The sequence below is a fragment of the Streptomyces sp. CC228A genome, assembly GCF_021390935.1.
In the GTDB taxonomy this organism is placed as follows: Bacteria; Actinomycetota; Actinomycetes; order Streptomycetales; family Streptomycetaceae; genus Streptomyces.
The window spans coordinates 286302-343972 of sequence record NZ_JAJPUI010000008.1; the positions used below are offsets into that span (position 1 = coordinate 286302).

A 57671-nucleotide genomic window follows, 5' to 3' on the forward strand; every position below is an offset into this window, starting at 1 on the left:
GTCGTAGCACAGGAACGCGTGATGGCCCAGCCCCATGTGCTGCACGGGCAGTGTGCCGGGGTGCTGCTCCTCCCCGCCGACGTGCACACTCATGTCACCCACCCCCGAAGAGCCGCATGGTGGGTCCACGGTAGCCACCGGCCGCGGGTGGTCCGGTACGGGGAACGCTGGATGACCGATTCTGCTGTCCCCCGTCCGCGTGGCTTCGCGCAGATGTACCCCTCATTCACGCCGTCCGGTGCGCCCCCTGAACCGCACGCGCGGGAGCGTGCGCGGCGCGGGAGCGGCGGGCGGCGCGCACGGCGCGAGGACCGCACCCCATCCCGCCCCGGGCGCTCCGACGCGGGCCGCACGGCAAGCCGTCCTCCGAGACCCGCAGGGAGTCGCCCGAAGCGCGGGCGGTGCTCGTCGGCTACCCGAGGCGGGTGCCCGCCGATCCCGCGGCCTGCCGCGCGGTGGTCCCCGACGGCACCCAAGAGTCCTTCGCCGACATCCCGGCCGGCGCGCTCCCGTTCCTGGACCGAGCCCTCCCGGCCCCCCCTCGACATCCGCATGCAAGGCACCGCGCACGCCCACGGCGCCCACTGCGTCGACCCCTACGCCGAGACGGGCACCGCGGCGGCCTGCGCCGGCAGGGACCGGGCCCTGGGCGCGCTGCTGGAGAAGTCCCAGGCGACCCTGTTCCACCACACCGTGCCGTGGCTGCCGCACCCCACCGGGGACGGCCGCGACGACCTGGGCGCACGCCGCCGCCGGCCTGTACGCGCGCTGACCGCCCGGCGCGCGCGAGCCGGACCGCCCCGCACCGGCCGGTCGGCGTGGTGCGGCCGGTGAAACGCCCTCAAGAGCCGCCCGGGGACCCTACGATGGCCGGTACGGCCCCGTGCCGGGCCGCCGACGCACCGCCCTCAGGAGGCCCCATGGCACCCCCGTCGTACGCCGAGAAGTGGCCTCCGAGCTACCCGCCGAAGACCCCGCCGCCCCCGAAGCGGCCCGTGGAACCGCCGCGGCCCGAACCGGGCGGCGGCGCCGAGGCGGCCGCGGCCATGCGCGTACGGGCCCGCATCGCGAACCGCCGCGCCGGCAACTGGACCTACCCGGCCGAGCCGTGGGCGGCGGCTCCACCCCGCCCCGGGCCGGCCGGGACGTCCTGGAGAAGCTGCGCGCCTGGGGGTACCGGCTCGCGGACGACCACCCCGTGGTGGCCCTCACCGTGCGCCTCGTGCAGGAGGCCGCCGCCGACGGGGGCCGCAGGGTGAGCGTGCACCTCGCCGACACCGGCGACGACCGCCAGGCGGCGGTGATGGTCCTCTCGCACGGCGGCGCGGAGGCCCCCGAGGAAGACGGTGTACTGGCCGAACTCGTCGCCCTGGGCGCGGTGTCGGTCGGCACGGAGAGCAACCGGGACGACGGCGGGCGCCGCCGCTGGGCGGTCGTCGGGCTGTAGCCCGCGTGCCGCCGAGGGCACCCGGAAGCCGCTCGGCCCGCCTCCGCTGCACGGCGGCCTCGGGGCGGAGCGGGGCGTGTCGCCCCGCTCCGGTACGGTGCCCGCATGAGCGGAGGCCGGCAGCCGGACCTGGACGAGATCGAAGCGTGGTTCGCCGCAGTGGCCGAGGGGCGGGTGAGCCGCGACGCGGCCGACCGGTGGGCCGCCCGCCGGTACCTTGACGACTCGCACCGGGACGACGGTCGCGGAGCCGGCGACCTGGCCCGGTGGGCCCTCGGACTCCTGCACGGGATCGACCTGCGGTCCGGCCCCGGCGAGCCGTACCTGCACGACGACGCGCAGGTACGCGGATGGCTCGAAGAGCTGCGCCGCCGCCGCGCCGCATGACGCGGCCCGGCCACGCGGGGCGAGCCGCCCGCTCCGACTCGGGGCGACGGCCGGGCGGCCCGCAGCGCCCCGGGTGCGTCACCGCCGGGGGACGTCCCTCACGAACACGAGCGCGTCCATGCCCTCCAGATGGGCAGGGTCGAGCGGGGCGTAGCCGAACCACGGCGACACGCGGGGCACGGGCCGCGCGGCACCGAACGCGGAGGCCAGCCGCCGGGCGTCGACGACGCAGCGCTCCTCCGGCAGTCCGGAGAGGACGCCCTCGACGCTCTCCGGCCCCGGCGCGTCGACCCCCCGGTGCCGGATCGTGCCGAGGGCCGTGGGCACGAACGCGTAGTCCGCGCCCAGCCGGGCGCTCACCAGCGCCCCGGCGCTCCACCACTCGGCGGACCCGCCCCGCATCCCCATCGAGCTCTTCTCCCGCTGGAGATGGGCATTGTGGGCGTGGACGAGTGCCGGCCCCCGCGCGGCGACGGCGAGCAGGTTCCGCGCCATCATCAGGTCGCGCAGCGCGCACAACCGGGACATCCGGACCGGTGCCGCGTCGGCCATCGCGTGGTGGTAGCGCAGCAGGCCGGTCGCGGTGCGCCCGTACAGGCGCGCCCGGTCCCAGTCGTCGCGAGGGCCGGCCGCGAGCAGGTGCGGCGTCTGCGCGTCGAGCAGCGCCACCAGGTCGTCGGCGAGCACCCGCAGCCGGCCCGCCTCGGCCGACTGCCCCGCGGACCGGGCGGGATCCGTCATCGCGGCGGGATCGGTCCACCGGTCGTCGGGACCGAGCAGGCCGTCCAGCGCCTCCCGGGTGCAGGGCAGCAGATCCGGCTCCACCCGGGCCGCGAGGTGGTCGTACAGCGCGGTGAGGGCCTGCCGGGGGCTCTCGGCGCCGGTGATCTCCAGCGGCCCGTCGAACCCGGCGAAGCGGACCTGCCCGGAGGCGGGCCGGCCCTCGCTGTACGCGCGCATCCAGCGCACCAGCTCGCGGTTGGCGGCGGAGGCGCCCCAGCCGTGGCTGAAGCCGCGCTCCATGACCTCGTCGAGGCTGCCCGCGCCGGAGGTGACGTGGTCGTCCACGACGAGGCCCCGCAGGCAGTCGCTCTCCAACGCGATCGTCCGGTACCCCTCCTGCTCGACGAGCTGCCGGAAGAGCTCGTTGCGCAGGTCGAGCAGGGCGTCCTCGCCGTGGGTCGGCTCGCCCAGCGCGAGCAGCCGGGGCCGCGACGGCAGCAGCCGCAGGACGGCGGCGGCCTCGACGGCATGGGTGATGTCCGTGATGTCAGGAGCCATGCCTTCAACGCTATCGTTGAAGCTTCGGTGGAACCTTTTCGCGGATATCCTCGGCTGTATGGCGCGAAACCTTCAAACCCGTGACCGCCTCCGGCCGGTCGACCTGGCGCGCGGGCACGGTCTGTCCACCCAGGCGGTGCGGAACTACGAGGCGGCCGGCATCCTCCCCGCCGCCGACCGCACCCCGCACGGCTACCGCACCTACACCGCGCTGCACGCGGCGGCGCTTCGCGCGTTCCTCGCCCTGGTGCCCGGCCACGGCCACCGGACGGCAGCCTCCGTCATGCGCGCGGTGAACGAGGACGCGGTCGACGGGGCGTACCGCCTGATCGACGAGAGCCACGCCCGGCTGCTCGACGACCGGTCGACCCTCGTGGCCGTGGAGCGGGCCCTGCACAACCTGGCGCACGCGGAGGCACGGTCCGCCGCCGCGGCGGAACCCGCCGGTCCGCCTCGCCCGGCCGCGGGACCGGCGACTGCTGCGGCACCCGGCGGGGCCGCACGTTCATCGGGCCGCTGGCGCGGCGCCTCGGCATCCGGCCCGCCACCCTGCGTGCCTGGGAGCGGGCCGGACTGGTGCGCCCGCGCCGGGACCCGCACACCGGGTACCGCGTCTACGACGAGGCCGACGTCCGGGACGCCCGCCTGGTCCACCAGCTCAGACAGGGCGGCTACCTGCTGGAGCAGATCGCTCCGCTCGTCGCGCAGGTGCGGTCGGCGGGAGGGCCGGAGCCGCTGCAGGCCGCACTGGACGACTGGCGCGGCCGGCTCACCGCGCGGGGGCGCGCCATGCTGGCCGGCGCGGCGGAGCTCGACGCGTACCTCCGCACCCGCGGCACCTGACGGCGACCACCCGCCGCACGCCCTGCGCCCCTACGGCCGCCCGCCGCACGCCTGGCGCTCCTGTGGCCACCTCGCTACGCGCCCGCCGCCCCTGTGACCCCTCGCCGCACGCCCGGCGCTCCTGTGGCCACTCGCCGCACGCCCGGCGCCCCTGCGGCCGCACGCCGGCACGCCGGCACGCCGCCGGCAGGGTGGTCCTCCGCGCCTCGTCGCTGTGCGGCCCGCGCCTCGCTGGTCGCCCGCTGCGCCTCCGCGGGTGCGGCGCGGTCTCATCCCCGTCGGTCGATCGCCGCGGCCCCGCAGTGTCCCGGCGCGCGTCTTGCGCGGCCCGACCCGTCGTGCCCGCCCGCGGTCCGACGCTGCGCGCCGCGCCGGGCCCGTGCCCTGAGCCCGGCGGCCACGCGCTCCGCGCTCCGGGCCGCGCGCCACGCGCCGGAGGCCCGCCGGGCGCACCCGGCGCGCTCCTGAGACCGGCCACCGGCGGTGCCGACGGCTGCACGACGGCCGAACGCCCCGCACCCGCCCGGGGGACCCCTCCGTACGCGTACCGGTATGGCGCTCCCCACCCGGGCCCGGAGACGAGTACGCTCACTCATGCGGCACCGTGCGGACGCCGCCGACCATGGGGCCGACATCGTCCGACCGACACGGGGGTCCCCATGCTCAGCCGCCTCGCCGCCGCCCTGCTGCCCGCCTTCGGGCACCTCTCGGTGACCGCGGACTACGCTGCCCGCTTCGCCCCGGGCAGCGTCATCGCCGCCAACCACACCTCGCTCGCGGACCCCGCCGTCGTCCTGGCGGCCCTGCACCGCCTGGGCGTGCGGCCGGTGGTGATGGCCGCCGCCGGCCTCTGGCGCGTCCCGCTCCTGGGCCGGGCCCTGCGCGGCGGGGAGCACATCCCCGTACACCGCGGAGACCCCCGCGCGCCGCAGGCGCTCGACCTGGCCGCCGCGGCCCTGGCGCAGGGCCGTCTGGTGCTGCTGTACGCGGAGGGCGGGCTTCCGCGCCGCACCGGATCCGTGGAGGCCCCGCCCGAAGCCTTCCGTAGCGGCCTGGCCCGGCTCGTGGAGCGCACCGGAGCGCCCGTCGTGCCGGTGGGGCAGGCCGGTGCGCGGCGGCTGGTCTCGGGCGGCGCCGCGAAGCAGCTGGCCGGTGCGGTCACCGCCCCGGTCCGCCGGCCGCGCCTGCACGTCCACGTGGGCGCTCCGATCGCGCCGGCGGGGGACTGCGCGGCCCGTACGGCTCAGGCGCACGGTGCGGTCACGGCCGCGTGGCGGTCGGTCGTCGGCCATCTCGCGGAGTGGCCCGGAGAGCCGCACGCATCTTGACGTGTACGCGCCGCCAAGGATCTCATGGGAGCGCTCCCATGCATCGGGTGCCTGGGGGCAGCCGGCGCGCCCTGCGCCGCCACGCCCACCCGGGCCACTCGCCCCCGCATCCTGGAGCCGCAGTGAGAACCACACGACGCACCACACGGACCGGGCACCCGCGCCACCTCGTGGCCGGACTGACCGCCCTGCTCGCGCTCGCCCTGGGCGTCCTCGCCCCCGCCCCCGCCCGCGCCGAGACGCCCGCACCGCACGCCACGGGCCTCCACATCGCCGACGGCCGCCTGCTGGAGGCCAACGGCAACGACTTCGTGATGCGCGGCGTCAACCACGCCCACACCTGGTATCCGGGCGAGACCCGGTCCCTGGCCGACATCAAGGCGCTCGGCGCCAACACCGTCCGCGTCGTCCTCTCCAACGGCCACCGCTGGACCGCGAACGGCGCCGCGGACGTCGCCCGCGTCGTCGCCGACTGCAAGGCCCAGCGGCTCATCTGCGTACTGGAGGTGCACGACACCACCGGGTACGGGGAGGAGCCCGCGGCCGCCACCCTCGACCAGGCCGCCGACTACTGGATCGGCCTGCGCGACGTCCTCGCCGGTGAGGAGGACCACGTCATCGTCAACATCGGCAACGAGCCCTGGGGCAACACCGACCCCGCCGGCTGGACCGCCCCGACGATCGCGGCGGTCGGGAGGCTGCGCGACGCCGGGTTCCGGCACACGATCATGGTGGACGCCCCGAACTGGGGCCAGGACTGGCAGGGCGTCATGCGCGCCGAAGCCCGGACCGTGTACGACGCCGACCCCACCGGGAACCTGCTCTTCTCCATCCACATGTACAGCGTCTTCGACACCGCCGGGGAGATCACCGACTACCTGAACGCCTTCGTGGACGCCCGGCTTCCCCTCGTCATCGGGGAGTTCGGCGGCCCGCCCGACCAGTGGGGCGACCCGGACGAGGACACCATGATGGCCGCGGCCGAAGCGCTCCGCCTCGGCTACCTCGCCTGGTCCTGGAGCGGCAACACCGACCCCGTCCTCGACCTGGCGACCGACTTCGACCCCGGCCGGCTCAGCGCCTGGGGAGAGCGGATCTTCCACGGCGCCGACGGCATCGCCCTGACGGCCCGCGAGGCCACCGTCTACTCCGGCGGCCCCCCGGACGACACCCGGGCCCCCACCGCGCCGGGAGCCCCCACCGCCACCTCCGTCACGGCCACCTCGGTGACCCTCGACTGGACCGCCGCCACCGACGACATCGCCGTGACCGGCTACGACGTCGTCCGCGTGCAGGACGGCGCCGAGACGAGGGTCGCAGGCGCCGCCACCGAAACCGCCACGGTCACCGGACTCACCGCCGCCACCCCGTACACCTTCGCCGTCTACGCACGCGACGCCGCGGGCAACCGCTCGCCGCGCTCCGCCACCGTCGACGTCACCACCGCGCCGGGCGGCCCGGTCCCGGCCTGCACCGTCGGCTACCGCGTCGTCAGCGACTGGTCCAGCGGCTTCCAGGGCGAGATCACCGTCCGCAACACCGGCGCCGCCCCTGTCTCCGGATGGACCCTCGGCTTCACCTTCACCGACGGCCAGACCGTCACCACCATGTGGGGAGGCGTCCCCACCCAGGACGGTGGCGCCGTGAGCGTCGCGCCCGCGTCCTACACCGCCACCATCCCGCCTGCCGGAACGGTCACCGTCGGTTTCCTCGCGGACAGGGGCGGCACCAACACCGCGCCGACCTCCTTTACCCTCGACGGCAGCCCCTGCGGCGCCGCGTGACACCCGCCCCGGCCGCCCGCGGGGCGGAGCACCCCGCACCGCGGGCGGCCGGGCGGCGGCTCTCAGGCCGGTTCGACGGTGTAGTGGATGGTCTGCGCGACGATCCAGCCGCCCTCGATGAGGAACGAGTCGGCGCCGTCCCGCACCCGGGTCCGTGCCGCCTCCGCCGTCCACTCCAGGAAGGCGACCCGCCCGTCGACCAGCCGGTTCGTGTACGTGTACGGCGCGTCGGGCAGCTCCTCGGCGAGCAGCCGGGCCAGCTCCCGCACCCCCGCGTGGCCGCGGAAGACGCCCCGCCGCTCCAGGACGACGCAGTCCGGTGAGACGTTGCGCGCGATGTCCTCCTCGAAGCGGTGCTCGGCGGCGAGCCGCAGGTGGTCGTCGAACACCTCGCGCGGCGAGCGCTGACGCAGGTTCTCCGGCACATCCGCCTCCCTGGGGTCCCGCGGCCGGCCCGGCCCGTGCAGCCACCGGGCGGGCTGGGGGCCTCCGGACGGCCGCGTCCGGCCTTCGGCGGCCGCACCGCCGCTGCCGTCCGGGGCGCGGGCCGCCGGTCCGGCCCGGCAGCCGGGCCGCGGCCGCTTCCGTACCGCATGCCTACCAGGCCCGCGGCGGCCCGCGGCGCCGGCCGCGCCCGGCAGGGCGAAGAACGCCCCGGAGGCGCCAAGGCCGCGGTCCCGCGTGGAGCACCCGGCACGGGCCGGCCGGCCCGCGGCGGCGCCCAGGCGGACCGCCGCACAGGGGGCAGGGGGCGCAGAGAAGGGACCCGGACGACGATGCCGCACCGAACGCCCGGCCGCGACGGAGAACCGGCCCGCGACGTGGAGCTGAACCCGCTGTTCAGCCGGGAACCGGTCCGCGTCCCCCGCCACGCCCTGCCCGCCGACGGCATGGACCCCGAGGCGGCGTACCAGCTTCCGCCCTAACGGGTGGCACCCCGCACCGCCCGGGAGTGGCACCGCCGCGACCCCGCCCGGCCCGAGCACAATGCGCCGCACGCCTCACCTCTCCGCCCCGATTCGTCCCCGTACCCGGCCCGGCAGCCCGGGCGGCCCCGTGCCCCCGGGTGCCGATCCGGCCCTCCGCCCCCACGGAAAGGCTGCGTCCGACATGACCGGACGATCCGCACGGTGCCGCCGTTCGGCGGTCCTCGTCTCCGTCCTTGCGGCGGCGCTCGCCCTCACCGGCCTGACGCCGCAGGGACGGGCACCTTCCGCCGCCCGGGCCGCCGCGGGCACCGCCGCAGCGGCCCCGTACCAGGACCCCTCCCTGCCCGTGACCGCCCGGGTGGACGACCTGCTGTCCCGCATGGCCCTGGACGACAAGCTCGGCCAGATGACCCAGGTCGAGCGCGAGGCCCTGCAACCGCAGTCCGCCCTCGCGACCTACCGCATCGGCTCCGTGCTCTCCGGCGGAGACGGCACCGTGAGCCCCAACAACGCACGCACGTGGGCCGACACCTACGACGCGTACCAGCGCATTGCGCTCGGCACACCGCTCGGCATCCCGATGGTCTACGGCATCGACGCGGTCCACGGCGTGGGCGCCGTCCGCGGCGCCACGCTCTTCCCGCACAACATCGGCCTGGGCGCCACCCGCAACCCCGCCCTCGTCGAGCGCGTGGGCCGCGCGGTCGCCGAAGAGGTGTCCGGCACCGGCATCGACTGGAACTTCGCCCCCTGCCTGTGCGTGGCCCGCAACGACCGGTGGGGCCGCACATACGAGTCGTTCGGCGAGACCCCCGGCATCCCCGCGTCCATGACGACGTACATCACCGGCCTCCAGGGCGAGCGGCTCGGTGCCGGACCCGCCTCCGTACTCGCCACGGCCAAGCACTTCATCGGCGACGGCGGCACCTCCGGCGGCACCGACCAGGGCGACACCCGGCTCACCGAGGCCGAACTGCGGGCCGTCCACCTGCCGCCGTTCGCGGAGGCGGTGCGCCGCGGCGTCGGGTCGGTGATGCTGTCGTACAGCAGATGGAACGGCGCCAAGCTGCACGGCCACCGCCATCTCGTCACCGATCTCCTCAAGGGCGAGCTCGGCTTCACCGGCTTCGTCGTGTCGGACTGGGCGGCCGTCGACCAGCTCGACGGGCAGCCCGGCTTCACCGCGGAGGAGGTCCGCACGGCGGTCAACGCCGGCGTCGACATGGTGATGGTGCCGCACGACTACCGGACGTTCCTGTCCCTGCTGCGCACCGAGGTGACGAGCGGACGGATCCCCCTGGCCCGCGTGGACGACGCCAACCGCCGCATCCTGACGAAGAAGTTCGAACTCGGCCTCTTCGAGAAGCCGTACGCCGACCGCGCCCTCACCGGCACCGTCGGTTCGGCCGGGCACCGGGCGCTGGCCCGGCAGGCGGTGCGGGAGTCCCAGGTGCTGCTGAAGAACGAGGGCGGTGTGCTGCCGCTCGACACGTCCGCGAAACTGTTCGTGGCCGGCAAGTCGGCCGACGACATCGGCAACCTCTCCGGCGGCTGGACCCTCGGCTGGCAGGGCGGCAGCGGCGACGTCGCGCCCGGCACGACGGTCCTCGAAGGCATCCGCGCGGCGGTCGCCGACCCGGCCCGGGTGACCTACGACCGGCACGGGCACGGCGTCGACGGCAGCTACACCGCGGCCGTCGCGGTCGTCGGCGAGACGCCGTACGCGGAGATGCACGGCGACCGGCCCGGCGCCATGGGCCTGGACGAGGAGGACCTGGCGACCCTCGCCCGGCTGAAGTCCGCCGGCGTGCCGCTGGTCGTCGTGCTGGTCTCGGGCCGGCCCCTGGACATCGCGGCGCAGCTCCCCGACTGGGACGCCCTGCTGGCGGCCTGGCTCCCCGGCACGGAGGCCGACGGGGTCTCGGACGTCCTCTTCGGCGACCACGCCCCGAGCGGCCGGCTGCCGGTGTCCTGGATGACCGGGGCCGCGCAGCAGCCGGTGAACGACGGCGACGGCAAGACACCGCTGTTCCCGTACGGGTACGGGCTGGGCTACGGCACACAGCCGCCGCCTCCCGCCCCCGCGCCGACACCCGCCCCCGCCCCGGAAGGCTGCACGGCGGACTACGAGGTGACCGGTTCGTGGACGGGCGGCTTCCAGGCGGAGGTGACCGTGCACAACGCCTCCTCGGGCCCCATGGACGGCTGGGCCGTCACCTGGGATCCGGCCGGCCGTGCCGTGACCAGCCTGTGGAACGGCTCCCTCGCGGTCGGCGGCGACCGGGCGACCGTCCGCAACGCCGCGTGGAACGGTGCCCTGGCGCCGGGCGCCACCGCCTCCTTCGGCTTCACCGCCGACGGCGCGCCGCCACCGTCGCCGTCCGCCTCCTGCGCTGCCTCCTGAGCCCGCCACCGCACCGGCACGGGGCGGGCGGGCCCACCGCGCCCGCGACGCCCGGCGGGCCCGCCGCGCGCCGGGGCGCCGCCACCGGGCGCATCCGGCGCCCCGGCCGGGGTGAGTCGCGTCTCACCCCGGCCCGTGCGCTTGTTTGTGCAACGAGTTGCATATGAGGATCGGGGCATGGCGCTGCGCGATCTCCACGAAAGGCGTACCCCCATGACCGATCCGCTGCTGTTCAACCCGCACACCTACGACCCGGCGCACTTCGACCCGGAGACCCGCAGGCTGCTGCGTGCCACCGTCGACTGGTTCGAGCAGCGCGGCAAGCGGGCCCTGAACGAGGACTACCGCTCCCGGGCCTGGCTCGGCGACTTCCTCGCCTTCGCCGCGAAGGAGGGCCTCTTCGCGACCTTCCTCACCCCCGCCGCGGCCGCCGGCGGACAGCAGGACAAGCGGTGGGACACCGCCCGGATCGCCGCACTCAACGAGATCCTCGGCTTCTACGGGCTGGACTACTGGTACGCCTGGCAGGTCACCATCCTCGGCCTCGGCCCGGTCTGGCAGAGCGGCAACGCCGACGCCCGCGCCCGCGCCGCCGAACTCCTCGCGCAGGGCGAGGTGATGGCCTTCGGCCTGTCCGAGAAGGCGCACGGCGCCGACATCTACTCCACCGACATGCTGCTGGAGCCCGACGGACGCGGCGGCTTCCGCGCCACCGGCTCCAAGTACTACATCGGCAACGGCAACGCCGCCGGGCTGGTCTCCGTCTTCGGCCGCCGCACCGACGTCGAGGGCCCGGACGGGTACGTCTTCTTCGCCGCGGACAGCCGCCACCCCGCCTACCACCTCGTGCAGAACGTCGTCGACTCGTCCAAGTACGTCAGCGAGTTCCGCCTGGAGGACTACCCGGTCGCCCCCGAGGACGTCCTGCACATCGGCCGCGCCGCCTTCGACGCCGCGCTGAACACCGTCAACGTCGGCAAGTTCAACCTCTGCACCGCGTCCATCGGCATCTGCGAGCACGCGATGTACGAGGCCGTCACCCACGCGAGCAACCGGATCCTGTACGGCCGACCCGTCACCGCGTTCCCCCACGTGCGCCGCGAGCTGACCGACGCGTACGTCCGCCTCGTCGGCATGAAGCTCTTCAGCGACCGCGCCGTCGACTACTTCCGTTCCGCCGGTCCGGACGACCGCCGCTACCTCCTCTTCAACCCGATGACGAAGATGAAGGTCACCACCGAGGGCGAGAAGGTCATCGACCTCATGTGGGACGTCATCGCCGCCAAGGGCTTCGAGAAGGACACCTACTTCGCGCAGGCCGCCGTCGAGATCCGCAGCCTGCCCAAGCTGGAGGGCACGGTCCATGTCAACCTGGCCCTCATCCTCAAGTTCCTGCGCAACCACCTGCTGGACCCCGCCCCCTACGAGCCCGTCCCGAGCCGCCTCGACGCCGCCGACGACGCGTTCCTGTTCCGCCAGGGCCCGGCCCGCGGCCTCGGCTCGGTCCGCTTCCACGACTGGCGCACCGCCTACGACGCGTACGCCCACGTGCCGAACGTGGCCCGCTTCCGCGAACAGGCCGACGCTCTCTGCGACTTCGTCACCACCGCCGCCCCCGGCGAGGAGCAGAGCCGCGACCTCGACCTGGTCCTGTCCGTCGGCCAGCTCTTCGCGCTCGTCGTGCACGGCCAGCTGATCCTGGAGCAGGCCCGCCTGACCGGCCTCGACGAGGACGTGCTGGACGAGCTCTTCGCCGTGCTCGTCCGGGACTTCTCCGCGCACGCCGTCGAACTGCACGGCAAGGACTCCGCCACCGGCCCGCAGCAGCAGTGGGCCCTCGCGGCCGTCCGCCGCCCCGTGACCGACGAGGCGCGCTCGGCCCGCGTCTGGGCCCGCGTGGAGGCCCTCTCGGGAGCGTACGAACCGGCACCGTGACCCCGCCGCGGCGCTCCCGGCACCCGGCCCCGGCGGGAGACGCGACCCGGGCCCGACCGCACCCGCCCGCCAGGCCCGGACCCGGCCCCGGCGGGCGCCCGGCCACGGGAGGCGCCCCGAGAACCCTCCTGGCCACCGTTTCCTCGGCACCCGCCCCGGCCACCGGGGCGCGTCACCGCGACCGGACACCGGGGCTCCGCTCCCGTCCCGGCAGAGCCGGCCGAAGCCGCCGAGCGCCGAGAGGCGGGCGAGGCCGCCGGTCGGCCACCGGGGCCGCCCTGTAACCGCCCGCACCCCGGGGCACCTTCCTCCGTGCCGGCAACCGAGGCGCCCGGGAACCGGCCCGCACCACCGAAGCACCCGGGAACCGGCCCGCTCCACCGGGCCGCCCCTGCACCGGACAGGCCGGCGGGCCACCGGGGCGCTCCCTACGGCGCGGCCGGTGCACCGTCCCCGGCCGGCGCACCCGCCATGTAGGCCGACCACACCCGCAGGGGGAGGGAGCCGGCCCCGCCCGGCGCGTCCGCTCCCGCACCGTCGAGCGGCAGCAGCCCGCCGCCACCGGGGGCGGTGCGGAACACGGTCACGGCGGTCGACCACTCGTCCCCGTAGCCGACGAACCACGCCGCGGGAATGCGGTCCCTGCCGTCCGTGCGCCCGGCCGCGACCGGCCCGAGCGTCCGCAGCGTGCCCGCGTCCACCGAGTCGACCGCCACGTCCCGCAGCGCCCTGGTGAGCTCGCGCGCCGCCGCCCGGTCCAGCGCCTGCCGGGCGGACGGCCGCTCCAGGCCCTCCAGCGCCCGGCCCCGATAGCTCGCGGACACCACCGAGTACGGCGCGGCCCGCCGCCCTCCCCGGCGAACGTCGCGTACGCCCCCGCCATCCGGATGGCGCTCGGCGTGGACGTGCCGAGCGCGAACGACGCGTCCAGCGCACCCAGGCTTCGCGGCAGCAGACCGGCGGCGACCGCCACATCCCGCACCCGGTCCGGCCCGACCGCCGCACCCAGCCTGCGGAACGCCTCCTGGTCGCCCCGCACCAGCGCGCGGCGCAGCCGCAGTGTGCCCGGCGGCGCGGCCCCGCGCGCGCCGCCGCCCACCCGCGAGCCGGGGCCAGCACCGCCCCGGGCGGGCACGCCGATCCTGCCGTCCTCCAGCGCCGCCGCCAGGACGAACGGCTTGAACGCCGACCCCACGGGCACCCCCGCCGTGTCGGCGTTGCTGGTGAAGTGCCGCGTCGCGTCCACCCCGCCGTACAGGGCCGCCACCGCGCCGTCCGCGACCCGCACCGACGCCGCACCGAACTGCACCTCACCGCCGCCCCGGCCCTCCTGCGGGGAGACTCCCTCCACGGCCTGCCGCAGCCGCTCCACCGCGGCCCGGTCGAACGTGGTGCGGATGCGGTAGCCGCCCCGCCCCAGGACCTCCGGCGTGAGACCCGTCCGGTTCCTCAGGTCCTTGTTGGCCGCGTCCACCAGATACCCCACCTGCCCCGCCAGGCCGCCCGCCGGCTTGCGCGGCCGCGGCTCGGGGAACGCCGTGTACCGCGCCCGCTCCTCACGCGACATCAGTCCGAGGTCCACCTGCCGGTCCAGGACGTACCGCCACCGCGCCTCCGCCCTGCGCCGGTGCGCCTCGCCGAGCGCCGGGTCGTACAGGTCCCCGTTCTTCAGGAGCGCGACGAGCAGGGCGCTGCGGGACGGGTCGAGGCGCTCCACGTCCGTTCCGTAGTACGCCACCGCCGCCGCCTGCACCCCGTAGGCGTCCCGGCCGAACCAGCTCGTGTTCAGGTACCCCTGGAGGATCTCGTCCTTGGACTGCGTCCGCGACAGCTTGACCGCCAGGCACAGCTCGCGCAGCTTGCGCTCGACGGTCTGCTCCTGCGTGAGGAACGTGTTCTTCACGTACTGCTGCGTGATCGTGGATCCGCCCTGCAGCTCACCGCCGCGCGCCAGGCCCACCACGGCCCGCGCGAGCCCGCTGACGGAGAACCCCGGGTCGCTGCGGAAGGTGGCGTTCTCCGCCGCGATCGCCGCGTTCTGCAGCGCCGCCGGCACCTGGGACAGCGGCACGCTCTGCCGGTTCACCGCCCCGACGCTCACCATCTGCGAGCCGTCGGCCCAGTAGTACACCGTCGCCTCGGCCCGCGCGTCCGGGTTCGGGTCGGGCAGGGGCGTCGTCGCGTACACCCAGCCGACCGCCCCGCCGAGCGCGCACAGCCCGAGGAACGCGAGCCCCAGCAACTGCCGCCACGACGGGACGAACCGGCCCGCTCCGCGACGCCCCCGGCGGGGGTAGTCGACACGACGTTTCACGATGGCGTGGCCTCTTTCGTACGGGGACTGCTGCGCCCTCTCGTACGGGGCCCGCCGACCCCCCGTTCAGCCGCCGCGGGCCCCGGGACGGCCGCCGCGACCGCTGGTCCGGGGGCCGCGCCGCCAGGGACGGAGGCGGACGTGCGGGCACGCCGGGCGCGGGCGCCGCACGCGTGGTCCACGTCCCGGGCCGGCCGGTCCGCTCCCACCCGTCCGGGTATATCGAGACCTTCGCCACTTCCGCGTCGATCTCCGCCACGTCCGCGTCGACTACGAGCTGCGCGGCCGCCCCGTCGACCGCGGGCAGCTCCTGGACGTCGCCACCGCCTTCCTCCGCGGCCGCAAGCCGGACATCCCCGACCACAGCGTGTGCTTCGCCTGCAAGCGGCGCGGAACGGTCCGCGTCACCGTCGCCCACGGCACCCCTGCCTCGGTCCCGGCCCGGCACCGGCTACGGAGCCACCGAGGTCCCCCGCGGCCTGCTCTGCCACCGCTGCACCCTGGCCTCCGACGGCACCCTCACCGACGCCCGGCTCGTCCCGCCGACCGCCCGGAACCAGGGCGCCATCGCGCACGACCTGCGCCGTCTCGTCCAGGCCGCGCTCGGCGGCCGGGGGTTTCCCGCCGACGACGCCGAGCTCACCCGGCCGTGCGAGCGGGCCGTACGCCACCACGACCCGTGCATCTCCTGCGCCGCCCACTTCCTGCCACTGACCGTGACGCGCACCTGGCGGGCGCGCCCCGGCCCGTCCGCCGACGCGACGCGCCGACCGCCACTGCTGCCGGTCGGCGCGCTGCCCGGACCTGCCGCCAGGCGTGCTCTCGACAGTCCGCAGTCCGTCTGCCGCCGCCCTCGGGAGCGGACGACGTTCCCGCGGAGGGACCTGCCTAGCTGGCGTAGGTCTCGTACTCGGCGATCCGCGGCGTCCCCGTGGAGCTGGTGACCTCGAAGGTGATCTTGCGGAGGGTGGTCCGCGGGAAGGTGATGACGCCCGCGCCGTTGCCGGAGGCCAGGACCGTGCCTGCGTCGGCGTCGACCACGCGCCAGCCGCCGATGTTGCCGGCGGCTCCCGACGCCTCACGGATGTTGATCACGGATACGGCCGTCGGCGTGCCCCACTTGATGGAGATGGAGCCGGTCGGTCCGGTCGGGGACCAGTACGTGCCCGGGTCGCCGTCCCGCACGTTGCCGTAGCTCGTTCCGTCGGCCTTGCCGGAGCCGTCGGAGCCGGCTCCGATGCTGAGGTTCGTGCCGGACGGCTGGGTCGGCCCCGGCGTGGGCTCGGTGGGGGTGGGCGTGGGAGTGGGCTCGCCCGGGGTGGGCGTCGGCGTCGGGCTCTGCGGCGAGCAGGCGCCGTCCGACACCAGCAGCCCCTTGTCCGCGCCCGCGGTCCGGTGCACGATCCCCGGCACGCAGCCGGCCGGGTCGAGGCGGTAGGGGTAGGGGATGCTGACGGTGGTGTTGGAACGGGGGTCGGGCCCTGCGGGGTTGTTGTCGTCACCGGGGCTGGACCACGTCACGTTGTCGAAGACGTTGCCGCTGACCTGCCAGTAGCCGGCGGCGTCGGTGTAGAACGTGCCGAGGACGTCCTTGGAGTCCTTGAAGTAGTTGCTGTCCACCTTGGCCCGGGCGCCCGCCCGGGAGTTGATGCCGGACGAATTGAGGCTCACGTAGTAGTTGTTGTACATGTGGGCGATGCCGCCGCGGAGCAGGGGCGCGCGGGAGTCGATGTTCTCGTACAGGTTGTGGTGGTAGGTGACGAAGCCGTTCGAGAGGTCGCTCTCACTGGACCCGACGAGGCCGCCGCGGCCGGAGTTGCGCAGGATGCTGTACGACAGAGTCACGTACTGGGTGTCGTTCTTCATGTCGAACAGGCCGTCGTAGCCCTCCGACTCGCCGCCCGACGCCTCCAGCGTGACGTGGTCGACCCACACGTTGCGGACGCCGCTCTCCATCCCGATGGCGTCGCCGCCGTTGGACGTGGGGGAGCCGGACTTCTTCACGTTCCGGACGGTCACGCTCTGGATGATGATGTTGCTGGCCTCGCGGATGTGGATGCCGAGCTGGTCGAAGACGGCGCCGCTGCCGACACCGACGAGGGTGACGTTGCTGATCTGCTTGAGCTCGATCACCCCGTCCGCGGTGTTGCAGCTGCCGCCTGACACCTTGCTGGTGTTGCCGTGGTTGATGGTGCCCTCGACCTGGATGGTGATCGGGGTGCTGCTGCTGGCCCGGTTGCACAGCGCCGCGTGGATCGCCGTGCCCGTGGTGGCCCGCACGGTCTGCCCGCCCGCCCCGCCGGTGGTCCCGCCGTTGCGGGAGGCGTAGCCGGTGGCGCTTCCGGTGGCCGCCGACGCCTCGGGCGTCGACAGCACCACGCCGGTCGTGGCCGCGATGGCCAAGGTGGCCAGTGCCGCGCAGAGCCGCAGTGCGACTGGTCGTCTCATTCTCGCCTCCTGGTTCGCTTTCGCGTGCTGGGTGCTGTGTCTGTGTGACATCGCGGAGACCCGCTTGTGAAAGCGCTTTCTTTTCCGGGAGGGTAGGGGTGGGGCATGGACATGGCAAGGCTGGGTGCAAGGGTCGGATGGGTCGGATGGGGGGCCGCACGGCACCGCGGCGCGCGCGGACGGTGCGGGGCGGCCCGCAGAAGCAGGCCGCCGCCCCTGAGCCGCAGGGCCCGAAGCCGCGCTCATCGGCCCACCTGCGCCCCTCCCAAGGGCCCGGACCCGAGGCCCGCGTGCGAGCGGGCGCCGCCCGTCAGGCCGGCGCGCCCCAGGCCGCTGCGAGCCCCTCCAGCCAGGCAGGCGGCAGCTCGGCGGCGTCCCACTCCTCCCGCAGCACCGACGGCGCCGTGGCGAGCCGCTCCAGGACGGCGATGCTGGTGGGGGAGTGCAGCAGGGAGTAGCGTCCGTGCACCGCGATCCGGCTGCCGGGCCCGAACTCCCCGTACAACCGCTCCAGCCGCTCCCGGTGCCCCGAGGCGAACGCGGTCAGCCGTCCCGCGTAGTCCGCGCGCTGCCTCGGCCCCATGGTGCCGAGGACGGCGGTCAGCACCTGCTCGGACACCTCGGGGTCGAGGTCGGACACCTCGGTGAACGACAGGTACAGGGGCACCACCGCCACCCTCGCCCGGTCCACCTGCATCCGCCTCACGGGAGGACGGCCCGCCGGCGAGGAACCGGCCGCGTCCCGGGCGTCCGGGGTGCCCGACAGGTCCGCCGGGTCGCCGGCGACAGCCCGCCGCAGGGCCCGCTCGGCGAGGAGGCCCAGCTCGCCGACGGCGGCCCTGCTGCCGTCCGCCCAACCCGCCTCGTAGAGCGGCCCCTTGCCCGGGGGCGCGGTCCGCGCGGCGGCGTCCACGTGCCGGTGCGCGAGGGTGAGGGCACCGGCCTCGATCAGCCCGATCAGCTCTTCCGCGTCACCGGAGTAGACCCCCGCCCGGGCGAGGAGCTGCCGAAGTGTCTGCCTCGCGTTGCCGACGCTGACCTCGTCCAGATGCTGCCGGCCTGCCTCGGCGGCGTCCATGGTTCCCTCCTCGTCGCACGGCTTGCGAGCGCCCGCGCAGACGCTCCCTCCGAAGGTGTAACGCGCGGTGCCGCTCATCGGCTCCCCACCATGCCGCACGTCGCCCGCCCGGTCCGCCGCCGCACCCCGGCGGCGGACCGGGCGGGCAGACCGCCGGCTCGGCCGTGCCGCACTGTGCCGCGCTGTGCCTGAAGCGCAGGGCCGACCGCGCGCGGACGACCGCCGTGGGCGTGACGGGCAGGTCCTGTGCCGCCGTGGCCACGGGACCGCCCGTGCCTGTCCGACCGCCCGAACCTGTCGGCTCATGCGGCCCACCCCGTCACATCCCTACGCCGGTACGCCAGTACGTCGATACGCCAGTACGGCCGCCGTGCCCGCCGACGGCCCTTGCGCTGCCACGCCCCCAGCCATGTCCGCGCGCCCCCAGCCGTGTCCGCGCGCTTCGCGTACGGAGAGCCGCCCACGGCCCGATCGCGGAGTACGGTCCCGCATCCTGGCCCGGCAGCGGCCAAGACCGGCAGCGGCCAAGACCGGCAGCGGCCAAGACCGGCAGCGGCCAAGACCGGCAGCGGCAAAGACCGGCAGCGGCCGCGACCGGGGAGCGGTCAGGACCGCAGCGGCCGTGGTCGACGTGACGGCGAGGCGCACCGCCGGAGGCCCGCGTCGGGTACCGCCACCCGGCGACCGCCGTACGGCCCCGGTGGGGACACGCCGCCCCGGCGTCGGCACGTGTGGGGGACACCGCCCCGCAGCCCGCAGCCCGCAGCCCGCAGCCCGCAGTCGGCAAGCCGCAGCCCGGAGCCCCCAGCCCGAAGTCCGCAGCCCGTGCCCGCCGCCCGGAGCCCTCAGCTCGAAGTCCGCAGGCCGTGCCCGCCGCCCGGAGCGACCGCGGTACGGACCCGGCGGAGTGCGCGGACCGTGGAGCTCCAGCGGCTGGCACGCCGGTCGGGAATCGCCGCAGGGCTGCCGTACGGACGGGGCGCCGGTCAGGACACGAGGTGCGGCTCGTCCAGCTCGGTCAGTCTCACGGTGCACAGCCCGCCGCGCTCCGCCCTCACGTCCGTCACCTTCAGCCGGGTGCCCGGCAGCAGGAGGTACTCCTCCTCTCCGGTGAACGCGGAGAACCTGCGGATGCCGACGGCACGGGCCGGCGCCACCTCGAAGAGCGTCCGCCTCCCGCGGCCGCCGAGGAACGCCTGCGCCACACCGAGTTGCGACGTGCACGACGAGACGCCCCACCACGTCACGGTCTGCCCGAGCGGGTACTGCGCCCGCAGGTCCAGCGACACACCGCGCCAGAGCGGCGCCGTGCGGACGGGAAGCCCCGACACCGCCGCGAACAGCAGCCGCAGGTAGGGCAGGTACGGCACGATCCGCGCGCGGTCGGGGGAGCGCAGGACCGCGTTGATCTCCCGGTAGAACGCGGACTCGCAGGTGTACAGGTACAGCGCGGCGATCGCGTCGGCGGACAGTCCCGCCCCTGCCTCTTCGCCTGCCCTCCGCGTGCCGAACCCGTACGACCGCTGCACGTGTCCGCCGAGTCCGGGCAGCAGCTCCACGACCGGGGCGACCGCCTCCGGGAACCCCATGAGGGGGGTGTCGAAGACCCCGGTGACCGCGGGGAGGGCGAGCCCCTCGTCCTTGACGGCGGCGAGCCGTTCCACGTAGAGCTGGTGCAGCTCCATCGTGGTGGCGATGAAGGCGCCCATGCGCTGCGCGGTGCCGCCGTCCGCCCCGCCGGACGACTCGGTGTGCCTGTCCCAGCCCTTGCTCGGCAGCCAGTCGACTTCCTCCGCGCCCAGCGACGCGAGGGCCTCGTTCACGACCGCGAAGTGGTCGCCTTCGCAGAATATGTCACCCTGGGCCGCGGGGTTGGGGTGGTCGATGTGCCGGACGTCGACTCCGGGATACTTCTGCTGGAGCCGGAGGACCACCTTCTTCAGATGGCGGGCGTGAGCGCCCCACCACGCGAAGACCACACCCCGGTCGTCCTCGTCCGCGTCCTGCTTCGCCTTGAGGATCTCCTCCACGACCCGCTCGGCGACCGGTCGCCAGAAGGCGGTGTGCCGGTCGGGGCCCGCCGCCCCGCCGCTGCTCGCGGTGAGGGCGGCGTTGAGCAGCAGCACACCCTGCGTGAGCATGGCCTGGAACCACTCGGGCGGCTGGACGGTGTCCTCCTTGTCCAGCAGGGCCCGGAGGTCGGCTATCGGTGTCTTCTTGGGGATGCCGTACTTCCACATGGCCGCCGCCTTGATGATGCAGCGGATGCTGACGACCCTGCCGAACCGGCTGTCCTCCCAGTCGTGGAACGTGTTGTCGAACATCGCGATCCCGGTGGCGCTCTCCGGGCGCGGGTACGGGTTCTGCCCGAAGACGACCACCTTCCACTTGTGCGGCGGGTGCGGTTTGAGTGCCTGGAAGGTCAGCTCGCGTACGGGAACGACGTCCTGGCCTCGGCCGGGGCCGATGAACGCGGCCGCGTCCGGCTGGGCCTCGATGACCGGCTTGAGCAGGGGCAGCCACGGCTCCCCACCGCCTTCGAACAGCCCGGCGAGGGCCAGCGGGTCGAGCGGGTCGTTCTGGGAGGCAGGGGTCTCACTCATGTGCAGGGCTCCGAATCGTCGGACCGTACGGACGGCAAACGTGCTGGGCCAGATGGGCGGGCGCTCCGGCCGTCAGGGGGCGGCCGTCAGGGGGCGGCCGTCAGGCATGCGGTCAGCGGCGGCTGGGCCCGTGCACGGGCGGGGCTATGCGCACGCGCTTGTCCTCCGGTGCGCTCTCAAGGTCGTCGAGCTGGGCGAGGACCGTGCGGCGCAGGTCGTCGTAGTCGTCGAACGCGTGGTCCTGGAAGAGGGTGTAGCCGCTCCACATCAGGTTCGCGCAGACACGGGCCGGTACCCGGCCGGTTCGTGCCCCCATGCCGACCAGTGCCACGGAGGTGATGCTCCCCGGCGCCGCGTCGTTCTGCCGGTGGATCGCCTGGAACGCGGCCGCGCAGGCGAGGGCCACGTTGAGGGTCTCGCTGACGTTCTGCGAGGACGTCTCCATGGTGGGCGTCGAGATGAGGTACTTCGGTGACACCGCGCCGGACGGGACGCACACGGCGCCACCCACGGGGAGGTGCCCCGCGAAGTGGTCGCGGATCGCCCGCTGCACCCGCAGCTGGATGCCTGCGCCGAGGTACCGCCTGACGGCTGCGTCGACGCCGCCGTCCATCCGGCCGCGGGAGTTGGTGGGGCTGACCCACGCGTCGACCCGTTCGTCGAGGATCGAACCCCGGCGGATCTCGATCCCCGGCGTGTCGGCGAACGCCGCCCTCCACGCCTCCACGACCTCGCGGTTGACATCGGTCAGCACCACACGCAGCGCAGTCGGCACCCGGTCCACAGTCACTGTTCCCCTCCCAGGACGGTCGGTTGTCTCCACTGCTCAAGGACGCTACCGGGCGCCACTGACAACGCCGCTGACCTGCGGTAACGGTGACGCACAGTCATGGAATCCGGGCCGCGGGCCCTGTCGGCCCGCTGTCGGACGCCCGCGGATCACGACGCGCTTTCCCATGTCTCCCGGTGGCCGTGCGCCCTGCGCCTGACGTGCTCAGGGGCCTTCCACCACTGACGCGCGGAGACTCCAGTACTGCGGTCCCGCCCGCCCGTGACCGCCGCCTGCCCGCCGCCGAAAGAGCGCTGACAGAGCGTTACTTGGACGGCAGGACGGAGGTGAAGGCCACCCCTGCGTCGACCCATGCCGCCAGTGCGGCGCCCACGGCCATGCCGCCCCGGCAGAGGAAGGCCGACCCGCCGAACAGGTGCTTCTCCTCCACGTCCGGGCCCGCGCCCGACCGCTCACGGATCCGCTCCGCCGGCCCCTCGTCGTACGTCAGTGTCCCTCTCCGCCCTGCCGGACGAGCCTCGCTTCCAGGTCCCGCAGGTCCTTGGTGAGACTGCCGCGCACCTGCCGGGCCAGCAGCGGACCCGCGGGCCGGTAGAAGCCGCCGCCGCCCCGGACCCGGATCCTGGCCAGCGTGCCGCCCGGAGCCGTCTCGAAGGTGTACGTCACGTGCATCGGCATGGGGCCGGACACGGACACCATGTCCAGCAGCCGCGGCGGGTCGTGGGCCGCGACCCGCAGCACGTAGTCGATGCGGCGGCCCAGGAAGTACGCCGTGCGGGTGACCTCGGCGCCGGTCCCGAACCCGCCGCCGGGCGCCGGTGCGGTCAGCTCCGCCGTACGGATGCCCTGGGTCCACTCCGCGTCGTGCCGCCAGTCCATGGCGTACGCGGCGACCCGCTCGGGCGGCACGGGGATGGTGCGCTCCACGGTGACGTCGATCGTCATGGCACCAGCATCACCGCACCGGGCGCCCCGCGCCCGCCGCACCGCCCCGCTGGAGGGAGCAGCAGGCCGGCCCGGCCCTGCCTCCGCACAGGGTCGGGCCGACCCGCAGTCCCGGCCGTGCACCGTGCCCGGCCGGAACAGGAAAGGGCGATGACACCTGCCGACGCCCCCTGGCCGGACGGGATTCGCGCGTCCCGGCCGGCGCCGCCTTCGGCGGGACGGGCTCACGCCCGCTTGCGGAACCGGTGCAGGACGACATGCGCCGCCACACCGAACACCAGGCCCCAGAACGCCGAGCCGACACCGAAGAGGGTCACCCCGGAGGCAGTGGTGAGGAAGGTGATCAGCGCGGCCTCCCGGTCCTTCTCCTCCTTCACCGCGCCGCTCAACCCCCCGGCCAGCGCCCCGAACAGGGCGACGCCCGCGATGGCGGCGACCAGTTCCTTCGGCAGGCCCGCGAAGAAGAGGACGAGCGTGGTCCCGAAGGCCCCCACCAGCAGGTAGAACGCCCCGCACGCGACACCGGCGACATAGCGGCGCCCGGGGTCGCGGTGGGCTTCCGGCCCGGTGCAGATCGCCGCGGTGATGGCCGCGAGGTTGACCGCGTGGGAGCCGAACGGGGCCAGCACCGTGGACACCAGGCCCGTGGAACCGATCAGCAGCCGGTCCTTCGGCTCGTACCCGGACGCCCTGAGGACGGCCATGCCGGGCGCGTTCTGCGAGGCCAGCGTCGCCAGGGTCAGCGGCACCGCGATGCCGATGAGCGCAGCCGGAGAGAAGTCCGGCGCGGTGAGCACCGGCCGGGCCAGCTCCACCCGGTCCAGGTGCACGTCGAGGCGCGAGGTGACGGCCGCCGCCACCACACCCGCCCCCAGCGCGAGCAGCACCGCGTACCGGGCAAGCCAGCGCTTGCCCAGCAGGTACGCGACGAGGACCGCCCCGGCGATCCAGGGCGCCGTCTTCAGCGACGTGAACACGCCCGTCCCGAAGGTGAAGAGGATGCCGGCGAGCATGGCGGAGACGACCGCCGCGGGCACCTGCCGCATCAGCCGCCCGAACACTCCGGTCAACCCGACCAGCGTGATCACCGCACCGGTGACGACGAACGCGCCGACGGCCTCCGCGTACGAGTAGGCGCCGAGGCTGGTGACCAGCAGCGCCGCGCCGGGTGTCGACCAGGCGGTGATGACCGGTGTCCTGGTCCAGAGGCTGAGCCCGATGCACGTCAGCCCGCTGCCTATGGAGACCGCCCACACCCACGAACTCGTCTGCGCCGGGTCCAGTCGCCCGGCCGAGGCCGCGGCGAGCACGATGACCAGCGGCCCGGAGTACGACACGACGACGGCGACGAGACCCGCCAGGACCGCGGACAGGGACAGGTCGCCCCGCAGCCCGCGGCGCCCGGGAGGCGGCTGGGACGCCTGGCGCTTCCCGTCGTCGGCGCCGGACCCGGCGGCGGTGCCGGCGCCGGGGCCGGTGGCGCCGGGGCCGGTGGCGCCGGTGGTGCTGGTGCTGCTGCTCTCAGAGCTCAAGGTACGTCCTTCGCGGCACGCTCCAGCGCCTGTTCCAGGTCGGCGACGAGGTCCGCGGGGTCCTCCAGGCCGACCGACAGGCGGAGCATGTCCTTGGGTGAGGTGCTGTCCGGTCCCTCGAATGTGTAGCGGTGCTCGACCAGACTTTCCACACCTCCCAGGGAGGTGGCGCGAATGAACAGCTCGCAGTGCTCGGCCGCGCGCAGTGACCGCTTCCACGGGCCGGCGACGTGCAGCGACAGCATGCCGCTGTAGCCGCCGCCCATCTGGCGGGACGCCACCGCGTGCCCGGGGTCGCCGGGAAGCCCCGGGTAGGCCACCCGGCTGACCAGCGGGTGCGCGGAGAAGTGCTCGGCCAGGGCGAGCGCGGTGGCCGATATCCGCTGCATGCGCGGGAACAGCGTCCGTATCCCGCGCAGCAGCAGGTAGGCGTCCCACGGGCCGAGGATCGGACCGGCCAGGCGCCGGTGCAGGCGCAGCCGCTCCCACAGCTCCTGCTGCTCCGCGGTGGGGCGCGGACCGGCCACGAGGAGCCCCGCCACCACGTCGTTGTGGCCGTTGAGGTACTTGGTGCCCGAGTGCATGACCAGGTCCGCCCCCAGCGCGAAGGGGCGGGTGTGGACCGGTGTGGGCACGGTGTTGTCCACGGCGAAGAGCGCACCCGCCCGGCGCGCGATGTCCGCGCAGGCCGCCAGGTCCGTCACCAGCCATGTCGGGTTCGCCGGGGACTCCGCCCACAGCAGCGCCGTCGGTCCCTCGGCCACCGCGACCGCCACGGCGTCCAGGTCGTCCATCGCGACGGGGACGACGTCCAGGCCGCGCTGCGCCCCGAACTCCCGCAGCCACGTGGTGAGCCCGAAGTACATGGTGTGCGGCACCACCACCCGCGCCCCGGCGGGCAGCACCTGGAAGACCGCCGTCGCGGCGGCCATGCCCGAGGCGAAGACCAGTGCGTCCGAGCCTCCTTCGAGCCCCGCGACGACTCCCTCCACCTGCTCGTAGCCGGGCATGCCCTGGTCACGCAGGTACGCGAGCCCCGCGGGCATGCGGTACTGGTCGTCCCGGGCGAAGGTCGCGCCCATGCTGACGGGTGGCGGTACGGCACCGGTCGTGGGGCAGCGCCAGCCGTCGCCCTGCGCGGCGCGGGTCTCGGCCCGGTAGGCGCGGGTCCACGGCGTGTACCTCTCGCGATTGCTCATCAGGTTCCTCGATGTCGTTGCGGCGTGAGATCCCGGGGCCGGGGCCGCGGGAGTAGTGGAGGCGGCCGGTGCCGCAGCCGTGCGTCGGCGGACGGCAGGGCGGTTGCCGTCAGCGGACGGCAGGAGGGGAAGGCGGAAGCAGGCGTCCGGGCGTACGCCCTCCACCTGGCGGCGCGGAGAGGCACGCCGAAGGCCCTCGGCCTTCTGCGTCCGGCACATCGCGTATGCCCCGGCCCTCCACGGCGTGGAGTGCGTACGCGCGGCCGCAGATCACCTCGGCGGCCGCCCGCGAGACGTCCACCAGTGCAGCCGGCTCCCGTACGTCAGGTGATTCCCGTAGGTCATGTGCTTCCCGGGCAGCTCAGGCCCGGCCAGCGCGTCGCCACCCAGGTATCGTCGTAGACCGTGTCGAGATAGCGTTCACCTCCGTCGGGAGAAAGCGCCACCACGACGCTTCCCTCGGGAATCTCCTTCGCTTTCTGCTGCACCGCGGACAGCACGGTCCCGCTGGAGCCGCCGAGAAGGAGCCCGCGTTCCCTCGCGAGCGTCCTGCACATTTCCACCGTGCAGGCCTCCGGAATGACGACGACCTCGTCGACCTTCTTCTCGTCGAGGATCTCGGGGCGTCTGCTCGTGCCGATCCCGGGAATGTGGCGCCGCCCCGGCGGGCCGCCGAACGTGACGGACCCCGCCGAGTCGACCGCGATGATGCGGGTGGCCGGGCTGTGCTCCCGGAGGTACTCGGCGCAGCCCATCAGCGTCCCGGTCGTACCGGCCCCGATGAACGCGTAGTCCACGCGGCCGAGCTGTTCCATGATGGCCCGGCCGGTACGGTCCCGGTGGGCCCGCGGACCCGCGGGGTTCGCGTACTGGTTCAGCCAGTGGGTGTCGGGCTCCCGCAGCAGCCGGTCGCGGATGTAGTCGATACGGGACTGCAGGTAGCCGCCGTTGCCGTCGCGGATGTCGATGACGACGACCTCGGCGCCCAGCGCCCTCATCAGGCGCAGTGACGGGGCGTTGGCGTTCGGGTCCGTCACGCAGGTCAGGCAGTAGCCCTTGGCCGCGCACACCATGGCCAGCGCCACGCCGAGGTTCCCGGAGGTCGACTCGATGAGGCGGGTCCGCGGGAACGCGCGGCCCGACGCCTCCGCCTCCGCCACCAGGGCGACAGCCGTCTTGAGCTTCACCGAGCCTGCCGGATTGAGCCCTTCGAGTTTCACGAAGACGGAGCTACCGGGTGCCAGCAGGTCGACCCGGATGAATACGTCGTCCAGCACCAGGTCGTACACTTCTTCCGCTATCACGGGAATCCCACGCTCTTGAGTGCGGATATGCCAGTGGATTGCGCAGGCCGACATACAAGGGCGCATGGATGAGAACAGCTGCACCGGTCGCGTGCAGCCGCGCAGAAGAGTTCACTTCCCCCGTTCGCCGCCATGACGCCCCCGTCGCGGCGATGTCAGCATCACATGGGGCCGTCCACCGCGTCCAGAAAATTTGCCGGGCAATGTCGTTCCGAATTGAACATTCCGCGTGGATTTCCGCATTCCGCACGACGATTGCCCTCCGCGGGGACGCCCGCGCGCCGACACCCCCGCACGGCGGGCCGCGCCCGCGTCCACCAAGATCGCCTCACGTGCGAGGCCGCACCGCGGGACGCCGAGCCCGCCGGCCGGCAGGGGGCGCCCACCACCGGGCGGCGTCCCCAGCCGACGGCTCCCGGGAACGGCGGGACCCGACGACCCCCGCCGCCACCCGAGCGGGACGCGCCCCGTGGCGCTCGACGCGGCGGCCCCGGACAGCCTGGCGCACCGCCGCGCCCGCGCAGGGCCGCGAGCTTGCCGAACACCGAGCCGTTCCGCAGCGCCTGTCGAGCCGGTCGCATGCAGCCCGCCGCCCCGCCGCCCCGCCGCCCCGCCGCCCGCTGTTCCGCACCGAACAGGACGGTGAAGCCGGTCGGCACCACCCGCCCCACCCGTACGCAGGAAGGCCGCGGTTCGTACGCTTGTCGTACGCGATGTGTACGGTCGTGCACGGTAGCCTGAGCCCGGGAGGTGCTCCATGTCGGAGTTGTTCGACGCCGTCGACGCCCTGCTGGCGTCCCGCGCCCCGCTGCCGCCGCCCGCGGAGCGGAAGCGGTTGCGCACGGCGCACGGGCTGACCCTGGACGAGGTCGCCGCGGCACTCCAGGTGCGCCGTGCCACGGTCAGCGGCTGGGAGTCGGGCAAGACCGAGCCGCGCCCACCGGAGCGCGACGCGTACGCGCGGCTCCTCGAAGGGCTCGCGAAGCTCTACCCCGCACCGGGCAGCACCGGCGCGGGGGAGGAAGGTCCGGAGACGGACGCCCACGCTCCGACGCCGACACCGCGGGCCCGCGACCTGCCTCCACACCAGCCCTCTGACGCCGCGCCCACGCTCCCCGCTGACGCCGACGACGCCCCGCCCCGCCATGCCCGTCCGGCCCCCGCGGCCCACACCACCGGGCCGCCCTCCCCGCGCCACCCGGACGCGGGGAAGACCGCGTCGGCCCGCGCCCCGAAGCCCACCCGCACCGGAACCCGTGGAGCGGCACCCGCCGCGGCCCGACCGGACGGCACCGACCCCCTTTTCGAGAACGGGCCCCTCGCGGTCGTCGACGCCGAACCGGACGGCCGCGTCCTGGCGTACTGCACCGGCGGACTGGTCCTCGACGTACCGGCCGGCACCCTCCCGGCCCTCGTCGAATGGACCCTCAAAGAGGCCAGACTCGGACAGCCGAAACTGTCCGGCCCGGGCAAGCCGGCCGACCCGCTGCTCGTGCTCACCGAGACCGCGCTGGAGCACTACGGCCTGCCCGCCGCCCTCGATGACGAGGAGCGGCTGGCCGGACGGATCCCCGACGGCCACCAGGCCGTCAGGCAACTCACCCGCGCCGACTGGAAACTGACCAAGCGGGGCTTCGGCCCCTGGGCGCGGATCTACCGCCCCGCCCAGGGCTCGGACCGCCAGTGCGTGCAGCTGTGCATCCCGTCCTGGCACGCACTCGACGCCCGCCACTGGGGCCACGCCGCGCAGCTCCCGCCCCCGGACCTCGCCCGGGTCCTGGGCGTGTATGCCTCCCGCGTGATGACGCCGCGCGGCTCCACGGCCGTCACCGGCCTGGAGCTGATGACCGCGCTGCACCCGCCGACCCGGGCCGTGCGCGACGGGAGCGGCGGCTTCCGGCAGGCCGAAGGCAAGGCGCCGGGCTCCCTGGGTACGGACCCGGTGGACCCGGCGCCCTGCGAGGCCCCGGACGGCCACCCGCTCCTGGCCGACCTGCCGCGCTTCCACGTCCGCGGGCCGGCGGAGAAGCTCTTCGAGGAGGCGTACGACTGGGCGCGGCCGCTGACCGACGCCGAATGCGCCCTGCGGCACCTCGTCGGCATCGACGTCAACATGGCCTTCGCCGCAGGGGCCAACGGCCTGGTCGTCGGCCTCGGCGCGCCCACCCGCGTCAAGAGCCCGGCGTTCGACGCGAAGCTGCCGGGCTCGTGGCTGGTGGACCTGTCCCACGTCGACCTGTCCCGGGTGAGGACCGGCAAGGACACCTGGGCGGACCTCGACGCGCGCCTGCTGCCCAGCCCGTTCACGCCGACGGGCGACCGCCCCGAAGGCCCCGCCTGGTACGCGACGCCCACCGTGGCGTACGCGGTGGAGCTGGGGTACGACGTCGCGCCGCTGGAGGCGTACGTCCGGTACGACAACGGCCGCTACCTCGACGCCTGGTACCAGCGGCTGCGCGACGCCTACCTCGCCACGATGGCCGACCTGGGCGTGCACGCGGACATGGCGCCGGCGGACTTCCTCACGGCGATGGCCGGCTGCAAGGAGCGCGACCCGGACCTGGCCGCCGTCGTCTCCGCGATCAAGGCGACGGTCAAGGGGGGCCTCGGCAAACTGCGCGAGCGGCCCCGCGGCGAGGGCTGGCGGCCGGGCCGGCCGTGGCGGGCACTGGAACGGCCCACGTGGCGGCCGGACATCCGCGCGGCGGTCATCTCCCGCACCCGCGTCAACCTGCACCGCAAGATCGTCAAGCACGCCGCGTTCACCGGGCAGTACCCGGTCGCGGTCCTGTCCGACTGCGTCGTGTACGCCGCCGCCGGGCCGTCGCCGCTGGACTTCCTGCCGTACCGGGACGGCAAGCCGCTGCCCGGCGGCTTCAAGCTCGGCGTCAACCCCGGCCTCGTCAAGCACGAAGGCACGCAGAGCGTCCTGTGGGGCGAGGAGGTCCGCGACCGGTTCGACGCCCCCGAGCTGAACCTCGCCCGGTACATCAAGGACGGCACCGTCACCGACGCCGACAGCGGAGAGTAGGAGGAGGCGATGAGCCTGTTCGGGGACGGCCTGGAGGCCGCCGTGCAGAAGGCGTTCACCCGCCCGGCGCCCAAGAGCGCGCCCGCGCAGATGCGGTACCTCGTCAAGCAGCTCAAGAGCACGAAGGCGGTCGCCCGGATGCTGCGGGTCTCCCAGCGCACCGTCGAGCGGTACGTGAAGGACCAGATCAAGAAGCCGCGCCCCGACCTCGCCGCGCGGCTGGAGCACGAGGTGAAGAAGCGGTGGCAGCCGCAGGTCCGGGCCCGGGCCCGGCGGCAGGCGGCGACCACCACCGGCATCGTCATCGACACCCGCGCCCGTATCGGCTACACCGCGCCGATCGGCTCCACCGACGACAGCCGCATCCGGCACCTCACCGTCGCCCTGCCCCCGCGCCACGCGGCCCGCCTCTTCGCCGCCCAGGAAGCCGGCGCCGACGACCGGGAGCTCAACGAGATCGCCGCCGACGCGCTCCGCCAGGTGTACTTCCAGGACGACGGCCGCCGCGCCGGCCAACTGGAGGAGGTCCGCTTCACCGACATCGAACACCTGGAGTTCGACCTGTGATCCCCGCGCCGCGCGCCGACCGCTGAGGCGGCTCGCGAGCCGCAGCACGATGGCTGCCGCACAGGCAGGCTTGTTGTCACCTGCGGGTCGTTGGAGCCGCCCATCCCGGAAATCAGCGGCTCGGGCACAATCAGGAGCTGTGCCCGCCCCTCCTGATCCTTTTGTCCTGTACCCCGATGTAGCGGCCTGCGGCAGCCTCGCCACAGCGCTCCGGGCCGAGGCGCAAGCCGGCCTCACCGGTGATTCCGTCACGTCGCCGGACTTTGACCCGCTGCTCCACGCGACCGTCACAAGCATGCTGCCGCACCGCGAGCCGCTGCAGATCAGCGCCTGGTCGCACGAGCGGCGATGGGCGATCCGCGGCACGGAACCGTTCCAGAGCCTGTCCCTCATCGATGGCAGGACGGACGACCTGGCGGAGGTCGCCAGGGCCGCCCGTGCCTGGCACGACGGGGCGGCCCTGAACGACATTCGCAAAGCGGTGCCCTTCGTGCACCTGACCGGCCGGTTCGAGGTGCCCGATCTCGATTCCGCACGTCTGGTGGAATCTAAGTAGCTGTTGTCGTTCCGATCTTGAGGGGTGGGCGTCGAACGGGAGTCTCGATCGGGTGATCGCGGCCGGCCGTGGGCATGAAGGCAGGGCCTCTTGGTAGCTCGGGGTTGCGAAGCCGACCGAGATCCAGGAGACCCTGTTGCCGCAGTTGTACGTGCTCGCGCCGGTGGAGTTCAACTCGGCTGCTCCGTCGTGTGATTGCGTCGCTCACCGGTTCGGGAATGCCGCCGATCACCCGGAACGTGTTCGGAGGTATCCCTCGGACATGACGGACGCGGAGTGGGCCGTGGTCCGGCCACTCCTGCCGGTGCCGGGCTGGCTGCGGGGCCGGGGCGGGCAGCCGGAGGCGTACTGCCACCGGGCGATACTGGACGCGATCCGCTATCTCGTGGACAACGGCGTCAAGTGGCGTGCTATGCCAGCCGACTTCCCGCCGTGGGACCGGGTCTACGCCTTCTTCCGCCGCTGGCGCGACCACGTACTGGTCAGGGAGTTCCACGACCGGCTGCGCGACCGGGTCCGCCGGAAGGCGGGCCGGGATGTGGAGCCGACGGCCGGTGTGATCGACTCGCAGTCCGTCAAGGCAGACGCCGTCGTCGGTGCCGACAGCCGTGGCTTCGACGGCGGCAAACTGGTCAACGGCCGCAAGCGGCACGTCGTGGTCGACACCCTCGGCCTACTGCTGGGCGTCATGGTCACAAGCGCGGACATCGGAGACCGTGCCGCCGCGAAGGTTCTGCTCGCCCAGGTCGCCGACGCCCGCCACCGGCTGGAACTCGTCTGGGCCGACGGCGGCTACACCGGCAGCCTCGTCGGGCACTGCCTGGCCGCGTTCGCACTGGTTCTGGCGATCGTCAGACGCAGCGATGACGTCAAGGGGTTCGTGGTGCTGCCCAAGCGGTGGATCGTCGAGCGGCTCTTCGCGCACCTGATGCGAAGCCGCCGCCTGGTGCGCGACTTCGAACGCCGCACCACCAGCGCCGAGGCGATGGTCTACTGGTCGATGACCATGATCATGACCCGCCGTCTGGCCCGGCCACACTCCGTGCGAGGGTGAACCGGCCCGGCGCGGACTCGGCCAGCCAGCCGCGCGCGACCAGCCGCTTCGCCTTCGACCGCAGCGCCTCCACCTTGGCCGGCACCGCGTCCAGGCCGAACAAGACAGCCATCTCCTGGCAGGTCACAGGCCCTTGGTGGAGGCGATGCCGGTCCGCGAGGGCCTGCAGGATGCGCTGGTAGTCCATCGACAGAACGGACACCTCCAGCCCCTCACGCCACACCGGCACCTGCGACTTCGGCTTCGCCGCCATCGACACCGATGATGCCTCCCCTGCCTGCCCCTGGGCCGGCACTGCCCGTTCGGTCCGGGCGTAGTCCTCGGTCTCGTCCACCGGACCCAGCACCTCGCCGACCCGCGAGCGGGCGATGACCCACTCCTTCCATTCCCGCTCGGCCACGACCAGCTCGGCCTGGACGCGGTCGGCCTCCTCCCGCAACTCGTCCACGCGACGGCGAGCACCCAGCTCACGCTGTTCGAGCAACCCCACGACCGACGGCATCCACGGCCTCCCCAGGAACGATGACACGACAGGCCACCCCTCCCACGGGAGCACCGAACCTATGCCTGACCAGCGAAAACACCGCCCTCAGGTTCGGTACGACAACAGCTACTAAGTGGCAGAGCATGCGCGTAGAGGCAGGCGCGTTGGGCTACGCCTGGCAGGAGACGTACCAAGCCCTGATCGAGGCGGCGCACGCCGAGCCGGCGCTTCGTGCCCTCTACCCGTTCACGAGCCACTGGGTATTGCGCTTCTCGACCACCACCCGCCCCCGTCTGACCGCCGTCGGACCGTGCCTGACCGCGGGCAGCGACGGCACGTACGGGGTGGGGACAGGGTTCACTCCGGACCTTGGCCTGTTCGCCACAGCGCACGAGGCCGTGGCGGTGGCGATGCGCCATATGCCGTCCGGTCTCGGCCCGGTCACGCTTGGCGGATGACGTTGCCCGACAGAGGAGCCGTGTGGGTGCCAACCACCGCCCGCATCTCCTTGGCGCTGGTGACAGAAGAGCTGCCGAATGAGCGCATGTGACAAGTCGGATGCCTCGCGTATGACAACCAGGCTGCCTCGGTGGTTCCCATTCGCCAGTCATCCGGTCCTGCTGGTGACACCTCCTGAGCTTCGGCTCCCTTGCGAGCCGAAGCACGATGGCTGCCGCACAGGCAGGTTTGTCCTCGCCAAAGACCGCGCAACGGACTCCGCCCGGCCGACCCGGCGATGTCCGCCCCGCCTCCTCAAGACGTTCGCCCAGCGAACCCAGCCCGTCAGGGGGCCGAGTCAGCGGACCCGGCCCTTCCCCCCGACCCCTTCGAGCCTGGTCGGGGCTCCACCCGGATCGAACGAGTGGCGGAAGGTGAAGGCGTACGGTGCACAGCCGTGGTCGTGGAGGTGCTCCAGCCTGGCGACCCCTTCCTGCCAGGTGGGTGTCGAGCCTTCGGTGACCCACCAGAACACGTGACCCGGGTGCGCCGTCCTCTCGAACCAGTCGTGGCGCCTGTTGAGGCCGCGCGGTGCAGACCGGTGTGGACGGAGTCGAAGGCGGATCGCAGGTCGGTCCAGAGCGAGAGGGGCGCGGCCAGGGCCGTGGTCCCCACGGTGCGGCCTTTCCCGTACCAGCTCGGAACAGCGAACTCCCCCCATTCACCCCAGTCCGCGTCGAAATCCGTCCGTGCACCCAGGCGGCGATCCGCCGCTTCGGCACGAGCGACATAGCCGGGGTGCCGGCTCATCTCCCGGTAGACGGCCTCACCGCTCTCATGGAACTCCCGCGTCAGGCGTGCGGGATCGCTGAGGGCCGACTTCAGGACGCCGAACGTGTACAGGGCAAGATGGGACATACGTTTCTCCCTGGCTGGGTGGGCCTGGTGGGGGGAATGCCTGACGGTCTCGCCGTCGAAGCGTGGACTCGGTTCGATGGCCTTCCGTCGGATGGGAGTCGTGGGGGCGAGCGACCAGCCCGAGGAACCCCAACGCGACGGTGGGCGCCGCCGAATGACAGGGGACGATAGCTACCTCCGCACACCCTGTCGAAGTTGCGTCTTCCCCCTGCGCATGGCCTCTTGCGGAAGGCCTCGCGGGTCCCGGGCGGTGCCGGCTGTACCGGTCCGCGCCTGGCCCGGACGACCGCAACTGCGCGCAGCAACCCGCACCTCCCTGACCGCGCCCGTCTCCGCCGCCCGGGTCCGCAAGCCGCCCCTCAGGGCGGTCCGCTGCCGGCGCGTACAAACCGACGTCCGCCCCCGAGGACACCCTGCCCCTGCCCACGCGGTGCGGCGGAGGCGGCAGGCCGCGAGGGGGTGTTGCGGCGACGCGTTTCATGGCATGCTCCCGGCCATGATCGAGAGAATCGAGTCCGCCGTCCGCCGATGAGCGCGACGACCGGGACGACACCGCCCGGACTACCGACACCCCTGTTCGACCACGCCCTGCAACTCCATCGACTCTCGCCGGACAGAGCCCTTCCACGCGACGGGGAACCCTACCCGGACGACCTCTCCCACCGGCGACGGCGCGGTCCGAAGGTCCCCGAGGACCGGCGCTCAGCCGGCAGGGAAGCGGCACTCATCCTCGACGCGCACTTCGCCCGCGCCACTGCCCAGCCGCATGAACTGGCCGACGCCTTCCACACCGTCCACGTGCCGATACACCCGAACGAGCACCTGAAGGCAGCGGCCGAGCGGGCGGACGAAGACCGCGCTCGCGCAACGGGCCGGTGGCTGGTCCGGTACGCAACCGATCGCTGCTCGGCCACCGTGGGGCTCGCCCTGGTCGCCGCCGTGGGAACACCCGACGACTTCCCGCTGATCCGGACGATCGGGTTGCTCTCCCACCGCTTCGGCCCCCTGGCGGCGCACGCCCTGGAGAGCCGGCCAGGCGGGACCGAGGCCCTGCTCTGGCTCGCCGAGCGGGTGACCGGCTGGGGGCGGGTCTACGCCCTCGAAGCGCTCTGCCGACTCGACGACCCCGCCGCCCGGCCCTGGTTGCTGCGCAGGGCCTGCGATGGCGACTTCCTCAACGGATATTTCGCCGGCAAGGTCGCCGGCGCCGCGCGTCTCCACGAGGCGCTCGGAAGCCTCGGAACCGACAGTGAGACGTTCGACCACACTGGCCGCCTCCTCCACGCGATGAGCGACTGCGGAGGAATGGGGCTCACTCTCGCCCGCTACCCCCATTCCGGGAAGGTCCTGGAGGCCCACGCCCGCCACGCGGGCTCCTTCAGCCCGACCCGAGAGCGCTACTTCACCCTGGCGCTGCTCGCCCACCACCTGACCACGAGTCCCCCGGAGGAGGCCGGGTGCAGCGCGGCGCAGCAGAAGGCCCTGCGGGAGAGGTACGTTTCGGTGCTCGACCAGGAGGAGTGGGTCCGCACCGCACGCGCCGGCCTCGCGGAGGAGGACCACAGGATGCTGTGGCTCGCGGAGTACCAGGTACCGCAGCTCCGGCTGCGCGCGTTCCCCGACCGGGCACCCGCCGCCGGAGCGCAGCACACGCCGGCAGCAGACGGCGCCGACCAGTAGGCAGGTCCCAGGCGCCTGCCGACAGGAGAGCGACCCCCGGTCACCTGCCGCCAAGGAGGCAGCACGCAGTCACCCTGCCGACGGGAAGGCGGTGTCCCGACGCCGCGCCGCCTCCGAGGCCCCGTCGCCGCGCCGGAACCGGAACCGCGAACGGCGGCGACACCGCATCACACCGGCTTCGCCCCCGAGCATCACCGCAGTTTTGGCCGGTTCCGGCAGTTCACCCGGTTCCGGAGGGGAAGTGCCGTCACGGCTTGGGAGCGCCCTGACGACCGGCCGGTCCACCGGTGAGCCGGCCAGGCACGGCGGCACCGGCGGCAGGCCGCGGAGCAGCCGTACCGCCACGACAACCCTCAGGGCACCGACCACCAAGGAGGACGACGATGTCATGGGTGACCAGCAGCCTTCGGGCGCTCAGCGGTGAGATGCGCGCGCGGTGGCACGGGTACTTCGTCGGCTACGGGCGAGAGGACTGACGTCCCGCAGCCGGAGGAGGCACACGACTGACCGATGAGGAGGACAGCCGCAGTGTCATGGATCAGAAGAAGCCTTCGCGCGCTCAGCGGTGAGGCGCGTGCGCGCCGCAGCCAGTACGGCAACAGGTACGGGCGCACCACCTGACCCATTCCGCACGGGGAGGGGACGAGCGGCTGCACCGCCGGGCGTCCCGTCCTCCGTCAGAGGGGCGGACGCCCGTGTTCCTGGACAGGAAGAGCCTGTGGCCGCATCTGCGGCGGTGGGAGGAGCAGGCCGCGGACCATGACGGTCCGTTCCGGCTCCGCTTCGGCACCCTCTTCGTGGCCGATGCCGACACGGCCCGGCGTGTACTCGTCGACCCGGCCGGCGCCTATCTTTCCCAGTCCGGGTTCTTCCGCCTCGGACAGAGGACCTTGCCCGAGGCGGTCCGCACGGAAGCCTCCCGGGAACTGCGCGGGGTGCTGGCCCGGCACGACCTCCCGTCATCGTTCGACCCCGCTTCCGCTCTCGGCGAGGCAGGTGACGGCCGCGGCCGTCTGCGGCACCAACGCTGGGGCGTCGAACTGGTCCGCCGGTACTTCGCCCCCGCCATCGCCCACCGGCGGCACGCCGAGATCAACGCCCTCGTCGACGCCTACGTCACGTCGAGCGTCGTCCCCGACGACATCGTCGGCCACGTGCTGAGACGGCCGCACCGCACGGTCCCCGCTGTCCGCGCCGGACTCGCCGAACACTTGGGCCGGCTGCCGCCACCGGAGGGCGCAGCTCAGGACCTGGTCGACCTGGTGCTCCGCCTCCCGGGGGGCCTGTCCAGGGGCGACCGGGCACAGGTGCTGCAACGGCTCGTCCTGTCCACGGTCGGCTTCACCGGTGTGGCCCTCGAATGGGTGGTGCTGCTCGGCGTCCGGTACGGCTACGGCACCCCGGAGGTACGGCGAGACGACATCCACCGGCTGGTCAGGGAGGTGCTGCGCCTGTACCCGACCGCATGGCGCCTCCTCCGGGTGGCCGCCGCCGACCACGACCTGGCGGGCGTCCGGGTGCACCAGGGCGAACACGTCCTGATCGGCACGCACGCAATGCACCGGTCGCCGGCCGTGTGGGACGGCCCGCTGGACTTCCGCCCGTCCCGCTGGGAGCAGCCGACCGACGACCAGCGGCGCTCCTACCTCCCCTTCGGGAAGGGCGCCGGCATGTGCCCGGCCGGTGGCTTCGCGGTGAGGGCCCTCGAACACCTCGGCCACGTCCTCCTCCGCGGACACTCGGGTCACGTACTGCTGCGCAACCGAACCCCGCATGTCCGCACCCTGCTGGCCCCACCTGCCGGGTGGACCCGCCTCACCCCCACCACGCCACCCGAGTGCTGAACAGGCCGCCACGGCTCTCCCGGCTCCGCCACGCACCCTCGCCGCAGTGCCAAACGGTGCGGGAGCAGGCCCACGTGCCCCCAAGGCACCGTGCCGACTGCGTCCGCCCCGACACGGTGCGGGCGGGCAAGAGGCATGCCTCCCGGAGGAACCGAGCCTCCCCGCGCCGCCGCGGAATGCACCGCACCCTCCCGCACGAGGCCGGCCGGCCGTGCACCAGCAGGAAGCCGGAGTCCTACCACCGTATGACCACGTGGCTTTGCTCCGAGAACGAGCAGCAGATAGTCACCACTTCGGGAGGCACCAGCTTCTGGAGCTGTTCGACTGCGGCAGTTGCGGAGAGCGACCAGCAGCCTGTTCGGCCGTCGGCTAGAAGAGGCCGGTGCGCATGTGGTGTGTGAGGTTCTTGAGGATGTCACTCAGCCACGGGCTGCGGACGGCCGGCAGCCGGACCAGGGTGTGCCGGAACACTTCCGGATCGGCCCGGAACAGGTGACGGGGGCGCAGCGCGGGAGGGTCGATGTCGTCGTGGAGGACGCCGGCGGGCAGGGTGCCCGATGCGGGGACGGGCAGGTCCGACTTGGGGAAGGCCAGCCGCAGCCACACTCCGAACGGCAGCGGCACCAGGTACGGTGCCGGGTCGGCTGGGGCCCAGGTCTTCCCCGTCTGAGGATGGGACGGCACAAGCAGGATGGGGGGCGTCTGCGCTGGGAGCCGGCAGACCCGGTCCCGCCAGGGCGGCGCACCGCGCCTGCGGGCCCGCGGGCAGCAGGGCGTCGAGCGCGCGTTGGAAGACCTGCCCGACCAAGCCGTCCGGGACGATCACCGGTCGGCCCTCCGAGGCCGCCAGCAGGTGGGCGAGCGCCTGGCCCGCCGCGGCCTCCCATTGCGGACTCCACGACCACCGGTAGTTCGACCAATGGCCCGCCGCCACCCGTGACCCCCAGGTGGCGATCGGCTCGAAGGGGGGCGTGCCTTCCCCTTCCGCCATCAGCTCTTCCCAGGGGAGCGGTGCGGCGTCGGCGCCGTCGAGGGGAAGGCGGCGTACAGCGTTCGGGGCGAGCCACATCGCCTGCCAGAGAGAGCAGTCGTCGATCCGGCTCGCTACGGGCAGGGCACACTCCGCGCAGGCCGCGTTGGGGCCGTCGGCCCCGTCGAGGCCGCAGCAGTAGCCGCCTCCGCGATTGCCCGGGATCAGCGCGGTGCCGTGGGCGTCGCCGGGCGCGATGACGATCGCGCCAGGTGCGCCGTCGGAGAGGGCGTACACCGGCGCGTAGACACCGCGGGCAGCCGCCTCGTCCGGATGGAGTTCCTCCCACCTCCGCCACGGTGGCCCCCAGGGCTCCGGGTCCACGGCGAACGTGCCCGGCTCCATGAGTACGGGGAGCTGCAGCCCGTTCCCGTACTTCTGATGGGCGTGGGCCGGCAGCGCGACCTGGGACAGCGGGGTGGTCAGCTTGGAGCCACAGCCGGCACACACGAAAACGAACAAGCACCCTCCGTAAGCGAGGCAGGGGCATCGTCGCAGCTCAGCGGCGGGCTGATCAACGTTTTTTCGCTCGCTGCACGAGACCGTGAAACGCCACGGTGTGTGACGCCGTCACCGTTTGAATCCTGGGTGTGCGAGGTGCCTCCCGGAAGTGGTGAATGGCTGCTGCCCGTTCTCGTGGGCAAAGCCACTCCGGGAGAACGACGAGGGCCCTGCTGCGCGTCGCGGGCGCCGCCGTCCACGACGCCTACCGCGCCAACTCCCTGACTATGCGCCCCCACACCACCCTCAACGGCTGACACCGCCCGTCCGCGCCGCTGCCTGCTGCCCGCTGCCCGAGGCCCGTTGATCCCACGCGGCCACGCGTATGCCCCAGCCCGGCCGGACGTGGTGGTTCCTCGGAGGCCCGGGCGAAGTCGGACTCTAGGATCTGCGGCATGGCAACGAGACTCGTACAGATCAACATGAAGGCCCTGGACGATGCCGCGCTCGGCCGGTTCTGGGCGGACGCACTGGGTTGGACCATCGACAGCGAAGCGCCCGGCGTGACCAACCTGGAGCCCCCGGATTTCGCCTACCCCGACCCCGCGGCGGTCTGCATCGACATCATCGCCCGCCCGGAGCCGAAAACGGTGAAGAACCGGGTGCACATTGATCTGGCGACCACCTCGACGACCCATCAGGAGCAGGTGGTGGCACGCCTGAAGGAGCTCGGCGCGACCCTCGCCGATGTGGGCCAGGGCGATGTCCCCTGGACGGTCATGGCCGATCCGGAGGGCAACGAGTTCTGCGTCCTGGAGCCCCGCCCCGTCTACCAGGACACCGGGCCGATCGCCGCGGTGGTGGTGGACTGCGCCGACCCGCGCGGGATGGCCCGGTTCTGGGGGGAGGCGATGGACTGGACGCTGCACGAGGTCACCGACGACCACGCGGTCATGCGGTCCGCGCGAGGCGTAGGCCCGTACCTGGAGTTCCTCCGCACGCCTGACACCAAGAGCGTGTGGAACCGCGTCCATCTCGATGTCAGCCCCTACCCCGGTGACGACTCGGCGGCCGAGGAAGCCCGTCTGCGCGCCTTGGGCGCCACCGATCCGGGAATCGACCAGTCCTCCGTCCACTGGAGGATCCTGACCGATCCGGAAGGCAACGAGTTCTGCTTGCTCAGCCCCCGCTGACCGGTGGCGGCGGCGTCGGCCAAGGCAACGTCGGCCAAGGCTACGCCGGCCAAGGCGGCGTCAGCACAGGGCAGTGCGTGCGTGTCCGCCGTGAGATACCAGCGTCTCCGGTGCGGCCGGCGACTGCCCGGCCCCCCGCGGCAGTCCTTCCCCCTCGCCCCGAGGGCGCCTGGCAGGGCCTGGCCCGCCGCTTCACACCGGCACGTCGGGCAAGGGGGCCGGCCTCCTAGGATGGTGGCGTCGTGACGACCGTCTGGGGGGCTTGTGCGAGACGTGCTGATGGGGGGCCGGTACCGGATGCTGCGGCCCTTGGGCGCGGGTGGCATGGGGCAGGTGTGGGAGGCACGGGACGAGACACTGCAACGGCCTGTCGCCGTCAAGGTGGTCTCGCTGCTGGCCGGCGGCGGCAGCCGGGGCGACGAGGCGCGTGCCCGCTTCCTGCGAGAGGCACGGATCACCGCGGCCCTCCAGCACCCGTACATCGTCACCGTCCACGACCTGGGTGAGGCGCAGGCCGAGGACGGGCGGACGCCGTTCCTGGTCATGGAACTGCTCCGCGGGGAGGGCCTGGAGGTCGCCTTGCGCCGCGGGCCTGTCGCGCAGGAGGCCGCCGCACGCTGGGGCGCGCAGGTCGCCGACGCCCTCGCGCAGGCGCACGCGGCCGGGGTCCTGCACCGCGACGTCAAGCCCGCCAACATCCTGATCACCGCGGCCGGCACGGTGAAGGTCCTCGACTTCGGTATCGCCCGCGCCGCCGACTCATCCGCGGGTGGCGGCCGCCTCACCCGCACCGGGTTCATCGTCGGCACACCGCAGTACATGGCGCTCGAGCAGGCACGCGGCTACCCCGAGGCGCGCAGTGACCTCTACGCGCTGGGCTGCGTGCTGTTCGAGATGCTCACCGGACGGCTGCCGTTCGACGCCCCCGACGCCATGGGCCACCTGACGGCCCACCTCACGCAGGAACCGCCTGCTCCCGGCTCGCTCGCCCCGGCGGTCGCACCCGCCTGGGACGAACTGGTGCTCACCCTGCTGAGCAAGGAGCCCGAGCGGCGGTTCGGGTCCGCCACCGAAGTCGCCGCCGCCCTGCGGCGCCTGGAACGGGGCATGGCCTACACCCCCACGCGGGTGTCGCCACCGGCGTCCCCCGCGTCGCCGCCGCGCACGGCTGTCCCCGCGCCGCCGCGGCCCGCTACCGCCGCAACGCCGCGGCCCGCCACCCAGTCCGCCGGGCCGCGCCCCCGCGGCGCGACCCTCACCGCGGACAGGGGCGTCACCGCCGTCGCGTTCTGCTGCGGCGGCGACCGCGTCGCCTACGCCATGGACAACGGCACCGTCGTCGTCACCGACCTGGCGGGGCGGCAGCGCTACGAGATCACCCACCGCGCCGGCTGGCGCGAGACCGCGCGCCTTGCGGCCAGCCCGGACGGCACCCTCCTTGCGACCGTCCGGCGCCCGGACAAGGCGCTGAGGCTGTGGGACGCGGCAACCGGCGCCGGGGTACTGGCCATCGAGCACGCAGAGAAGGCGCACCACCTGGTGTTCGGCCAGGGCGCGGCCCGGATCGCCTCCGCGGGGGGCGACCGGGTGCAGATCTGGGACACCCGTACGGGCAGGCTCGTCCTGAGCGCCAGGGGCCGCGCGGCCGGGCCCAGGGACGCGGCGTTCAGCCCGGACGGCACCCGACTGGCGGTGGGCGCGCCGCGCTCGGTGTCCGTCCTGGACGCCACCGACGGCAGACCGCTTGTGGACATTCCGCTCGACAAGGCCATGGTGGCACCGGGAGCGATGGCGTTCAGCCCGGACGGGGCACGACTGGCCGTGCCGGTCCTGCTGCAGCGCCCGAGCATCAGCCAAGGCGCCGCGGTGGTGGACTCCTACACCGGCCGCAGACTGCTCACCTTGCACCTGGACGAGGCGCTCGACACCAGGGTCCGCGTGGCTTTCAGCCCCCTCGGCGACCGAATCGCGACCAGCGGCGGCCGCCGCGCCTGCCTGTGGGACGCCCGCAGCGGCGCCCTGCTGCTGCAGGTGCCGTCGCCGGCCACGTCCGTCCACGACGCCGCGTTCAGCCCAGACGGCACGATGCTCGCGACCGCGGACGCCGACCGCACCGTCCGGGTCCGCGAACTCCCCCCGCCACACCCTCCCGCCACGCCCGCACACGACAGGTGAAGCGGCCCTCACCTGCGGCGGCGGGGCAAGCGGCGGGAGGGCAGCTACGACGACTGCGACGACTACGACGACTGCGACGACTGCGACGGCGAGACCCCGACCACCGCCACCGCCACCGCCACCGGCCTGAGCCGGCCGCGCGAGCATGCCCCGGGACCGGAGCGCCCTCAGCTTCGGCCGCGGCAGCTGCCGCCGGCCTTCGGGCCGCCGGGCCGACCGCACACCGACGCTTCACCGAGTGGAGTGCTGCCCGGGTCCGGGCCGGGTCGCACCGCGTCACTCTCGACGGACCGAACGCCCGCAGAGGCCTGGACCAGTCGCCCTGCCCGATCGACGCGTGAAGAGGGGCGCCCTGAAAAGGGGCCCGCTACCGTGGAGGCCACGATCTTGCGGGGGCGGACGAAGACCGGGCGGCGGAAAGCCGGAGAGGGGGCCGCGTGGGAGTACGGGGGGACGCGCGATGGTGGCGGGTGGGGGCCGTGCTGGGCCTCGCGGCGGTGATCGCCGGAGCGGTCGCCCTGTTCCGTTCGCTGCCGCGGGGGGACGTGGACCCGTTCGGCGCGCTGATGGGAGGGCTGGGCGCCCTCCTCGCGGGCCTGGGGCTCGTGTTCACCGTCCGGCAGTATCTGCGGGAGCGGGAGAGCGGCGCGGAAGACGCGCTCGCCAAGGCCGTCCGCATGCACGAGCGGAGCCAGTACGACAACGTCCTCGGACCGCAGGGTCGTCATGCCGGTCCGGTTCCGCTTCACGTCGCCGCCCGGTGGCCCGGAGGACCGGCGGGAGTCCGTCTCCGAGGCGGAGTGGGAACGCGTCGCGGACCTCTATCTGGCGCTGCCGGACAGCAGCGGCCGGCGGCTCGTGGTCACCGGCGGGCCGGGCAGCGGCAAGTCGCTGCTCGCCAAGGCCCTCACCCTGCGACTGGCGGACCGGCACGCGGAGGGCGCGTGCGGGGTCCCCGTCCTGCTGCCGCTGTGGTCGTGGTCCGGCACCCCGAAGGGGGTGCGCCCCGCGGACGAGGGCTTCCACAAGGCCTTCCGGAGCTGGCTGGTGGAGCAGGTGTCGGGAACGTACGGCCGGTCCCCGGCGCTCGTGGAGCGGGTGATCGACGACGCGGTCCTCGTGCTCGACGGACTGGACGAGATGGACGGGCGGGAGGACACCGCGCGGCCGCGCGCGCGGGCGATGCTCACCTATCTGCGCGAGAACCGGCGGCGGCCGGGGAACGTGGTCGTCACCTGCCGGAGAAGCGCTTACGAGGACCTGGACGGCTCGGTCCCGCTCGCGGGAGCGGCCCGGGCCGAACTCCTCGACGTGCCGGCCGAGACGGCGCTGTCGTACCTCCGGCGGCAGAGCGCCTGGCTGGACGGCGGCGGCTCCGACCGCTGGGACCCCCTGCTGGAAGACATCCGCGCCTCCCCCGACGGGCCGCTGGCCCGGGAACTGGGCACGCCCTGGCGGCTGACGCTCGTGGCGCACGCCTACCGCGCCCAGGCCGACGAAGGCCCGGGGGATCGCCGGGACCCCGCCGAACTGGTGTCCCGGTGGGGCCATCAGGCGCTGCTGCGACGCTTCGAGGCGGGTTCCGCGGACCGGCTGCCGTCCTGGCGGTGGAGCATGATGCCGCTCCGGGAACGGCTCCGCACAGCCGAGGACTCACCCCTCGCTGAGGAGATGCGGGCCGAGGCCGAGGAGTACCTGATGTCGCTGTACGTGCGCTCCGCCCTGGAATCGCACCCGGGTCCGCGCCGCCGCTACGACGCCGAGCGGGTCGGCGCCTGGCTCGCTCTGCTGGCCGGCCACCGGGAGATCGCGGTGGACAGCCTGGCCGGGCGGCAGGCCTCCCTCCAGGACTTCGTCCCGGCCCGGGCCTCTCTGGTGCCGCACCGCCTGTGGCCCCTGGGCGGCCGACGCCTGGTGCGTGTGGTGGACGCCGCCCTGGCCGCCGCCGTGGCCCTTTTCGTCACGGGGCTCGCGTTCGGCACCGTGGGACTCACCGCGGACCTGGCTCTGTGCGCGCTGCTGATCCTGGCCACCGGGCTCTCCGCCATCGAGGCGTGGCGTGAGGACCTGTCGCGTGTGGGCGTGCTGCACGTCGGCGCGCCCGGGCGCCTCCTGGGTGTCCCGGCCCACCGCCTCGTCAGGATCGACCGGTTGATGTTCGGCCTGTTCGGCGGCAGCGGTTACGGACTGGCGGTGGGGTATCACCTGGTGGGCGCAGCGGGGACGGGGCCGGCGGACCTGTCCGCGGCCGTGTGGGCGGCGGCCGCGGGCGCCGTGCTCGGCCTGCTCGTCGCGGGCCCCTGGTCGGTCGAGACCTGGAGCACCGTCAAGGGAGGGGCGCACGGCAGGCGCTATCACGTCTTCCTCGTGTGCGCGGCCATGCGGCGGCGCCTTCCGCTGCGACTCGGGCGTTTCCTGGACTGGGCGCACGAGGGCGGCCTACTGCGCGTGGACGGTACGTCCTACCGCTTCCGCCACGACGAGTTCGAACAGTACCTGTGGCGGCGTCACTGGCGCTCGCGCCTGGTCCCGGCGGCCGTCGAGGCCGCGCTGCGGGTACTCCGGGGCGCGGACGGCGCCCCGGACCGACCGACCGCGGCGCGCCGGATACGAGAGGGGGTCCGCGAGTTCGAGGAGTACCGCCGGGCTCTGCCGTCGATATGCCCACGCAGTGTCACCAGGGCCGCTCGCGTGGCCGAGGAAGAGCTCGCCTCGTGGGCCGCACGGCTCGATTCCGCCAGCGCCGCGGCCGAGGTGGCCGAGCAGCGGCGACTCGCGCGGCGGGCGGTCCTAGCCCTCCACGAGGCGGCGGAGCCCCTGTGCTGACCTCCGGCTCCGCGCTGCTCGACAAGGCCGAGCAGCTGGGCGTCGAGCGGCTCGGCACCGGCGTTGTCCGGCGCCGAGCCGTGTGCCGTGTCGGGGTGACGGTTGGCCGTGTCCTGCACCCCGTGGGCGCATCGGGCTACCCGGTGCTGGCTTTGTTCAAGGGCAGCGGTTTTGGCACGACTTTAGTGAAGCGGTCACGACGAGTGATCAGCGGGTGTTTCGAGTGCTGGGAGAATCTGTCGCACTTCCAGGCGCCACTGATCGGCGCCGGCGCTGTCCACCCAGCCGGTTGCCACTCTGATCCGTTCTGGAGAACCCGGTCCGGTGCGAGTCTCGCCGACGCGCGAAGTGAGGCCGGTAGTTCGGGCAGTGGTTCCCTGGGGCCGGTCATCGGGGGTCAATCACGTTGGGGCTGCACGGGAGGGTGCTGGCGAGGAGAACACCGGCGGCAACGGCTTCGGCCCCGTCTCCGCCATCGACGCGCTCTCCCGAGTCGGTGACTCGCTGGAAAGTCCGCTCCAGCACGTCGATGACCTGCTGGGGAGTGAGTCCCTTGAGTTCATCGACGAAGTCTGCGGCGAGGTCACTATCGAACGGGCCGGTTCCCCACGTTCCCATGCATGGCTCCTGATACGGCCGTCGGGCTGGCGGGCGGGCTTGGTGGCGCCGAGGCCGATCATTCGCTGCTCGGCGGCCTTCACGCCGGGGAAGGTCGTATGGCTGCCGCACTCCACCGCCGTGCACCGGCATCTGGTGCTGGAGGAGGCATGGCAGATCCTCCTGTCCCCCGCCACCGCGAGCCTGATTCAACGGCTGCTGAAGAACAGCCGGAAGGCAGCGCTGTCGCTGGACGTGCTCATGCACACGCTGTCCGACCTCGGGGAAGGGCGGGCACGGGACCTGGCGCGTCTGTGCGAGATCGCGCACGTGGGGCGGTTGGGCCCCGAGGAGGCCGCGGCCGTCGGCACGCTGCTGGGCCTGCCCCCGTGGGCCGTGGACGCCATTCCCAGCCTGGACCCGGGCCAGGCCGTGTGGAAGGTCGGCCCCGGCTACGTCGACATCGTCCAGACCCTCCTGGACTCCGAAGAGGCGGCACTGACCGACACCTCCACCCGGCGCCGCAGGGCGCAGGGCACCGACATCGAGGACGTCGCCGCCGTCGAGGACGACGCCCACGACGTCGCCGCCGTCGAGGACGCAGAGCAGCCCGCCCCGGCCGCCCCGGCTGCTCCCACCACCGCCCACGAGAACGGGGAGCAGGAGGAAGACCAGCCGGCCCCCGTCGACCAGGAGGACGACCAGGACCAGGACGGCGCGGCCGAGAGTGAGCAGCCGCAACCCGGGATTGTGCTCCCCGACGACCGGCACCGAAGCGTCCTGCAGGCCGCTGCGGAAGGGCGCTTCAGCGAGGCTGCCGACCTGGCCGCCATCGGAGAGCGCGATGACATCACCACCCACGGCATCACCTCCGACCAGGCCGCCCTGTGGCTCGTCACCAGGGCGCACGTGGCCGAACTCCGCAAAGACCACGACCAGGTCGCACGGCTGCGCGCTACCTTCACCAGCATGGGCAAAGAGATAGAGTGGTATGAGCAACAGCCCACCACCGCGCCAGCCTGGCACCAGACCGCCGACCCGCAGCCCGCCCCCGCTGCGCCCGCGTCGGCCGACCCTGCCGCCCCTCCGCGGCGCCGCCGGCGGACCTGGCCGTACCTCGTGGCCGCCGCCGCCCTGGCCCTGGCCCTCGTAGGCGTGCACCGCACCGCCGAGCGGCAGCAGCACGCCCAGGAGCAGCAGGCCAAGGCCGCCGCCCACAAGGGCTACGCCGCGGCCGATATCACGATCGACGGCGTCACCACCGAAACCAGCGGGGACTGGGCCAGAGACGGCACCTCCGTCATCGTCAGTGCATGGGTCCACCCCAAGGAGGACCCCACCCTGGTCCGTGTCGAGGCGGCCGGACAGAAAGCGGAAGAGAAGATCAACCCCGCCCCCGATGCGGTGATCCTCCCGACGCTGGTCCACGTGGAAGTCAGCGTCCCCATTGACGACCGATCAGAATCGGTGAAAGCGAAGTTCTCTGTCAGTGGTCCGAACGCCAAACCCGACGCACGCCCCGCCGTTCGTACCATTGAGTTCCGCCCGGACGGAACCGCCGTCGACGCGGAAAGCGGAGAACGGCTGACGGGAAAAAAGCAAACGACTAGTGTCTCGTGATTCCGTTGGCGTTACTTGATCCTGTGTGGCAGGGTCGCTTGGTGTGGAGCTCTCTGTAGAACAGGCCGCCGTGTTGCGGGAGTTGGTAAATAGCCCGGACGTGCCCGCCGACATAGCGACGCGGGGCCGGATCGTGCTGTGGTCGAGCGAAGGCCGTCGCCGCAAGGACATCGCTGAACTGCTTGGCGTATCCCTGCCGACGGTGGACCGCTGGAAGCGGCGTTATGTCGAGCTCGGACTGGCTGGGCTGGAAGGCGACCGGCCCGGCGGAGCCCGGGAACAAGTGCCGGCGCGGGTGCGGGCCCGCGTGATCGCGCTGACGCGCATGACGCCGCCGGACGGCACCGGCCTTTCGCACTGGTCCACGCGCGAGTTGGCGAAGTACCTGAGGCGGACCGAGAACATCACCGTGTCCTGGCACTACATCGCGCGGATCTGGCGGGAGGAGAACCTGAAGCCGCACCGCTCCGGCACCTTCAAGCTTTCGAAAGACCCCGCGTTCGCGGCGAAAGTGGCCGATGTGATCGGCTTGTATCTGGCCCCGCCGGGCGGCGCGGTGGTCCTCTCGATCGATGAGAAGACGCAGATCCAGGCCCTGGACCGGACCCAGCCGGTGCTGCCGGTCGCCTTCGCGGCGAGCGAGAAGCGCACCGCCGACTACGTCCGGCACGGCACCACAAATCTGTTCGCTGCCCTGAACGTGACCACCGGCGAAGTACTTGGCGAGTGCAAGCCGACCCGGAACGGCAAGGACTTCCTGGCCTTCTTGAAGAAGGCGGTGAAGCCGCACGCCGGGAAGGACATCCATGTCGTCCTGGACAACCTCTCCACGCACACCACTCCGGAGGTCAGGGAGTGGCTGGCCAAGAACCCGCACATCCACTTCCATTTCACCCCCGTCGGCTCCTCGTGGCTGAACCAGATCGAGATCTGGTTCGGAATCCTGACCCGGCAGTCCATCCGCCGCGGCACGTTCTCCAGCGTCAACGTCCTGATCAAGCAGATCCGTGACTACATCAGCTCCTGGAACGCGACGGCGAAGCCGTTCACCTGGACCGCGACTGCCGGCGAGGTCCTTGCGAAGGTCAAACTCGTCGCGACCAACGTGAAGAAACTCGTCAATAACAACTCGAACTGACATGAACAGGATCACGAGACACTAGCACGCACAGTACATTTGACGACTCATGGCCCCGGACGCTAGGTTCCGGGGCCATTCTCATTCCTGAAGAAAGAGAGAACATGGAAGACACCGATTTGTGTGACAACTGCGGGGAGCCCTGCGGAGACGCGTGGTGCGGGAAATGCCAGGGCTGCGGAGGCGAGTTGGAAGAAGACCACGTGTGGCCCAACCCCTGCATCAAGTGCCGAGTGGCGGCGCTCCGCAGGGAAGCAGCCGAACCACTCCCGTTCGACGTATAGCAGCGGGCCGCCTGCCGCTCCCCAGTAGGGCGCCCGACCGATCGGCAGGACAGCGTCCGACCCTGCGTCCGCCAGGGTGGCTGCATAGGCGAGAACGGAGAACGTTCGTAGACGAGTTACAGGAGCAGTCGTTTGTTGCTGGTGCCGGGAATGTTGATGAGATTCAGAAACGCTTGTCTGGCGTGTCGGCGCCAGTCGATGGCCGACGGAGGTTGCCATACCTGTGATCGCTGGGTGGGCGTTGTCTCTCAGCGTCGGGCCGCCGGCGGCGGGGTGGCGGCGGCGTTCAGGCAGCGGTCGAGGAGTGCGTGCATGCGGGGGATGGGGAGGGACGGGTTGGCTGCAGCACCCTCTGCGGTGCGGGGGTCGGCAAGGAGGGCCTCCAGGGCCTCCGGCGTCAGGCTCGGGTTTGCGGCGGCTGCCCGGCACACTGACTCGTCGGGGTCTTCCACCGGGGGTTTGGTCAGGTTGGGGTCGGCTGCGGCCAGGGCGCGCACCTGTGGATCCGGGTGGCCTATGAGGTGGGTCGTGCCGGTGCGCGGGAACGCGGGCAGGGTCAGTAGGTGGGGGCGGTGGGCCGGGCGGGTGACGAAGACGTCCAAGAGCAGGTGTGGTGGAGCCAGAGGGTGGTGGCAGGCCAGCCGGATCCTCACCTCCTCGTCGTCGTCCTGCGAGAGCGTCTCGACGAGTTCCGCGGGCAGGCCGGGCCAGCTCGCCGCGACCCGGCGGAGCACCGGTTCCTCGGACGCCGCGCAGGCGGCGAACCAGTCGGGGGACGGCTCGGTCGCCTGCTCGGTGATCGGGCAGGTGCAGTCCGGACCGTGACCGATGACCCTGTGGATCGCCCAGTACTCGGCCCAGGTGCGGGGGAAGGGGTGGAGGCGTGCGCGCATCCGCACGTCCTCGTTCGGGTCCTTCCTCAACTCCGCGACCACGTCCGGTCCCAGGTCGGGCCGGGCGGCGACCAACGCGCGGACCTCGGCCTCGGGGTGACGGGCCAGCCGGGCGACCGCGTAGGCCGGGGTATGGCGGTTCCAGGTCAGGGGATGCACGGTGCCGTCCGCGAAGCACTGCTCGACGAGCGCGGGAGACAGGGCGCAAGTGCCGAGCACGAATCCCTTGCTGTGCGAACCGATGGACGGCAGCTTGGCCTCCACCCGTTCCGGGTCCAGCTCCCAGCTGCTGTCCTGCGCCGCTTCACGGACCGCAGGGTCTGGATCGTTGAGCAGCCCCGCCCGCTGCGCCGGGGTGAGCGACTGCCACCTCCAGGTGGCCCGTATTCGGAGTTCGGGGTGCTCGCGGTCGGCCATGGAGCGGGTGAAGGACAGCGGGATCTGCCGGGACGAGTCGAGCTCCCACATGATCTCGTTCTCGGTGAGTATGCCGTCCTCGCCCCCATCCTGGGCGGTCAGGAAGGTGACGAGGATGTCGTCCGGAAGCGGTCGGACCCATCGGGGACGGGGGCTGGGGCCGCCGGCGAGCCACCCGCGGACGATCCCCGACGGGTCCGTCGCCAAGGGGGCGAGTCGTGCGGGGTCGATGTGCCGGTTGCGGGCGAGCGCGCGACGGATGACTTCGGCCGGATGGCGCAGGGCAGCGTCGATCACGGCGTCGGGCAGGTCACGACCCTCGCTCATCAGCGGGCCGGTCTCACCGGCCGCTCGATCCACCAGGCGTATCAGTACGTCGGAGGGCGCTGCCGGATTGAAGGCGATGCCGCGCAGCCACAGCGTATGGAGAGAGTCGGACACCGCCTCATCATGCCACCTCGCCTCCTGGACCGAGCCGCCCGGCGACTACCTCGTCGGCTGATACTCCGCAGGCTTCGGTCCATGTGGCAAGCGCCATGCTCATCGCGCGCACGCTGACCGTATGCGGCACACCGCCAGGCTCCGCATCCACCCACGCCGGCGGATGCATGGCATTCCTGGCAAGTCAAGCAACCGGGCGTTGCTCAAACTCAGCTACATCGTCTTCCGCCCCCACGGGGTGTTCTCGCACTTGGGCAACAAACGCTCTCGCCACTGACCGACAAAGCCAGCCAGGGCCGGCACGGGTGCGGCCCCGTGGAAGTTCTCGCGTTGTTGTCCGGGGTGGTTCTCGTTTCGATGTCCAGTAGAGGGTGCGGGGTGGGTGAGGTGATCGGTTTGTTTGCTGGGGTGTTCGGGGCGGTGGTCGATGGGGCTGAGGGCGGACAGGGAATTGAGGACAGCTGGTCGGTGGCTGAGGATTAGCTGGTCAGCGGGGTGATACCTCCAATGGGGTAGGGTCCTTCCTTGATCATTCTCGGTGGGCGGCTGTGCCTGGGGTGGTGGGGGAGCGCGTGGGGGCTGGGGCGGATGCCGAGGTGTTGCGGCCGGTAGCGGTGCGACGATTGCTGGCGCTTGAGGTGCGGGGAGAGTTGACGGCCGGTCATCGGCGGATGGTCGCTGACACGCTGGGAGTGTCGGAGTGGACGGTGCGCCGGTGGCTCGCCGTGGCGCGGGATGAGGGCCGCCCGGAACGGGCTGAGCGCCGCCGGTTCACTGTTACGCCGCAGCTGGCTCGACTGCTTGCGTTTCATCGAGGGAACGCGGTCGCGTTGCACCGGGAGTTGGTGGCGGAGGCGGCCGTGGCGGGTGGGAAGGCGCCGTCTTTGGCGACGTTTAACGCTCGGAGGGGGGTTTGTTGGTGTGCCGGGTCGTTGGTGGCCTGGGGTGTTGTGGGTTTATTGAGGGGCGGAGTTGGCGGTTCGACGGGGGTGGCCGGGGTGTGTGGGCTGGGGTTATGCGTTCTGTGCTGAGCGGGGCGGGGTTTGTTGTAGGTAGTTCTATTGATCAGAAACGGTTTGGGTTCTGGGTCGTTGGGTGGGTGTGAGCGATCTGGTGGGGGACGCGCGGCATCTGTCGCCGTCGGCGCAGGAGGCCCTGCGGCTGCGGGCGGTGGCCGCTCTGATGGCGGGGCGGGACCGCGAGGACGTGGCGGCAGTGTTCGGGGTGTCGCTGAAGGCGGTCGACGGCTGGTGGGCGAAGTGGCAGGCCGGTGGTCGGGAGGCCCTGGTCATGCGTCCTCGGGGTAAGCCGGTCGGTGTGCACCAGGTGCTCGGGGAGGCCGAGCAGGCCGCGGTGCGGCAGGCGGTCCTGGACCACCGGCCGTGTGACGTGGGGCTTTCCGGTCAGCTGTGGACACGGCGGCTGGTGGGCGAGCTGATCGCGAAGCTGTACCGGGTGCGGCTGACCGAGGTGGGGGTGGGCAAGTATTTGAAGCGATGGGGGCTGTCCTTCCAGCGCCCGGACAAGCGGGCCGTCGAGCAGGACCCCGAGGCCGTCCGGCGCTGGCATGAAGAGACCTGGCCGAAGATCCGCGTGCAGGCGAAGAAAGACGGCGGCGAGATCCTCTTCGCCGACCAGGTCGGCATCCGATCCGACCAGGTCACCGGCCGCACCTGGGGTGAGAAGGGGAAGACGCCCGTCGTGCGGCGGAGCGGGAACCGGTTCTCCGTGAACGCGATGTCGGCGATCAGCACCAAGGGCCGGATGCACTTCATGGTCTTCACCGAGTCCTTCACCGCCGAAGTGATGTGCCGCTTCCTGGGCCGGCTCGCCGGCCACTTCGACCACAAGGTCCACCTCGTGGTCGACGGTCACTCCGCGCACCGCTCGAAGAAGGTCCGCGACTGGCTCGCCGCCCACCCCGATGATGTAGAGCTGCACTTCCTGCCCCCGTACTCGCCCGAGCTGAACCCCGACGAGCTGGTCAACGCCGACCTCAAGCACAGCCTGCCCAAGCAGCACCGGGCCCGCGACCAGGCCGAACTCGCTGCCGAAACCCGCCGCTTCTTCCGCAGGCGTCAGCGTCAGCCGCACATCGTCCGCGGCTACTTCGGTGGCCCACACGTCCGCTACGTCATGGACGAGAACCCCATGAGTTTCTGATCAATAGCGTGTAAAGGCCCGGCTGGTGTTTGTGCTGGTCAGAGCTGTTCTGTCTGCCTGGCAGGTGGGCCTATCGGCCTTGGCGGGGGCGGTGGTGGGTTTCGGCGAGGTGGTCGAGGCGGATGGCTTCGAGTGATCGTTTGGTGATGCGTTCAGTGCCGTCGTGGATGGCGGTGATGGCTGCTTGGCGGATGAGTCGGGTGAGGGATCCGATGCGGCCGGCGGTGCGCTGGTGGAGGTAAGCCGCCGTGGCGGGGGAGCGTGCCGCGTTTGTGGTGTTCGAGGTCGAGGGCGTTTTCGATGTCGGTGATGACGTCGCGGAATGGGTGACGGGTGCCGTGGCGGGCGGGGAGGGGACCGCAGTCGACGAGGGTGGCGCGTCCGGCGAGTTGGGCGCCTCGCACGCCGGTGAACAGGGGTGTGTCGGTGACGTTGATGCCGGCGTAGACGAACGTGGCGGGCAGACGTTCGCTGAGGTCTTTGATCAGATCGGCGGTTTGGGCGCCGGTGGTGGTGCGGGGGTTGAGACGGTGGATCTCGTCGATCATCACCAGCTGTACACCGGCTTGGGTGTAGGTGTGGCAGACGGCGTCGGTGATCTGGGTCTGGGTCATGCGGGCTGTGACGGGGATGCCGAGGTAGCGGGCGAATTCGGTGACGAGGGTTTTCGCGGTCGCGCCGGACGGGACCAGGACATACGCGACGGGTACCACTGCGTGCGCTGATCCGGGCGGTGCGGGGTTCTTGCGGATGTGGGCGAGGTGGCAGGTGCGGCCGACGTTGAGGAGCGCGGTCGTTTTCCCTGCTGCGGCGGGTCCGGTGACGATCAGCGAGGGCCGGGCGGTGGTCTGCTGGTGGCGGCCGAGGATCATCAGGGTGCGGACCTGGGTGGCTAGGGTGTGGATGGCGGGGGTGCGGATGGTGACGAACGCGGAGTGGTAGGCCAGGCGTTCCTCTGTGCTGCGGGGCGGGTCGCCAGGGCGGGGAGGGGTGGGCGGGTCGGTGGTGGCGAAGCGGTGCCAGCCCTGCCAGGTGGTCAGGGGCCAGGACAGCTCGGCCTCGCCGCTGTCGCCGGTGCCGCCTTGTGCGCTGCCCGCGCTTGCCTGGCTCGGGTTCACCATGTGGCGGCTTCCGCGTGCGCGTTGTAGAGCCCGAATCCGGCGGCCGAGGCGGGGCTGACGTCGTCGTCGGGCAGGTCGTCGAGGTCGTCGATGCTGTCGTCGTTGCCTTCGTCGCCTTGCTGCGCAGGGCTGTCGGCGGCTGCTTCGGTGCCGTGGTTCCCATCGCCGGCTGTGGGGAGCGGGATGTGAGCGGTGCGGGCCATGAGGTCCTGCTCCGCTTTGGTGGCGTGGCCGCTGTGGACGCGGCGCATGAGCTGGTCGAGGGCGTCGGCGAGGCTGGCTTCGTACTGCTCGGCGTAACCGTGGTTGCCGTCAACGGCCTGGGTGCGGATGTGCTGCCAGGTCCGTTCGTCGAAGGGCCGGTGGACGTGGTCGCGGTGGATCCACGGAACCTCGGTGAGTTCACCGTCGGGAAGCCGGACCCAGATCTGGCGCACATCGTGGGGGTTGTAGTGGATCTCCCATTTCCCGCCTCTGCCGGCGACAGGGGAGGCCTGGCCGCGGTGCGGGGCGAGGAGATCCGCGTCGTAGGTGCGGTGGTGGATGTTGATGCCGGCGGGGGTGATGGCCTGCCAGCGCACGGGCAGCAGTTCGAGGTAGTCGCGCCCGGTCATTGGGACGGGGACGTGTCCGGCGACGGCGACGAGCGCGGCCCACATCTCATCCGGGGTGAGCGCCTTCCCGGGCATCATCGGGTGGCGCAGGCCTTCGTGGGGCCGGTGGTGGTAGTGCACCAGCCACTCATCGAGGAGGTCCTGCATTTGGGCGACGCTGTAGCAGGCGTCTTTCTCGGTGTCGGGGCCGCGGCGGGTGACGTCGGAGCCGGTGTAGCCGGGCAGGTGCTGGCAGAACAGGGCGTTGATGGACCCGAAGGTCCGCTCGACGATGCCCTTCGCGGTGGGGGCGCGGGGCGGGGCGGGCCGGACGCTGATGCCGAGGGTCTCGCAGGCGGCGGTGAACGCGGCGGAGACGAAGACCTTGCCCCGGTCGACGACGATCGTCTCGGGCAACACGACCGGCCGGGCCGCCGCACCGGCCAGGCGCTCGTCCAGCGTGGCCAGCCGCTGGTGGGGGAGCGTGCGGGCGTGGTCCATGCGCAGGATGTCCGGCCAGGTCGGCCTGGCCGGGTGCGGGACGGCCATCTCCGCCAGCAGCAGGGCCGCGTCGACGGCCTTGGTCGCGCTCGGGCACAGCACGGCGGCCAGGATGGAGCGGGTGGCGACGTCGACGGCGATAGTCAGCTCGGGCCGGGCCAGGCGCCCGTCGTCGAAGAGGGCCAGGACATCCAGGCGGGTGGTGTCGATCTGGACCTGCTCGCCCGGCCGCAGCGCCATGGCGGGGGTGAAAGCCCGCCCCTCGACGCTCGCGGGCACCTGCCGCACCGGACCACTGGGCAGTTCACCGGGGCGGGCGAGGGAGGTGACGAGACGGTACAGCGTGGCCTGCGACGGCACGGGCACCGCACCGGGACCGTGCCGCTCCTTGAGAATCTGGTTGATCAGCGGGAACAGGCCGCTGACAGTGCCCTTGGAACGCCCGCGCCGGCGGCGCAGCGCCTCGCGGACGGCGGCGACGACCCGTTCGTCGGAACGCCCGGTGGGGCTGGAGGCGCGGGTGGTGCGGCGGTCCAGGAGCCCCCACAGGCCCTGTTTGCGGTAGGCCAGGCGCATGCGCTGCACCGTGGTACGCGACACCCGCCCGAACCCCAGGGCGGTCAGCTCCTCAGCCTTGGCCTGCTCCCGCTCGGCCAGCGTGTGCCGTGCGGGGTCGTACTGCTCCCGCACCACTCCACCGCTGCCAGGCCCGTCGGCAAGGCCGCATTCGACCTCCCTCACGTGCCGCTGCCAGGCCAGGGCCTTCTCCCGCGCCGCGGCGGGCGCGGTCTCGAACAGCCCCCACTGCGGGGCCGCCTGCGGCACGTCGGCCCCGATGACGCTGAAGCCGGGATCGGCGAACAGGTACCCGGCGAGCACCGCCTCGCCACCGCCGTCCGGGCCGACGAGGTGAACGGTCTGCCCGGACAGAGCGACCACCTGCCACTTCACGCCGCGGAAACGGACATGCGCCCCGACCTTCACCGCCGGCCGCGCATTGCGCCGCGCGCTCACTTGGCACCTCCCGTCTCGCCCGGACCGTTCCAGTCCCTGGGGCCGACAAGGACGCACTCGTGCAGCGGCGCCTCCAGGTCCGTTGTGAGCTGTCCGTGCCACAGGGCGTGGAAGACGACGGGAAGCACCTCGATCGGGTCACCGACAGCTTCGGCTCCCGCGAGCAGCGGCCGCGGCCGCGTGAACGCCTCCAGAACAGCGGACATCAGGCCCAGACGGCCGACGTTGCGGGGATGGCGGTAGCCGGCCAGCCACTTCAAGCGGGCGAACGAGATCCTCAAAGCGGCGAGTGCGCTTTTTGCCCGGGAGCTCGACCGTCCCCGGACGAGGCCGACCAGGTGATCGAGCACCTCAGGGACAAGGGCCTCGGGGTCGGGTTCGCCTGCCGGGTGCTCGGCTGGTCCGAGTCCGCCTACTACGCCCGCAAGAAGCGGCCGAAGTCCGCGCGCCGGCTCCGTGACGAGCAGCTCATGCCGCTGATCGAGCAGGTTCACTCCGAGTCCGGCGGCACCTATGGGGCCCGTCGGATCACCCGTGCGCTGCGGCGCGAGGGTGTGGTGGTGGCCCGCTGCACCGTTGAGCGGCTGATGGGCGAGCTGGGCCTGGAGGGCGTGATCCGCGGGCAGCGGCGGCGGACCACCGTGCCGGAGCCGTCGGTGCCCCGCCCGCCGGACCTGGTCGACCGGGATTTCACCGCGAGCCGGCCCGACCAGCTCTGGGTGGCCGACATGACCTGTGTCCGCACCTGGACGGGCTGGGTGTATGTGGCGTTCGTCCTGGACGTGTACTCGCGGATGATCGTCGGCTGGCAGGTCGCGAATCACATGCGGACCGAACTCCCGCTGGATGCCCTGGAGATGGCGCTGTGGAGGAGGCGGATCAAGAAGGGCTCCGGCCTCATCCATCACAGCGACAGTGGGTCGCAATACGTATCCATTCGGTACACCGACCGGCTCGCCGAGGTCGGGGCCGCCGCGTCCGTCGGCTCGGTCGCGGACTCGTATGACAACGCGATGGCCGAGGCGCTGAACGGCACCTTCAAGGCCGAGCTGATCGAGATGCAGGGCCCTTGGCGGGACTTCGACCAGGTCGAGCGGGCGATCTTCCAGTGGGTCGCGTGGTACAACGAGGAACGGCTCCACTCAGCCCTCGACTACGTACCGCCCGCCGAGTACGAACGCGACTGGTGGCGACAACAGGAAGCCACCCCGCAGTCCGCCTGAACAAGATCACCAGACTCTACGAAACTCGGGGCAGCTCAAGCAGACGTCGGTACTGTCTGTTGTCAGCGAAGCCAGCCGCTTTGCCATCCAACCCAGTCGAATAGCGGTGATCTCTCGGTATCGCCGCAACGGACGCCGCGGCGATGCCGTTGCCCGTGAGCTGCGCACTCTCGGATGGGACACTTGCACACATGAAAGAGGTGCGCTGCGAGCGATGCGACAACATCATCGGCATGGGGTGCGCCTGCCCTCCTGATGGCAGCGTCCCCAAGGCACACCCGAAGGAAGGGCGTGTTCGACAGGAGTGGCGGCGGTTCCCCGGCAACGCCATCTTGATCAAACAGAATGGTAAGGCGCACGTTCCAGGCGCCTGCGATCACATGACAGAAGACGAGGTGCGCCCCCCGAAGTGGGGTTGGATCCTCGATCCGTCCCCCGGAGATTGGGACCGCATCAGCGAAAGCAGCCCAGCCATCGCCACTGGAGGAAACGCGCAGCTGCGGGCGACGAGCCGGTGCATGACGTGCATGGGGACTCTCGGCGGCTGATGAGCTGCAGGGTGCGCTGTGCTGTGGGATAGCTGACCAGAGGGCCGACGGCTTGCCGTCGACCCTCGTTCGCTTCGTGTTCTAGCCACGCCGGATGCGGCACGACTCGGTTCATGGCAAAACAACTGGGTTCGATGTCAACGGACAGGTACGGCCATCGGCGTGTGCCCAACTGTAAAGGGATCGCAAAACCTCGCGGTTGATGTCTGAACCGGCTGTGCGGCCGTCCTTGGTCCAGGTGAAGGGAGTTCTCCCCACACTGATCAGGAGGCCACCGTGCAGGACACCCCAGCACTCCAGACAGCCGCCCGGCGGCCGGCATGAACATCT

At 72.7% G+C, this 57671-nt stretch carries 42 protein-coding genes and 5 pseudogenes (2 of these 47 cut by a window edge); 26 read left to right on the forward strand and 21 right to left on the reverse strand.

Annotated elements, in window-relative coordinates:
* A protein-coding gene (locus tag L6E17_RS23250) for an MEDS domain-containing protein (protein ID WP_236242685.1) crosses the window boundary here: on the reverse strand, positions 1-93 show its beginning. 801 nt of this gene lie to the left of the window's left edge; 93 of the gene's 894 nt are visible here — the first part of the coding sequence; its start codon is at positions 91-93; its stop codon lies off the left edge, out of view.
* Positions 94-552: 459 nt separating this feature from the next.
* Between L6E17_RS23250 and L6E17_RS23255 the strand changes: the two genes are divergently transcribed.
* The 3 genes from L6E17_RS23255 to L6E17_RS23265 all read left to right on the forward strand — a co-directional run bounded on the left by L6E17_RS23255 (position 553) and on the right by L6E17_RS23265 (position 1834).
* Positions 553-834 (forward strand): hypothetical protein, encoded by a 282-nt coding sequence (locus L6E17_RS23255; RefSeq protein WP_236242686.1) that lies wholly within the window; start codon positions 553-555, stop codon positions 832-834.
* Between the two features lie 274 nt (positions 835-1108).
* Positions 1109-1447 (forward strand): hypothetical protein, encoded by a 339-nt coding sequence (locus L6E17_RS23260; protein ID WP_236242687.1) that lies wholly within the window; start codon positions 1109-1111, stop codon positions 1445-1447.
* A 105-nt stretch (positions 1448-1552) separates the two neighbouring features.
* Positions 1553-1834, forward strand: a complete 282-nt coding sequence (locus L6E17_RS23265) for a hypothetical protein (protein WP_236242688.1) — start codon at positions 1553-1555, stop codon at positions 1832-1834.
* A gap of 78 nt (positions 1835-1912) precedes the next feature.
* Here the strand turns inward: L6E17_RS23265 and L6E17_RS23270 are convergent, their stop codons facing one another.
* Positions 1913-3115: an erythromycin esterase family protein gene (locus L6E17_RS23270; RefSeq protein WP_236242689.1), complete on the reverse strand. Its 1203-nt coding sequence runs from the start codon at positions 3113-3115 to the stop codon at positions 1913-1915.
* 58 nt (positions 3116-3173) lie between these two features.
* Here L6E17_RS23270 and L6E17_RS23275 point away from each other — a divergent pair.
* The 3 genes and pseudogenes from L6E17_RS23275 (at position 3174) to L6E17_RS23285 (ending at position 7070) form a co-directional block, all read left to right on the forward strand.
* Positions 3174-3958, forward strand: a pseudogene (locus L6E17_RS23275) (TioE family transcriptional regulator).
* Between the two features lie 659 nt (positions 3959-4617).
* On the forward strand, positions 4618-5286 hold the full coding sequence (locus L6E17_RS23280; RefSeq protein ID WP_236242690.1) for a lysophospholipid acyltransferase family protein: 669 nt from the start codon (positions 4618-4620) through the stop codon (positions 5284-5286).
* 122 nt (positions 5287-5408) lie between these two features.
* Positions 5409-7070 carry a cellulase family glycosylhydrolase gene (locus L6E17_RS23285; protein WP_236242691.1) on the forward strand — a complete coding sequence of 554 codons (1662 nt, stop codon included), beginning with the start codon at positions 5409-5411 and terminating at the stop codon, positions 7068-7070.
* A gap of 62 nt (positions 7071-7132) precedes the next feature.
* On the opposite strand, the gene L6E17_RS23290 is transcribed toward L6E17_RS23285, so the two are convergent.
* Positions 7133-7495 (reverse strand): nuclear transport factor 2 family protein, encoded by a 363-nt coding sequence (locus L6E17_RS23290; RefSeq protein ID WP_236242692.1) that lies wholly within the window; start codon positions 7493-7495, stop codon positions 7133-7135.
* 351 nt (positions 7496-7846) lie between these two features.
* Here L6E17_RS23290 and L6E17_RS23295 point away from each other — a divergent pair, with 351 nt between their 5' ends.
* From L6E17_RS23295 to L6E17_RS23305, 3 genes are all read left to right on the forward strand, one after another.
* Complete coding sequence (locus L6E17_RS23295) at positions 7847-7996, forward strand: hypothetical protein (protein WP_236242693.1); 150 nt, start codon at positions 7847-7849, stop codon at positions 7994-7996.
* 184 nt (positions 7997-8180) lie between these two features.
* Positions 8181-10403 (forward strand): glycoside hydrolase family 3 N-terminal domain-containing protein, encoded by a 2223-nt coding sequence (locus L6E17_RS23300; protein WP_236242694.1) that lies wholly within the window; start codon positions 8181-8183, stop codon positions 10401-10403.
* A gap of 213 nt (positions 10404-10616) precedes the next feature.
* Positions 10617-12338 (forward strand): acyl-CoA dehydrogenase family protein, encoded by a 1722-nt coding sequence (locus L6E17_RS23305; RefSeq protein WP_236242695.1) that lies wholly within the window; start codon positions 10617-10619, stop codon positions 12336-12338.
* Positions 12339-12921: 583 nt separating this feature from the next.
* Here L6E17_RS23305 and L6E17_RS23310 read toward each other — a convergent pair.
* Positions 12922-14652 (reverse strand): transglycosylase domain-containing protein, encoded by a 1731-nt coding sequence (locus L6E17_RS23310; protein ID WP_236242696.1) that lies wholly within the window; start codon positions 14650-14652, stop codon positions 12922-12924.
* Between the two features lie 218 nt (positions 14653-14870).
* On the opposite strand from L6E17_RS23310, the pseudogene L6E17_RS31620 reads away from it, so the two are divergent.
* A pseudogene (locus L6E17_RS31620) lies at positions 14871-15541 on the forward strand (nickel-dependent hydrogenase large subunit); the annotation flags it as partial.
* Here L6E17_RS31620 and L6E17_RS23325 read toward each other — a convergent pair.
* The 9 genes from L6E17_RS23325 to sbnA all read right to left on the reverse strand — a co-directional run bounded on the left by L6E17_RS23325 (position 15541) and on the right by sbnA (position 26551).
* Entirely contained in the window at positions 15541-17100 is a 1560-nt protein-coding gene (locus L6E17_RS23325; RefSeq protein WP_236242697.1) for a polysaccharide lyase family 1 protein, read from the reverse strand. The pseudogene L6E17_RS31620 and the gene L6E17_RS23325 sit on opposite strands and share 1 nt — an antisense overlap.
* Before the next feature lie 310 nt (positions 17101-17410).
* A complete protein-coding gene (locus tag L6E17_RS23330; protein WP_236242698.1) occupies positions 17411-18178 on the reverse strand; it encodes a hypothetical protein in 768 nt (255 codons plus the stop codon).
* Positions 18179-19164: 986 nt separating this feature from the next.
* Positions 19165-20781 (reverse strand): ADP-ribosyltransferase domain-containing protein, encoded by a 1617-nt coding sequence (locus L6E17_RS23335; RefSeq protein ID WP_236242699.1) that lies wholly within the window; start codon positions 20779-20781, stop codon positions 19165-19167.
* A gap of 112 nt (positions 20782-20893) precedes the next feature.
* Positions 20894-21556, reverse strand: coding sequence for a macro domain-containing protein (locus L6E17_RS23340; RefSeq protein WP_236242700.1), 663 nt, complete (start codon positions 21554-21556; stop codon positions 20894-20896).
* A gap of 319 nt (positions 21557-21875) precedes the next feature.
* Positions 21876-22001, reverse strand: coding sequence for a hypothetical protein (locus L6E17_RS30700; protein ID WP_268985531.1), 126 nt, complete (start codon positions 21999-22001; stop codon positions 21876-21878).
* A 56-nt stretch (positions 22002-22057) separates the two neighbouring features.
* Entirely contained in the window at positions 22058-22516 is a 459-nt protein-coding gene (locus tag L6E17_RS23345; protein ID WP_236242701.1) for an SRPBCC family protein, read from the reverse strand.
* A 224-nt stretch (positions 22517-22740) separates the two neighbouring features.
* Positions 22741-24048 (reverse strand): benzoate/H(+) symporter BenE family transporter, encoded by a 1308-nt coding sequence (locus L6E17_RS23350; protein ID WP_374109120.1) that lies wholly within the window; start codon positions 24046-24048, stop codon positions 22741-22743.
* Entirely contained in the window at positions 24045-25247 is a 1203-nt protein-coding gene (locus tag L6E17_RS23355; RefSeq protein ID WP_236242702.1) for a PLP-dependent aspartate aminotransferase family protein, read from the reverse strand. Before L6E17_RS23355 ends, L6E17_RS23350 begins: the two co-directional genes overlap by 4 nt.
* Positions 25248-25588: 341 nt before the next feature.
* A complete protein-coding gene (gene sbnA, locus L6E17_RS23360) occupies positions 25589-26551 on the reverse strand; it encodes a 2,3-diaminopropionate biosynthesis protein SbnA (protein WP_236242703.1) in 963 nt (320 codons plus the stop codon).
* Between the two features lie 757 nt (positions 26552-27308).
* On the opposite strand from sbnA, the gene L6E17_RS23365 reads away from it, so the two are divergent.
* From L6E17_RS23365 to L6E17_RS23380, 4 genes are all read left to right on the forward strand, one after another.
* On the forward strand, positions 27309-29582 hold the full coding sequence (locus L6E17_RS23365; RefSeq protein ID WP_236242704.1) for a helix-turn-helix domain-containing protein: 2274 nt from the start codon (positions 27309-27311) through the stop codon (positions 29580-29582).
* A 9-nt stretch (positions 29583-29591) separates the two neighbouring features.
* A complete protein-coding gene (locus tag L6E17_RS23370) occupies positions 29592-30149 on the forward strand; it encodes an XRE family transcriptional regulator (protein ID WP_236242705.1) in 558 nt (185 codons plus the stop codon).
* A 139-nt stretch (positions 30150-30288) separates the two neighbouring features.
* Positions 30289-30705, forward strand: a complete 417-nt coding sequence (locus L6E17_RS23375) for a hypothetical protein (RefSeq protein WP_236242706.1) — start codon at positions 30289-30291, stop codon at positions 30703-30705.
* Positions 30706-30967: 262 nt separating this feature from the next.
* A complete protein-coding gene (locus tag L6E17_RS23380; RefSeq protein ID WP_236241954.1) occupies positions 30968-31759 on the forward strand; it encodes an IS5 family transposase in 792 nt (263 codons plus the stop codon).
* Here the strand turns inward: L6E17_RS23380 and L6E17_RS23385 are convergent.
* Positions 31716-32261: a hypothetical protein gene (locus L6E17_RS23385; RefSeq protein WP_236241953.1), complete on the reverse strand. Its 546-nt coding sequence runs from the start codon at positions 32259-32261 to the stop codon at positions 31716-31718. The two genes, L6E17_RS23380 and L6E17_RS23385, sit on opposite strands and share 44 nt — an antisense overlap.
* A gap of 20 nt (positions 32262-32281) precedes the next feature.
* Between L6E17_RS23385 and L6E17_RS23390 the strand changes: the two genes are divergently transcribed.
* The gene (locus L6E17_RS23390) at positions 32282-32701 is read left to right on the forward strand and encodes a DUF6193 family natural product biosynthesis protein (protein ID WP_268985532.1); all 420 of its coding nucleotides are present in this window, start codon (positions 32282-32284) and stop codon (positions 32699-32701) included.
* Positions 32702-33039: 338 nt separating this feature from the next.
* On the opposite strand, the pseudogene L6E17_RS23395 reads toward L6E17_RS23390, so the two are convergent.
* Positions 33040-33599, reverse strand: a pseudogene (locus L6E17_RS23395) (DUF3291 domain-containing protein).
* A gap of 528 nt (positions 33600-34127) precedes the next feature.
* On the opposite strand from L6E17_RS23395, the gene L6E17_RS23400 reads away from it, so the two are divergent.
* Together L6E17_RS23400 and L6E17_RS23405 are read left to right on the forward strand one after the other, a co-directional pair.
* Positions 34128-35279 (forward strand): hypothetical protein, encoded by a 1152-nt coding sequence (locus tag L6E17_RS23400; RefSeq protein ID WP_236242708.1) that lies wholly within the window; start codon positions 34128-34130, stop codon positions 35277-35279.
* A 695-nt stretch (positions 35280-35974) separates the two neighbouring features.
* Positions 35975-37123 carry a cytochrome P450 gene (locus tag L6E17_RS23405; RefSeq protein WP_236242709.1) on the forward strand — a complete coding sequence of 383 codons (1149 nt, stop codon included), beginning with the start codon at positions 35975-35977 and terminating at the stop codon, positions 37121-37123.
* Positions 37124-37492: 369 nt separating this feature from the next.
* Here the strand turns inward: L6E17_RS23405 and L6E17_RS23410 are convergent.
* Positions 37493-38615: pseudogene (locus tag L6E17_RS23410) on the reverse strand (hypothetical protein).
* A 155-nt stretch (positions 38616-38770) separates the two neighbouring features.
* On the opposite strand from L6E17_RS23410, the gene L6E17_RS23415 reads away from it, so the two are divergent.
* The 4 genes from L6E17_RS23415 to L6E17_RS23435 all read left to right on the forward strand — a co-directional run bounded on the left by L6E17_RS23415 (position 38771) and on the right by L6E17_RS23435 (position 44788).
* A complete protein-coding gene (locus tag L6E17_RS23415) occupies positions 38771-38911 on the forward strand; it encodes a hypothetical protein (RefSeq protein ID WP_236242710.1) in 141 nt (46 codons plus the stop codon).
* Between the two features lie 138 nt (positions 38912-39049).
* Positions 39050-39787 carry a VOC family protein gene (locus L6E17_RS23420; RefSeq protein WP_236242711.1) on the forward strand — a complete coding sequence of 246 codons (738 nt, stop codon included), beginning with the start codon at positions 39050-39052 and terminating at the stop codon, positions 39785-39787.
* Positions 39788-40096: 309 nt separating this feature from the next.
* On the forward strand, positions 40097-41962 hold the full coding sequence (locus L6E17_RS23425) for a WD40 repeat domain-containing serine/threonine protein kinase (RefSeq protein WP_236242712.1): 1866 nt from the start codon (positions 40097-40099) through the stop codon (positions 41960-41962).
* A 726-nt stretch (positions 41963-42688) separates the two neighbouring features.
* Positions 42689-44788 (forward strand): NACHT domain-containing protein, encoded by a 2100-nt coding sequence (locus L6E17_RS23435; RefSeq protein ID WP_236242713.1) that lies wholly within the window; start codon positions 42689-42691, stop codon positions 44786-44788.
* A gap of 387 nt (positions 44789-45175) precedes the next feature.
* Here the strand turns inward: L6E17_RS23435 and L6E17_RS31625 are convergent, their stop codons facing one another.
* Positions 45176-45538, reverse strand: a complete 363-nt coding sequence (locus tag L6E17_RS31625; protein WP_374109121.1) for a DUF4259 domain-containing protein — start codon at positions 45536-45538, stop codon at positions 45176-45178.
* Between L6E17_RS31625 and L6E17_RS23440 the strand changes: the two genes are divergently transcribed.
* Together L6E17_RS23440 and L6E17_RS23445 are read left to right on the forward strand one after the other, a co-directional pair.
* Positions 45527-47005 carry a hypothetical protein gene (locus L6E17_RS23440; RefSeq protein WP_374109122.1) on the forward strand — a complete coding sequence of 493 codons (1479 nt, stop codon included), beginning with the start codon at positions 45527-45529 and terminating at the stop codon, positions 47003-47005. The genes L6E17_RS31625 and L6E17_RS23440 overlap by 12 nt on opposite strands.
* A gap of 43 nt (positions 47006-47048) precedes the next feature.
* Positions 47049-48143: an IS630 family transposase gene (locus L6E17_RS23445; protein ID WP_236239806.1), complete on the forward strand. Its 1095-nt coding sequence runs from the start codon at positions 47049-47051 to the stop codon at positions 48141-48143.
* Positions 48144-48675: 532 nt separating this feature from the next.
* Here the strand turns inward: L6E17_RS23445 and L6E17_RS23450 are convergent.
* Positions 48676-50178 (reverse strand): hypothetical protein, encoded by a 1503-nt coding sequence (locus tag L6E17_RS23450; RefSeq protein WP_236242715.1) that lies wholly within the window; start codon positions 50176-50178, stop codon positions 48676-48678.
* 1161 nt (positions 50179-51339) lie between these two features.
* Here L6E17_RS23450 and L6E17_RS23455 point away from each other — a divergent pair.
* A complete protein-coding gene (locus L6E17_RS23455; RefSeq protein WP_236240391.1) occupies positions 51340-52341 on the forward strand; it encodes an IS630 family transposase in 1002 nt (333 codons plus the stop codon).
* Positions 52342-52411: 70 nt separating this feature from the next.
* On the opposite strand, the pseudogene L6E17_RS23460 reads toward L6E17_RS23455, so the two are convergent.
* The 3 genes and pseudogenes from L6E17_RS23460 to L6E17_RS23470 form a co-directional block, all read right to left on the reverse strand.
* A pseudogene (locus L6E17_RS23460) lies at positions 52412-53381 on the reverse strand (TniB family NTP-binding protein).
* Positions 53382-53455: 74 nt separating this feature from the next.
* Positions 53456-55570, reverse strand: a complete 2115-nt coding sequence (locus L6E17_RS23465; RefSeq protein WP_374109123.1) for a Mu transposase C-terminal domain-containing protein — start codon at positions 55568-55570, stop codon at positions 53456-53458.
* Entirely contained in the window at positions 55567-55851 is a 285-nt protein-coding gene (locus L6E17_RS23470; protein WP_236242717.1) for a hypothetical protein, read from the reverse strand. The genes L6E17_RS23465 and L6E17_RS23470 overlap by 4 nt, the downstream gene beginning before the upstream one ends.
* Before the next feature lie 57 nt (positions 55852-55908).
* Here L6E17_RS23470 and L6E17_RS23475 point away from each other — a divergent pair, with 57 nt between their 5' ends.
* Together L6E17_RS23475 and L6E17_RS23480 are read left to right on the forward strand one after the other, a co-directional pair.
* Positions 55909-56793 (forward strand): IS3 family transposase, encoded by an 885-nt coding sequence (locus tag L6E17_RS23475; protein ID WP_236242718.1) that lies wholly within the window; start codon positions 55909-55911, stop codon positions 56791-56793.
* An 868-nt stretch (positions 56794-57661) separates the two neighbouring features.
* A protein-coding gene (locus L6E17_RS23480; RefSeq protein ID WP_236242719.1) for a hypothetical protein crosses the window boundary here: on the forward strand, positions 57662-57671 show its 5' end (the start). Its footprint extends 131 nt past the window's final position; 10 of the gene's 141 nt are visible here — the first part of the coding sequence; the start codon lies at positions 57662-57664; its stop codon lies off the right edge, out of view.

Bases quoted from the DNA above. Each gene is read 5' to 3' on its own strand.
- L6E17_RS23335 (WP_236242699.1), bottom strand. From the start codon at position 20,781: ATGAGTGAGACCCCTGCCTCCCAGAACGACCCGCTCGACCCGCTGGCC.
- L6E17_RS31625 (WP_374109121.1), bottom strand. From the start codon at position 45,538: ATGCCGGTGCACGGCGGTGGAGTGCGGCAGCCATACGACCTTCCCCGG.
- L6E17_RS23255 (WP_236242686.1), top strand. From the start codon at position 553: ATGCAAGGCACCGCGCACGCCCACGGCGCCCACTGCGTCGACCCCTAC.
- L6E17_RS23325 (WP_236242697.1), bottom strand. From the start codon at position 17,100: ATGAGACGACCAGTCGCACTGCGGCTCTGCGCGGCACTGGCCACCTTG.
- L6E17_RS23415 (WP_236242710.1), top strand. From the start codon at position 38,771: ATGGCTGCTGCCCGTTCTCGTGGGCAAAGCCACTCCGGGAGAACGACG.
- L6E17_RS23345 (WP_236242701.1), bottom strand. From the start codon at position 22,516: ATGACGATCGACGTCACCGTGGAGCGCACCATCCCCGTGCCGCCCGAG.
- L6E17_RS23385 (WP_236241953.1), bottom strand. From the start codon at position 32,261: ATGCCGTCGGTCGTGGGGTTGCTCGAACAGCGTGAGCTGGGTGCTCGC.
- L6E17_RS23380 (WP_236241954.1), top strand. From the start codon at position 30,968: ATGACGGACGCGGAGTGGGCCGTGGTCCGGCCACTCCTGCCGGTGCCG.
- L6E17_RS23305 (WP_236242695.1), top strand. From the start codon at position 10,617: ATGACCGATCCGCTGCTGTTCAACCCGCACACCTACGACCCGGCGCAC.
- L6E17_RS23435 (WP_236242713.1), top strand. From the start codon at position 42,689: ATGCCGGTCCGGTTCCGCTTCACGTCGCCGCCCGGTGGCCCGGAGGAC.
- L6E17_RS23390 (WP_268985532.1), top strand. From the start codon at position 32,282: ATGACACGACAGGCCACCCCTCCCACGGGAGCACCGAACCTATGCCTG.
- L6E17_RS23365 (WP_236242704.1), top strand. From the start codon at position 27,309: ATGTCGGAGTTGTTCGACGCCGTCGACGCCCTGCTGGCGTCCCGCGCC.
- L6E17_RS23295 (WP_236242693.1), top strand. From the start codon at position 7,847: ATGCCGCACCGAACGCCCGGCCGCGACGGAGAACCGGCCCGCGACGTG.
- L6E17_RS23400 (WP_236242708.1), top strand. From the start codon at position 34,128: ATGAGCGCGACGACCGGGACGACACCGCCCGGACTACCGACACCCCTG.
- L6E17_RS23330 (WP_236242698.1), bottom strand. From the start codon at position 18,178: ATGGACGCCGCCGAGGCAGGCCGGCAGCATCTGGACGAGGTCAGCGTC.
- L6E17_RS23420 (WP_236242711.1), top strand. From the start codon at position 39,050: ATGGCAACGAGACTCGTACAGATCAACATGAAGGCCCTGGACGATGCC.
- L6E17_RS23280 (WP_236242690.1), top strand. From the start codon at position 4,618: ATGCTCAGCCGCCTCGCCGCCGCCCTGCTGCCCGCCTTCGGGCACCTC.
- L6E17_RS23370 (WP_236242705.1), top strand. From the start codon at position 29,592: ATGAGCCTGTTCGGGGACGGCCTGGAGGCCGCCGTGCAGAAGGCGTTC.
- L6E17_RS23265 (WP_236242688.1), top strand. From the start codon at position 1,553: ATGAGCGGAGGCCGGCAGCCGGACCTGGACGAGATCGAAGCGTGGTTC.
- L6E17_RS23270 (WP_236242689.1), bottom strand. From the start codon at position 3,115: ATGGCTCCTGACATCACGGACATCACCCATGCCGTCGAGGCCGCCGCC.
- L6E17_RS23355 (WP_236242702.1), bottom strand. From the start codon at position 25,247: ATGAGCAATCGCGAGAGGTACACGCCGTGGACCCGCGCCTACCGGGCC.
- L6E17_RS23300 (WP_236242694.1), top strand. From the start codon at position 8,181: ATGACCGGACGATCCGCACGGTGCCGCCGTTCGGCGGTCCTCGTCTCC.